The sequence below is a fragment of the Pectobacterium carotovorum genome (assembly GCF_900129615.1).
Classification (GTDB): domain Bacteria; phylum Pseudomonadota; class Gammaproteobacteria; order Enterobacterales; family Enterobacteriaceae; genus Pectobacterium; species Pectobacterium carotovorum.
The window spans coordinates 56,236-113,906 of sequence record NZ_FQWI01000002.1; the positions used below are offsets into that span (position 1 = coordinate 56,236).

Consider the following 57,671-nt stretch of genomic DNA (forward strand, 5'->3'; position numbering starts at 1 on the left):
GCTCTATAACCTGAATGAAATCATTCCTGTGTCTTAAACGGTAACGCGGGTTACCGGATTCGCCCCTTTAGGCATCGTCTGAAGGGGCGTATTCTTTGTTTAAGATAGCGTCATATTCATCTAAGATACCTCCCTGTAAATCATCTCCCCCTGACATAGAAATCGAGAGCGATGGAAAATAACGAAATTAAAGACGTGCTGATGAACGCATTGGCACTGGAAGAAGCCCATGTTTCTGGTGATGGCAGCCATTTTCAGGTCATCGTAGTGGGCGGACTTTTTGCTGGAATGAGCCGAGTAAAAAAACAGCAGGCTGTTTATGCGCCGCTGATGGAGTACATCGCGGATAACCGTATTCATGCGCTGTCGATCAAGGCTTATACGCCTGAAGAGTGGCAACGCGACCGTAAACTGAACGGCTTCTAAGTATTATTCCCCCCTGCGAGTGGGAATAAACGGCCGGTATCAGCGTGACGACACATTGAATTAAGACATCGAGATACAAAGACTATGGATAAATTTCGTGTTCAGGGCCCAACCCGCTTAGCGGGGGAAGTGACCATTTCTGGCGCCAAGAATGCTGCGTTGCCCATCCTGTTCGCTGCGTTACTCGCAGAAGAGCCGGTAGAAATTCAGAACGTACCGAAACTGCGCGACATTGATACCACCATGAAGCTGCTGGGTCAGCTGGGTGCGCGCGTTGAGCGTAACGGTTCCGTCCATGTGGATGCCAGCGATGTAAACGTGTTCTGCGCGCCGTACGATCTGGTGAAAACCATGCGCGCCTCTATTTGGGCTTTAGGGCCGCTGGTGGCGCGTTTTGGTCAAGGTCAGGTTTCACTGCCCGGTGGCTGTGCGATTGGCGCCCGCCCGGTAGATTTGCACATTTATGGCCTTGAGCAGCTTGGTGCGCAGATCGTACTGGAAGAAGGCTATGTCAAAGCGACGGTTGATGGCCGCCTGAAAGGTGCGCACATCGTGATGGACAAAGTGAGCGTGGGCGCCACGGTCACCATCATGAGCGCGGCGACGCTGGCGGAAGGCACCACAATTATTGAGAACGCGGCGCGTGAACCCGAGATTGTCGATACGGCAAACTTCCTGAATACGCTGGGTGCGAAAATCAGCGGTGCGGGCACGGATAAAATCACCATTGAAGGTGTTGCGCGTCTGGGCGGCGGTGTCTACCGCGTGGTGCCTGACCGTATTGAAACCGGGACATTCCTGGTCGCGGCTGCGGTATCTCGTGGTCAGATTATGTGCCGCAATACTCGTCCTGATACGCTGGATGCGGTATTGGCGAAGCTGCGCGAAGCAGGCGCGGAGATCGAAATTGGCGAAGACTGGATCAGTCTGGATATGCACGGTAAACGTCCAAAAGCCGTTACCGTTCGTACGTCGCCACATCCGGGGTTCCCGACCGATATGCAGGCGCAGTTCAGCCTGCTGAATCTGGTCGCGGAAGGCACGGGCGTGATTACCGAAACCATCTTCGAAAATCGCTTCATGCATGTACCTGAGCTTATTCGTATGGGCGCGCAGGCGGAAATTGAGAGCAACACGGTAATTTGCCACGGCGTGGATAAGCTGTCTGGTGCGCAGGTGATGGCGACCGACTTACGTGCGTCAGCCAGTCTGGTGTTAGCCGGTTGTATCGCGGAAGGTGTGACGATAGTCGATCGTATTTATCACATCGATCGCGGCTATGACCGCATCGAAGATAAGCTGCGTGCGTTAGGTGCGAACATCGAGCGCGTTAAAGAGCACGAGTAAGTGTTTCAGTCATAATTAGGTTTGTCAGCCGGGTGGGTTCCCACCCGGTTTCTTGTTTACCTGCCGATGTGATTCTATCGACCGACCTTATATGCCGTTATTGGGTAGGGAATTCCTGAATCGTCATTTGCAGCGTGACTTGATTTTTATCACGCACAATCGTGACTGGAATGACAGTGCCGGGGCGTATTTCCGAAACCTGTTCCATCGTTTCAATAATCGAGCGCGCAGGCTTATTGTTCACGCTAACGATGACGTCTTCGACACGAATACCTGCTTTATCCGCCGGTCCACCTGGGTCGATAGTCTGAACGAGAATCCCGCTTAACCTGTCCTGCGCATCACGATTGTTAGTCGACGTGCTGTTCTCAATATTCTCGATCTGGACGCCGTTGACGCCAATATAGCCACGCACCACGCGACCATCGCGGATGAGCTTGCTCATTACCTTGGTCGCCAGCGCGACGGGAATGGCGAAGCTAATGCCTTCCGGCGTTTCGCCATTGCTGCTTTTATCAAACGAAAGAGTATTAATCCCGACCAGCTCACCGAGCGTGTTGACCAGCGCACCACCGGAATTCCCGTGGTTAATTGAGGCATCGGTTTGCAGCAAATTTTGGCGCCCTACCTGGCTTCTTTGCTGACCATAGGTGCTAAGGCTGACGCGGCCAGTGGCGCTGATGACGCCCTGCGTGACGGTTTGCCCCAGATTATAAGGGTTGCCGATCGCCATCACGATATCGCCGACGTGCGGTATACGGTCTGGATTTATGGGAATAACGGGCAGATTGACGCCATCAATTTGCAACACGGCCAGGTCGGTCAGGCTATCGGAACCGATCACGCGGGCTTCGTACAGCCTGCCGTCTGATAGCTCTATCTGGATTTGTTGCACGTTATTAATCACATGCTTGTTGGTTAAAATGTACCCTTTTTCATTCATGATGACGCCGGATCCGAGAGGATGAATGGCGACTTCGTTGGGCTTACCCTCTTTGGCAACCCGGTTATAAACGTTCACCACAGCAGGCGCCGCATGGCTGACGCCCTGATGGTAGCTTATGGGTGAACCATCAGTATTTTTGTCATTGCCTTTCAGAAACGACGTGCCAGACCCGATAAAGGGCAGTACGGCCAGAATAATACCGGCGACGAGGGCACCAAAGAGCGCTGAACGTAATAACTTAGCAAGCATGGCCGTGATTTACTGTGGAAAAAGGGAGATAAGGGGAGGATATCACGAGAAGTTCGGACACCGCATGGCTCGGTGTCCGATTTTTTAACATTAGCGATGTTCTGGCCAGTTAAGCTGCCGAAAAAGACGGCAAGCGATTAACGTAGCAGCAGATAAATTGTTTCTTCGCCCCGGACGATATTCAAAGCCAGAACGGAAGGTTTCGCTTCCAGCAGTTTGCGCAGTTGCGTGATGTTTTCAATGCGCTCGCGGTTTACACCGATGATGATATCGCCTTTTTGCAGACCGACCTGCGCGGCAGGTGTGTCCTTGGCGACGTTATCAATCTGCACACCTTTGCTGCCGTCTTTCAATTGGCCATTCGTCAGAGAAGCCCCCTGCAATGACGGTGAAAGCGTTTCAGCGCTGGTTGATGCCGATGAGCTGTTATCCAACACGACGGAAACTTCCTGCGGTTTGCCATCACGCAGCAGACCGATTTTCACGGTCTTGCCCGGTGCGGTGGTGCCGACTTTGGCCCGCAGTTCTGCAAAGCTGCTGATTGGTTTACCATCCAGCGTCGTCAGCACGTCGCCCGCCTTGATACCGGCTTTGGATGCGGCAGATTTCGGTAAGACTTCGCTGACGAAGGCGCCGCGCTGCGCATCGACGTTGAAGGCTTTCGCCATCTCCGACGTCATCTCGCTGCCTTTAATACCCAGTAGCCCGCGTTTCACTTCGCCAAATTCAACCAGCTGCTGTGCCAGATTCTGGGCCATGTTGCTAGGGATAGCGAAACCGATACCGATGTTTCCGCCGCCCGGCGCCAGGATCGCCGTGTTGATACCGATCAGCTCACCGTTGAGGTTCACCAGCGCACCGCCGGAGTTACCGCGGTTGATGGAAGCATCGGTCTGGATGAAGTTTTCTAACCCTTCAAGATTCAGGCCGCTACGTCCCAGTGCGGAGATAATACCGGAGGTTGCGGTCTGGCCAAGGCCGAACGGGTTACCCACGGCAACGGCAAAATCACCGACGCGCAGTTGATCGGAATCGGCCATTTTTACAGAGACCAGATTCTTGGCGTCATTTAGCTGTAGCAGGGCGATATCGGTCTGCTCATCGCGACCAATCAATTTCGCCTCATATTCACGTCCGTCATTAAGCTGGACGCGGATCTTGTCGGCGTTATTGATCACGTGATTGTTGGTGAGCACGTAACCTTTTGCGGCATCAATAATGACGCCAGAACCCAGCCCTTCAAACGGGCGAGAATTTTGTTTGTCCGTCGGGAAGTTAGGACCAAAGAAGAACTTGAACTCTTCTGGTACGCGCTGACGCTGTACCTGTGTACCTTCAACGTGCACGCTGACGACGGCTGGCAAGACTTTCTCCAGCATCGGGGCCAGACTTGGCGTCTGTTGGCCTTGAACCACGGCAGGCAGCGCAGCATTTGCAGCGGGAAGCGTGGACAGGGTCAAACCTATACTCATTGCCAGTGCACTAAATAGTAATGATGTTTTTTTCATTGTTATTAACTCTCTCACGGCCTGCGGATGAATAAAACGATGATATATAAACTTAAAGACACGGTGAAGAGTCAGACTGGCGATCAATGTGTAAAGTTCACTGCTGTTTCGTCAGCAGATTGTAACTATCGCTATTTTAGTGCGTGATCGGACGATGGCAGCCTGTGGTACGCGTCTTAAACGTACAAGCGTTTTAAGCGTAGAACAAGAGAGGGGAAAGCGTGAGACAGAAAGCCTCACGCTAGGGGAAACTGAATTACTTGCGAATCGGACGTTCGCCCCGCAGCAGGCCTGAGGCACCGTCTGAATAATCGCGCGGCGGCATGTTCACCGGAGCCTGATCGTTATCTGCTTCTGATTCGGTCAGACGATATTTAAACGGATTATCCTGACCGGGAACGTGAGGTAACAGATTATTGGAGCTTTTCGCCATGTGCTGATAAAGCTGACGATAATCATCCGCCATGTTATCCAACAGCTCCGCACTGCGGGCGAAGTGACCCACCAATTCCTGACGATAATCTTCCAGTTCGGTTTTGCTTTTCTCCAGCTCATTCTGCAAGACCTGCTGTTGCCGCAGCTTACGGTTACCAAAGCGCATGGCTACAGCACCAATAATAATACCGACAACTAAACCTATCAGCGCATACTCCCAAGTCATAATAGCTCCTATTTTGACGTTGTTGTCCCGTAGGGTTTTTCACTTAATATAGTCACTATAACCGTTAACCTTGCCTGAGTGGAATCCTGATACTCGATGACAGAAAGGAATGTTGACCTACCGCAGACATCAAGGTTGTTAACTGCGACGATTACGGCTTAAATCGACGACAACACACAGCAAAATACGACTAACTTTTTTCTCAGGGATTGCGATGGCTATGGTTATTCCACAGACAACACAACAGCAAACAACACCCTTGGCACTTTACCAGCAGGCGCTTTCCGCTGGTGAATATCAGCCGGACGAGGTGCAACGGCAAACCGTTGTGCGTCTGGAAGCGATACATCAGGCGTTATGTGAACGCGCTGCTGATGGCGATGCGGGGACATCCGATCGCGTGGGGAAATGGCGTAGCTGGCTAGGACGACGTAATAAACGGGAATCTGCGCCAGTTCAAGGGCTTTACATGTGGGGCGGCGTCGGGCGAGGTAAAACCTGGCTGATGGACATGTTTTTCCACAGTTTGCCCGCTGAGCGCAAGATGCGCCTGCATTTTCATCGTTTTATGCTGCGTGTGCATGAAGAACTGAACCAGTTTCAAGGGCAGGAAAATCCGCTGGAGAAAGTGGCCGACGGTTTTAAAGCCGAAACGGATGTGCTGTGCTTCGATGAGTTTTTCGTCTCTGACATTACCGATGCGATGCTGCTGGCTGAGCTGCTGCGTGCGCTGTTTGCTCGCGGCATTGCGCTGGTGGCGACGTCGAATATTCCGCCAGACGATCTCTACCGTAATGGGCTGCAACGCGCGCGTTTTCTGCCTGCGATTGAGCTGATTAAGCAGTATTGCGACGTGCGTAATGTCGATGCGGGTATCGATTATCGTCTGCGCACGCTGACGCAGGCACATCTTTATCTCTCGCCGCTGAATGAAGAGACGGATGCTGCGATGCAGCAGATGTTTACCCGCCTGACAGGGAAACCGTGGCAGACGCCAGGGCCGGTGTTGGAGATCAATCATCGTCCGTTATCGACACTTGGCGTGAGCGATGGCGTATTGGCGGTCGATTTCCACACGCTGTGTACAGAAGCGCGTAGCCAGAATGATTACATCGCACTGTCGCGCCTCTACCACACGATGCTGTTGCACAATGTGACGGTAATGGAGACGAAGGAAGAGAACACCGCCCGCCGTTTTCTGGCGCTGGTGGACGAGTGCTACGATCGCCGTATCAAATTGATTATTTCTGCGCAGGCATCGATGTTTGAGATCTATCAGGGAGATCACCTGAAATTTGAATACCAGCGCTGTTTATCCCGTTTGCAGGAAATGCAAAGCGAAGAGTACTTACGGCAGCCGCATTTGGCGTAACGCAGGCTGCGGTTTTTTAGTCATTTGCGTGTGAAAAAAGGTCGATCTTTGAGAATGACTTCTCTATAATCTTGCGACCCCACGTTACAACAAAGTTTTTTTTCCCAAAAACTTTATAGTGCCGGCAATGGCTATTCGAAGGGGTAGGTTTGCTGGACTTGATGGTCGTGTGAGCCTCAACTGTTTTCGAGCGTTTGGGTGTTCACCAACGTGTAACTAATTATTGGGTAAGCTTTTAATGAAAACTTTTACAGCTAAACCAGAGACCGTAAAACGCGACTGGTACGTTGTTGATGCGAACGGTAAAACTTTAGGCCGTCTCGCTACTGAACTGGCTCGTCGTCTGCGCGGCAAGCATAAAGCGGAATACACTCCGCACGTTGATACGGGTGATTACATCATCGTTCTGAACGCTGACAAAGTTGCTGTAACTGGCAACAAGCGTACTGACAAGATTTATTATCATCACACCGGTCACATCGGTGGTATTAAACAAGCGACCTTTGAAGAGATGATTGCCCGCCGTCCTGAGCGTGTGATTGAAATCGCGGTTAAAGGCATGCTGCCGAAGGGCCCGTTGGGTCGTGCTATGTTCCGTAAACTGAAAGTTTACGCGGGCACCGAGCACAATCACGCGGCACAGCAACCGCAAGTTCTGGACATTTAATCGGGATTATAGGCAATGGCTGAAAATCAATACTACGGCACTGGTCGCCGCAAAAGCTCCGCCGCTCGCGTGTTCATCAAACCGGGCAACGGTAACATCGTTATCAACCAGCGTAGTCTGGAACAGTACTTCGGTCGCGAAACTGCCCGCATGGTAGTTCGTCAGCCGCTTGAACTGGTCGACATGGTTGGTAAATTTGATCTGTACATCACCGTTAAAGGTGGTGGTATCTCTGGTCAGGCTGGTGCGATCCGTCACGGTATCACCCGCGCTCTGATGGAGTATGATGAGTCCCTGCGTAGCGAACTGCGTAAAGCTGGTTTCGTTACTCGTGATGCTCGTCAGGTTGAACGTAAGAAAGTCGGTCTGCGTAAAGCACGTCGTCGTCCTCAGTTCTCCAAGCGTTAATTTCTGGCTGCTCTGCAGCGAAATCAATGCAAAAAACCCGGTGCTGGTCACCGGGTTTTTTTATGTCCCAGCTGCGCTTTAGGCTACCAATGCAAAAGACCACCTCTGGAGGTGGTCTTTTGCATTTAGAATTTAGCTTTTACTTCTGCTGCGATGGTGTCTGCTATTCCGTTGCGTTTCTTACATCATGCAGATCGCGATCTTTGACTTCTGGCATCAAAAGGGCGGACAGCAGGCCAATGCAGGAGTAGCAAATTAGCATCACAACGATGGGATACCACGACCCTGTTATTTGGCAAAAAATACCGGCTAGCAAAGGACCAAGCCCTGTAGCGAATAACCCACCGATTTCTTTGGAAATTGCCATTTGGGAGAAGCGGTTTTTTGAACCAAACATCTCCGCCATCGTAATCCCCTCAATTGCTGCCTGCCCTAATACCGCAATATTGTGAATTAGGATTAAGCATACCGTGATTGTAGCGACCGCCTGCTCTTTATTCACGATGATCGAAATCATCGGATAAGCGAGAAGAATAGAGCCCAGCGTCAGGATAATATAAGGAATACGGCGCCCGATTCTATCTGATAGCCACCCCATCAATGGGATTGTCAGGAAGCCGATAACTGAACTAATCATGATGGCATCGGTTGGAACGGCCTTGCTGAATAGTAGCGTTTGTACCATGTAGCCAGCCAGGAAAGTCTGGATAATCCCTGAGTTCCCCGCCTGTCCGAAGCGCAGACCCGTTGCAATCCAAAACGCTTTCCCTTTTAGCAAAGACCAAAAAGGTGTGTGCTGATGGGCGACTTCTTTCGTTTCTTGTACCCCTTCAAATACCGGGCTTTCTTTCAGATTCAGACGTAACCAGATAGCAAACCCCATCACCACGAAACTCGCAAGGAAGGGAAGACGCCACGCCCAATCAATGATCTCTTCATTGCTAAAGAGGTAAAACATCGCAGCCCAAATGGCCGTCGCGCTCAAGGTTCCGCAGTTGGTTCCCATTGCAACCAGCGAGGCAATAATGCCTTTTTTACCCTTAGGCGCGTATTCTGCCAGCATGGTACTGGCACCAGAAATCTCTGCACCGGCACCCAGTCCCTGAATAATCCTGAGCACTACCAATAGAATCGGTGCCAGAATGCCAACCTGCTGGTAGGTCGGGAGTGCGCCTATTAATGTGGTACAAACGCCCATTAATGCAATGGTAATAAACAGGACCTTTTTCCTGCCGACTCTATCCCCCATTTTCCCGAAGAAGACGGCGCCGACAATACGGGCTACATAGCCTGCACCGTAGGTTCCCATCGCGAGAATTAATGCCATAGCAGCCGATTGTTCAGGAAAGAAAACTTCATGGAAGACCAGTGCGGCACCAAGAGAATAGAGCTGGAAATCCATGAATTCTAATGTTGTACCGAGCCAGCCAGAAACGGATGCCCTGGCAAGATCGGACGTGCTTCTTTTCACTTTAACTGGAGATGAGTTCATAGTGTCACCATATGATTATTAGATTTAATTCAATATGTGGTGAGGTATAAATACCTGGTGGCACACACGAAAAATCATTTCCAGACAATGTGTGGAAATAATTAATCGATAGAATAATAAGAAAAAACACCACATCTTGATTTTGGGTCAATAGCGTATTATCAGCATTCCTTTGCCGTATTAATCCGATTTAAGATTAAAGGTGATGTCTTTATTAAAATTTAACGAGTACTTTTGAAGAAATATTTTTATCACTTGCTGCAATTAATGCATTTTCAACATCATGATAAGAATATTCAGCGGAGATAATGGGCTGTGGATTGATAATACCTTTCTCCAGCCATTTAACCGCAGTCGCAAATTCATTAATGAATCGGAATGATCCTTTCCACGAGAGTTCTTTTACTAGCATTTGTGCAACGGGATATTGGACAGGGCTTGGTCCCATACCAATTTGTACAATCAAACCATTAGGGCGGGTCGCAAAGACCGATGAGGCGATTGCCGCAGGTGCACCGCTGGCCTCGAAGGTCACATCAAAGTAGCCTTTATTTTGGTTATAGATTTCCATTGCACTTTCATCAAGCGGATTGACCGAGGCATCGGCTCCCATTTCCAACGCGATATTTCTGCACCTTTCACTGATATCGGATGCCACAATCTCTACGGCGCCCGAGGCTTTCGCTGCGGCAATCGTCAAGGCACCAATCGGGCCCGCACCGATGACCAAGACTTTTTTACCGACCAGGCTGCCTGCGACGTTGATGGCATGAATAACAACCGCCGTTGGTTCCGCAAGTGCCATAATTTGTGAAGGGACATTTTCATCATAGGGATAGCACTGCTGTGCAGAAACAGTGACATATTGAGCAAAACCGCCGTGTACGTGCGGATTAAACTGCGCACTTCCCATAAATCGCATACTTTGACATTCGTTCTGTTTGCCTTCCAGGCAATAGTTACATTGATTGCAAGGCTGGGAAGGATTGATCGCAACTTTTTGCCCGACTTTTAATTGACTATTTTCAGGTGCCTGATGAATTCTGCCAACGAATTCGTGACCCATGACCATAGGATGTTTTATTACAGACAAACCAGCATGGCCTTCATGATAATAATGAATATCTGAGCCACAAATACCGCCACATTCAACGTTAACGACAATATCGTTTTCGGTATAAGTCAGTTCACGGCTTTCTACTTTTACGTCTTTTTTCCCATGAACAATACATGCATCAAAGGTAAGCGTATCTTGTTTCATATTGATACCTCTAAAATAATATAGTGTGGTTTTCCTTTGTCGCGGTGGAGAGAATTAAAAACCACACGTTGACTTATCAATCATCCCTGAAGAATATCGATTTCTGAGAATCAGAGTACCGCTAACCATCCGCCATCGACATAGATGACCTGACCATTGATATAATTCGATGCATCAGCAGACAGGAAAATAGCCGTACCGATAAGTTCTTCGGTTTTTCCCCAGCGTTTAGTTGGGTTGCTACTTTTGACCCACTTATCGAACTCAACATCTTTAATCAAGGCTTCATTCATGTCGGTCAGTATGTAGCCGGGGCCGATTGCGTTCGCTTGAATGTTATATTCTGCCCATTCCGCCGACATGGAGCGCGTCAACATTTTGATTCCGCCTTTAGCGGCGGTATAAGGTGCGACGGTAGGACGTGCTTGCTCACTGGTCAGTGAACAGATATTGATAAATTTGCCGCCGCGGCCGCGTTTTATCATGCGGATTGCAGCTTCGCGCGACACGAGGAATGTCCCTGTCAGGTGAATGTCCATGACGCGCTGCCAGTCCTGTAGCGCGAGGTCGACTAACGGTTGACGATGTTGGATCCCTGCGTTATTAATCACAATGTCGATTTCTATACCAGCGGCATCCATCAGATTGAATGCATTGACGATCTGATCTTCTTTTGAGACGTCAATCACGTAACCTTTAGCGTTATAGCCCTTTGCCGTTAGCTTTTGTACCGCTTCGTTCAGCGTTTCCTCTCTGATATCGCTAAGTACAATGGCGGCACCGGCTGAGGCTAATCCTTCTGCATAGGAAAAGCCGAGGCCTCTTGCAGAACCGGTAATGAGTGCAGTTTTCCCTGATAGATCAAATAGTTTTGCGGCATCCATTATCAACTCCTTAACTGATTATTGAGCATTGAATAGGTTATTTTTTAAGAGGTAGTATTGTCATACATCATGTTGTCATACAACTAACGAGTGGAAGTGATGGTGTCGCTTTGTTATACTTCAATCAACAGTCAAAGCGTTTTTTTGTGATCATGATTCCAATAATTGATTTGAGGCGTTATGGACAATATAGAATCAATACCAAGAAATAATATTGCTGAAGCCGTCTATCAGAAGATGCAGAAAAAAATACTCAGCGGTGAGTGGAAACAGGGTGAGAAATTACCGTCTGAGTTTGAATTAAGTGAGGCTTTTGAAGTAAGTAGAACGAGTATTCGCAGCGCGGTGCAAAAACTGAGGAACCTGGGAATCATCTATACCAAGCATGGTCGAGGTTCTTTTGTTTCAAATGAAATTGAAAGCTTCCGTATGCAGGCGAATGACAAGCCGATTCTTCACCTGACGAAAGGTGAGTTCATGGACATGATGGTGTTTCGGCAAACGGTGGAATTCAAGTGCATCGAGTTGGCGGCAAAAAATGCAACGGATGAGGATATTGCTCTTATAGAAGATGCACTTAACCGAATGCTGGTTAACAAAAATGACTATAAAAAATACTCGCAGGCCGATCTGGATTTCCACATGGCGATTATCAATGCGGCGCACAACAAAGTGTTTTCACATGCCATTAAGTATGTGAAAAGTATGTACTATTTCTATCTGGAAGAGTTAAACCGTGTGTTAGGCATAACGTTAGATAGTATTGACGCGCATATCAAAATTTTTATGGCGATAAAAAACCGTGACATTGAAACCGCGAAGCTATGCCTGGATCAGGCGATGGAATGTAACATTATTATGATTAACAACCTTGATAATAACTAACGTGTAAATATCGCCCTATTTCTCAGGTCGCTTACCTCTCCTTTATTTGTCTGTCAGTAACGGCCTGCCGGTGCTTGCTTTGCAGCATCGGCGTAAAAATGGTGTTAATTCACTATATTTTTGTATCAGAAATGTACCCGTAGTGATCCACTATTTATCTAATTTATTAAAATTATTACCTTTGGTGATATCTCTTTCAGCCCGCTGTACTTCCCGATTTTCTCCTCAATTAAGTTGCTTTTATTTTTTCCTTTTGATAGTAATACATCAAGAGATATGATGTCATACAACAAATGAGATTCTACATAATCTGATTGTGGCTATCACAGGAGTTTTTGAATGATAAAGGTAACAAACGTAAAAACGATTCTAACGGCACCGGGTGGCATTGATCTGGTTGTCGTCAAGGTCGAAACCAACCAGGACGGCTTATACGGCTTAGGGTGTGCAACCTTTACCCAACGTATTTTCGCGGTTGAAGCGGCCATTAATGAATATATGAAGCCTTTTCTGATCGGGAAAGATCCTTCTCGTATTGAAGATATCTGGCAGTCTGCCGTCGTGAGCGGCTATTGGCGCAATGGGCCGGTGATGAACAATGCGATCTCGGCTATCGATATGGCGCTGTGGGATATCAAGGGTAAAGTCGCTAACTTGCCGGTCTATGAATTGCTGGGCGGCAAATGCCGCGACGGTATTCCACTTTATCGTCATTGCGATGGTGCGGATGCGGTTGCGGCGGAAGATAACATCCGTGCGGCAATGGAAGAAGGGTACCAGTATGTGCGTTGTCAGATGGGCATGTACGGTGGGGCCGGGACGGAAGACCTCAAACTGATTGCCACTCAGTTGGATAAAGCCAATATCACGCCGAAGCGCTCACCAAGAACGAAGACGCCCGGTATTTATTTCGATCCTGATGCTTATGCCAGAAGCATTCCGGCCTTTTTCGATCATCTGCGCAATAAGATTGGGTTTGATGTTGAATTTATTCATGATGTTCATGAACGGGTATCGCCGGTTACCGCGTTGCAAATGGCGAAGTCTCTGGAAGATTACAAGCTCTTTTATCTTGAAGATCCCGTCGCCCCAGAGAATGTTGATTTCCTTAGCGTGATGCGCCAGCAAACCTCAACCCCAATCGCGATGGGGGAGCTGTTTGTTCATGTTGCCGAATACAAACACCTGATAACCAATCATCTGATTGATTTTATTCGCTGCCATATCAGTATGATCGGTGGGATTACGCCTGCCAAAAAACTGGCGACACTCGCCGAGTTTCATGGCGTGAGAACCGCCTGGCATGGTCCGGGGGATATCTCTCCTGTCGGTGTAGTCGCGAATATGCACATTGATATGAGCATTACGAATCTGGGTATTCAAGAATATACGCCGATGAATGAGGCCCTGCGGGACGTTTTCCCCGGTTGCCCGGATATTGAAGGTGGATACGCGTACCTGAACGATAAGCCAGGATTAGGGATTGATATCGATGAGCAAAAAGCGAAGCAATTCCCTGTTGAAGGTGGATTGCCGTCATGGACGAATGCACGCTTGCCGGATGGCACTGCGGCACGACCTTAATTATTGGCTTAATGACGCCAATTCGCTTTAATTTCGCTTACTTAGAAGCCGACGGTCATCGTCGGCTTCTAGGCGGTTGACGACTCAGCGCAGGCCAATACAGGGGATAGATTATTCTCTGGCGGTGTTGTTTAGACTTCGCTATTGCAAATGAAAAATTTGTATTTAATAAAAAAATTCTTATTTATCATTCTGTTAAATAAGATTCTCCGCTTATATCCCCACAAAACGAACAAAATCTGATAAGCTATCTGCCGATTTTATGCCTGTGTGTAAGCTATCGTGTAGCGGTTTAAACCAGCTGGGTTTTATCCGGTGACGTTTACACACATTGGCGAGCAGCATTTCGAATAGCGGTTTGCAGGTTACTGACTGCACGATTATTCGCCATATTTTCTCGATAAACTTGGAGGTTTTCATGGCTGTCGCTGCCAACAAACGTTCGGTAATGACGCTGTTTTCTGGTCCATCCGACATTTTTAGCCATCAGGTCCGCATTGTATTGGCGGAAAAGGGTGTGAGTGTCGAGATTGAGCAGGTAGACATGGATAATCTGCCTCAGGATCTTATTGACCTCAATCCTTACGGTTCCGTGCCGACGCTGGTCGATCGCGAACTGACGCTCTATGAATCACGCATTATCATGGAGTATCTGGATGAACGTTTTCCTCATCCGCCGTTAATGCCTGTCTATCCGGTTGCGCGCGGTAACAGCCGCCTGATGATGCATCGTATTGAGAGCGACTGGTATTCTTTGCTGAAGAAAATTACGCACGGCAACGCTCAGGAAGCGGATGCGGCACGTAAGCAATTGCGTGAAGAATTGCTGGCTATTGCCCCAGTATTCAATGAAGCGCCTTATTTCATGAGCGAAGAGTTCAGCCTTGTGGATTGCTATCTGGCTCCGCTGCTGTGGCGTTTGCCGCAGTTAGGCATTGAACTGAGTGGTTCGGGCGCGAAAGAGCTGAAAGGCTACATGACTCGCGTCTTTGAGCGTGATGCGTTCCTGGCTTCCCTGACGGAAGTGGAACGTGAAATGCGTTTGCAAACCCGAGGTTAAACCGTATGGCGTTGTCTCAACTGTCTCCGCGTCGTCCGTATTTATTACGGGCTTTTTATGATTGGTTGCTGGATAACCAATTAACGCCTCATCTGGTGGTAGATGTTACTCTGCCAGATGTTATGGTGCCGATGGAGTTCGCCCGTGACGGCCAGATCGTGCTGAATATCGCACCGCGCGCTGTTGGCGGCCTTGAGTTAGCTGATGACAGCGTTCGTTTCAATGCCCGTTTTGGTGGCGTACCGCGTCAGGTTTATGTGCCGATGGCGGCTGTCATGGCGATCTATGCTCGTGAGAACGGGGCTGGAACGATGTTTGAGTCCGAACCTGCTTACGAATCTGCTGGTGAATACGAAGACTTTCAGGAAGGCGCACCCGCTTCAGGGACGGTCATGTCGATTGTCGATAGCTCACCTGATTCTGAAGCACCTGACGATGGCTCGGGTTCTGATGATGAACCACCGCAGCCACCTAAAGGTGGCCGACCGTCGCTACGGGTCGTGAAGTAATTTGTTTCTAAGGGCACTTTAACAGTGCCCTTTTTATTTCGTGCCGTTAATTGAACATGCTCTTAATTGAGCATCGTGTTAATTGAACACCATTCCGCCATCAATCAATAGCGATTGTCCCGTCATATAGTCGGAATCGTGGCTGGCCAGATAGGACACGCAGGCAGCAACATCTTCCGGTTCGGAAAGACGGCCCAGCGTGATGCGTTTGGCGAATTCTTCCGTCGCATAGCCACGCGGTTTTCCTGCGGATTCAGAGATCTTCCGATCGATTTCATCCCACATTGGCGTTTTTACGATACCCGGACAGTAGCCATTGACCGTGATGCCCAGCGGCGCTAAATCGCGTGCGGCCGTTTGCGTTAAGCCACGAACTGCGAATTTACTTGAGCTGTAGACGGCAAGTTCGGGGTTGCCCACATGCCCAGCCTGCGAACAGGCATTGATGATTTTTCCGCCGTGCCCCAGAGATTTAAAGGCATCGAGCGCCGCCTGAATGCCCCAGATAACGCCTTTGACGTTGATGTTATAAACGCGATCGACAACGTCTGGCGTGATGTCTTCAATCAGGGTTGAAGGGGCAACACCGGCGTTATTGACGATGACGTTAAAGTCACCAAAGCGCTCTTTGGTTGCGGCAACGGCAGCAAAAACGGCCTCACGATCCGCGACGTCTGCCTGTAGTGCGATGGCCTGTCCGCCGGATTTTTCGATTTCCTGCGCCACACTGCGCGCGGTTTCTTGGTTATAGTCCACGATGGCGACGGCAAAACCGTCTGCCGCCAGTCTGAGAGCAATAGCGCGGCCAATACCTTGACCGGCTCCTGTTACAAGAGCCACTTCGACTGTCATATTTCCTCCTTAATGAAATCCAATCTCAATAAAGACAAGTTAATGCCGGAGGTAAGTGTAGGTCGTTAATGTGATATTGCAGGATTTATTACGAAAGGTTCTTTAGAACCCAGTGGAAAGATGAAGATTTTATTAGCCTATCTGGTTTGATATTCCGAGAAGAGAAGTAGAGAAAATGGCCATCGGTTGCTATGGCGCGACGTAGTTCATTTGCTGGCCGCGGCCTTAGAGGAATACAGATTGAACGTTGAGCATTGCCCGACTTCCTGAGAGTAAGAGCAAAGGCGTATATAACCTATGCTATAACCGAAACTAGCGGCGATATTCCTTGTTTATGGGACATTGCGATTCCAGAAGGCAGAACATTAGGAGAGGGAGCTATGCATCAAGGTCGTTGTTTATGCGGCGGGGTGACGATTTCCACGACGCATTCTGTCAGTGAAGTGGGTGTCTGCCATTGTGGTATGTGTCAGACGTGGGGCGGCGGGCCGCTCATGGCGGTGGAGTGCAAAGATCCGGCGATTAAAATAGAAGGCGAAGAAAACATTACGGTATGGCAATCATCGGAATGGGCCGAGCGCGCGTTTTGCCGCGTGTGCGGCACACATCTGTTTTACCGTCTACGCGGTACGGATGCTTATGAAATTCCAGCAGGTTTTTTTACCGACGAAGCTAACAAGAAGATGGTCACTCAGATTTATATCGATAACAAACCGAGCTACTACTCGTTTGCGGAAAAGACGCCGATGCTGACAGAGCAGGAGGTGATTGCGCTGTATTCCGGTAAAGACGAATCTGGTAAAGACTAAAAAAGAAAAGGGCAGCCAGCGCTGCCCTTAAGAGATGTGATGCGTTTCTACACTTCCAGATAGTTCATGATGCCGTCAGCGGCTTTACGGCCCTCTGCAATGGCTGTCACCACCAGATCGGAACCGCGTACTGCATCGCCGCCCGCAAAAATTTTCGGGTTGCTGGTCTGGAACGCGTTATCGCAACTTTCTGGCGCGACAATGCGACCTTGATCGTCCAGCTTGACGTCATGTTCTGCCAGCCACGCCATTTTGTGCGGACGGAAGCCGAACGCCATGATGACCGCATCGGCTTCCAGAACGTGCTCGGAACCCTCTACGATTTCAGGACGACGACGGCCATTGGCATCCGGTGCGCCCAGCGCAGTACGCGCCATTTTCACACCGCACACTTTGCCCGCGCCATTGATCTCGACGCTTAACGGTTGCAGGTTGAATTTGAACTCGACGCCTTCTTCACGCGCGTTTTTCACTTCGCGTTTAGAACCCGGCATGTTCTCTTCATCACGACGATAGGCACAGGTCACGTGCGTTGCACCTTGACGAATCGAGGTACGCACGCAGTCCATCGCGGTGTCACCACCGCCCAGTACGACAACGCGTTTACCCTGCATGCTGACGTAAGGCTCGTCAACGGCGGCTTCAAAGCCCATCAGCTGCTTGGTGTTGGCAATCAGGAACGGCAGAGCGTCGTAGACACCCTGAGCATCTTCATTGTCCAATCCGCCACGCATAGACTGATAGGTGCCGACGCCGATGAATACCGCATCGTACTCGTCCAGCAGCGCTTTCATCTGCACGTCTTTGCCGACTTCGATATTCAGACGGAATTCGATGCCCATCTCAGTGAAGATCTCACGACGTTTCACCATCACTTCTTTTTCCAGCTTGAAAGAAGGGATACCGAAGGTCAGCAGGCCACCGATCTCAGGATGACGATCGAAGACGACAGCTTGTACGCCACTGCGTGCCAGCACGTCGGCACACGCCAATCCTGCCGGGCCCGCGCCAATGATGGCGACGCGTTTGCCGGTCGGTTTGACGTTGGCAACGCTTGGCTTCCAGCCCATCTCTATCGCTTTATCATTGATATAGCGCTCGATGTTGCCGATGGTGACCGCGCCGAATTCATCATTCAGCGTACAAGACCCTTCACACAGACGGTCCTGCGGGCATACGCGACCACAGACTTCCGGCAGGCTATTGGTCTGGTGCGATAACTCAGCCGCTTCGATAATGCGGCCTTCGTTCGCCAGCTTCAGCCAGTTCGGGATGTAGTTATGTACCGGACATTTCCACTCACAGTAAGGGTTGCCGCATGCCAGGCAGCGGTCTGCCTGCGCTTTGGACTGGCTTTCTGAGAACGGCTCGTAGATCTCAACAAATTCAATTTTACGAATCTTCAGCGGTTTCTTGGGCGGATCAACGCGCTGTAAGTCGATAAACTGGTAAACATTCTGACTCATGATGACCTCTTACTGCGCCTGAACCCGCAGCTCGGCTGCGGAACGACTACGGTGACCCAACAATGCCTTCACATCACTTGACTTCGGTTTCACCAGAGCAAATTTCGGTGCCCAGGTCGGCCAGTTAGCGAGGATCTCTTCTCCGCGGTGTGAACCGGTATTCTGTACATGCTCGGTGATCAGGCCACGCAGATGCTCTTCATGAATAGCCAGTTCTTCGACATCCAGCACTTCCACCAGTTCCGGGTTAACGCGTTTGCGGAATTCACCGTCTTCATCCAGCACGTAGGCGAACCCACCGGTCATACCTGCGCCAAAGTTCACGCCAGTACGGCCCAGCACGCAGACGATACCGCCCGTCATGTATTCACAGCCGTTATCGCCGATGCCTTCTACCACGGTGATACAGCCGGAGTTACGTACGGCGAAACGCTCGCCTGCACGGCCTGCGGCAAACAGCTTACCGCCAGTCGCGCCGTAGAGGCAGGTGTTACCGATGATGCTGGCTTCGTGGCTGCGGAAGGCGGAACCCACCGGAGGACGTACGGAGATGCTGCCGCCCGCCATGCCTTTGCCCACGTAGTCGTTGGCATCGCCAGTTAATTTCAGCTCCACGCCGCCTGCGTTCCAGACGCCAAAGCTCTGTCCTGCGGTACCGGAGAAGTGCGCTTTAATCGGATCGCCCGCCAGTCCTTGATCGCCATGTTTCTCGGCAATCGCACCGGACAGCGTCGCGCCGACGGAGCGATCTGTGTTACGGATATCGAAGTAGAGCGCTTTGCCCTGCTTCGAATCGATATGCGGCTGTGCCTGAGCCAGCAGCTCTTTGTTCAGCAAGCCTTTATCGAACGACAGATTGCTTTCCGTGCAATACAGCGCTTTGCCCGGCTGAGGCTGTGCTGCGTGCAACAGCGGAGACAGATCCAGCTTGTTTTGTTTCGCACTGAAACCGTCCAGCTCAACCAGCAGGTCGGTACGACCAATCAGATCCACCAGACGGCTGACGCCCAGTTCTGCCATCAACACACGAGTTTCATGCGCGATGAAGTGGAAGTAGTTGGTTACACGCTCAGGCAGGCCGTGGTAGTGATCGCGGCGCAGCTTCTCATCCTGCGTTGCAACGCCTGTCGCACAGTTATTCAGGTGACAGATACGCAGGTATTTACAACCCAGCGCCACCATCGGTCCGGTGCCGAAGCCGAAGCTTTCCGCGCCGAGAATCGCCGCTTTGACGATATCCAGACCGGTTTTCAAGCCACCGTCCACCTGAAGGCGGATTTTGTGGCGCAGACCGTTGGAGACCAAAGCCTGCTGCGTTTCAACCAGACCCAGTTCCCACGGGCAACCCGCGTATTTCACGGAGGACAGCGGGCTGGCACCCGTACCACCGTCGTAGCCGGCGATGGTGATCAGGTCGGCATACGCCTTGGCAACGCCCGTAGCGATAGTCCCGACGCCCGGTTCGGACACCAGTTTTACCGAAATCATCGCTTTCGGGTTGACCTGTTTCAGATCGAAAATCAGCTGAGCCAGATCTTCAATAGAGTAAATATCGTGGTGCGGCGGTGGTGAAATCAGCGTCACGCCCGGCACGGAATAACGCAGACGAGCAATGTACGGCGTGACTTTATCACCCGGTAACTGACCGCCTTCGCCCGGCTTCGCGCCCTGTGCCACTTTAATCTGAATCACATCGGCGTTAACCAGATAGGCTGGCGTCACACCAAAGCGGCCAGAAGCAACCTGCTTGATACGGGACACTTTATTGGTGCCGTAACGCGCTGGATCTTCGCCGCCTTCACCGGAGTTGGAGAAACCGCCCAGTCCGTTCATCGCTTCAGCCAGCGATTCATGGGCTTCGGGGCTGAGTGCACCGATGGACATGGCCGCGGTATCGAAGCGTTTGAACATTTCAGAGGCCGGTTCAACGCTGTCGATCGCGATAGCCGCACCTTCCTGCGGTTTCAGTGCCAGCAGGTCGCGTAAGGTCGCTGCTGGGCGCTCGTTAACCAGTTTGGCGTATTGCTCGTAATCGCTGTACTCACCGGATTTCACTGCGGTTTGCAGCGTGGTGACGACATCCGGGTTGTAGGCATGGTATTCGCCGCCGTGAACAAATTTCAGCAGGCCGCCCTGTTCCAGCGTTTTACGTTTCAGCCAGGCACGCTTAGACAGGTTCAACAGATCCTGTTCGAAGTCGCTGTAGTTTGCCCCGCCGATGCGGCTGACGACGCCCAGGAAGCATTGCGTCGACACGTCTTTATGCAGGCCCACGGCTTCAAACAGCTTGGAACAGCGATAAGACGCAATCGTCGAGATGCCCATCTTGGACATAATCTTGTACAGGCCTTTGTTGATGCCGTTACGGTAGTTCAGCATCACGGCACGATAAGGTTTGTCGATGGTGTGGTTATCCACCATCCGCGCCAGCGTTTCGTAAGCGAGGTAAGGGTAGATAGCCGTCGCACCAAAGCCTAACAGCACGGCAAAGTGGTGCGGATCGCGCGCACTGGCGGTTTCGACAATGATGTTGGCATCACAGCGCAGGCTCTTTTCGACCAGACGGCGCTGAACCGCGCCCACGGCCATCGGCGCAGGGACAGGCAAGCGTGATTCGCTAATGCCACGGTCAGACAGCACCAGCAGAACGGCACCGTCTCTGACTTTGCTTTCAGCTTCGTCACACAGTTTCTCGATGGTCTGTTGCAGCGTTTGCTGCGACGGATCAAACGTCAGATCCAGCGTGTCGGCGCGATAGTGCAGCTCATCCTGTGACGTCAACTGTGTGAAGTCGGAGTAAAGCAGGATCGGCGATTTAAAGCTCAGACGGTGAGCCTGACCTTCGGCTTCACAGAAGACGTTCATTTCACGGCCAATGCTGGTCGCCAGTGACATTACATGTGCTTCGCGCAGCGGATCGATCGGCGGGTTGGTGACCTGCGCGAACTGCTGACGGAAGTAGTCATAAATGATGCGTGGACGGCTGGACAGCACGGCGAACGGCGTATCATCGCCCATCGAACCGGTGGCTTCCTGACCGTTTTCGCCCAGCACGCGGATGACCTGATCCAGCTCTTCGCTGCTGTAACCGTACTGTTTCTGGAAGGTCTCCAGCAACTCATCGTCGAATTCACGGCTGCCAACCTGATCGTCTGGCAACTCTTCAAACGGCACCAGACGCTTAACGTTTTTCTCCATCCACTCTTTGTAAGGGTGGCGGCTTTTCAAATCGTCATCGGTTTCGGCGGAGTGCAGGATGCGGCCACTGCGGGTGTCGATCACCATCAGCTCGCCCGGACCGACGCGGCCTTTCTCAACCACTTCGTCCGGCTGATAATCCCATATACCAACTTCAGAGGCACAGGTGATCAGCTTGTCTTTAGTAATGACGTAGCGTGCGGGGCGCAGGCCGTTACGATCCAGGTTACAGGCCGCATAGCGCCCGTCGGACATAACAATACCGGCCGGGCCATCCCACGGCTCCATGTGCATGGAGTTAAAGTCGAAGAAGGCGCGCAGTTCAGGATCCATATCCGGGTTGTTCTGCCAGGCTGGCGGAACCAGCAGGCGCATGGCACGGATGATATCCATCCCGCCGCTCAGGAACAGTTCCAGCATGTTATCCAGCGAGCTGGAGTCAGAGCCGGTTTCGTTGACGAACGGCGCAGCATCCTGCAAATCTGGGATCAGCGGGGTTTTGAATTTGTAAGCACGCGCGCGAGCCCACTGGCGGTTACCCGCGATGGTGTTGATCTCGCCGTTGTGTGCCAGATAGCGGAACGGCTGCGCCAGCGGCCAGCGTGGAACCGTGTTGGTTGAGAAGCGCTGGTGGAACAGGCAAATTGCTGACTCCAGACGCAGATCGGCCAGATCGAGGTAGAAGCGCGGCAGATCCGCCGGCATGCACAGACCTTTATAGATCGTGACCAGATTAGAGAAGCTACAAACGTAGAACTCTTTATCTTCAATGCGCTTTTCGATACGGCGACGTGCCATGAACAGGCGACGTTCCATATCACGTTGACGCCAGCCAGCCGGGGCGTTAACGAAAATTTGCTCGATACGCGGCATGGACGACAGGGCAATTTCCCCCAGTACATCCGGGTTGGTTGGAACTTCACGCCAGCCCAGTACGGACAGCGTTTCGTTCTGCAACTCTTCTTCTACAATCCGACGCGTGGCGCGAGCCAGTTCTTCGTCTTGATTGAGAAACATCATGCCAACGGCGTAGTTTTTGGCTAAACGCCAGCCGTGCTCTTCCGCCACCAGACGAAAGAAACGATCGGGCTTCTGAAGTAATAAACCGCAGCCGTCGCCAGTCTTGCCGTCAGCAAGGATTGCGCCACGGTGCTGCATGCGTGCGAGTGCGTGAATGGCAGTACGCACTACTTTATGGCTCGGCTCACCTTCTATATGGGCGATTAATCCGAAACCACAGTTATCTCTCTCTTGGGATGCATCGTACAACATGTTAGTGAACCTCCCCAGGCTCTGTGTGACTCTCACAACCTACTGCGAGAAAGCACCGTGGCGTTGAGCGGCTAGTATTACGCTCTCTTCTTCGGCCTCTCGTGACGGTCTCACAAGTGGTAAATGACTTGTTTTTAGAGGGAGTCTTCATTTACTGCATAAATATGACGAGTTGTGTACCCGTCAGGAAAGCTTCCAGCGGATCCCCAAATTAGCGAGAAAGCCTGTTCAGGTCAAATACCAGTGTAAAATGTGCTGATAAGCGATAATTTTTAATTATACCTATGAAATATAATGATTTTTTTAGAAAAACAATCTCGGTAAATGAATATGGCGTTTAATTGAAGTGTGAGCTGTATCACTATACAAAAGCGTGAGAACCCTTCTCCGTGCTACGTTCTTTCTGTGTTGCAGCATATTGTGCTGTATATGGCTACTTTTAGATTTTATGAAACTATTTTTAAGTATTGCTTCATCTTTTCATTAAGCGAGCATGCGGGATAAGAAAAATTAATTAACACGGATGTGAGTTTATTTTCACTAAAAGCGAATAAAAATGCATTTCATTGGGATGTGTGTGATTGATCGCGGTCATCGCGAAGGGGGCGAGAGAAAGGTAGTCTGCTGTTCCTCAAGGGAGCAGGTTAGAATATGCAATTGCAAAAATTAATCAATATGTTTGGCGGAAATCTTCAACGCCGCTATGGCGAGAAGGTTCACAAGCTGACGTTGCACGGCGGATTTAATTGCCCAAACCGTGACGGGACGCTGGGGCGGGGCGGTTGTACGTTCTGCAATGTGGCCTCGTTTGCCGATGAGCAGATGCAGCAGCGCAGCATTGCACAACAGCTGGAAGCGCAGGCGGGAAAGGTGAACCGAGCCAAGCGCTATCTGGCGTATTTTCAGGCGTATACCAGCACCTATGCCGAGGTTCAGGTGCTGGAAAGCATGTATCAGGAAGCGCTGAAGCAGGCCGAAATGGTGGGGCTTTGTGTGGGCACTCGCCCCGACTGCGTGCCCGATGCGGTGCTGGATTTGCTGTCCCGCTATCATGAACAGGGTTATGAGGTCTGGCTGGAACTGGGGCTGCAAAGCGCATGTGACAAAACGCTGCACCGGATTAATCGTGGTCATGACTTCGCCTGCTATCAGGAAACCACCCGCCGTGCGCGTGAGCGCGGGCTGAAGGTGTGTAGCCATCTGATTGTGGGTTTACCGGGAGAGGACGCACAGCGCTGTTTATCGACGCTGGAGCAGGTTATCGAGACCGGCGTGGAAGGCATTAAGCTCCATCCTCTCCATATCGTGGAAGGCAGCACGATGGCGAAGGCCTGGCGAGCCGGAAGGCTGCCCGAGCTGGCGCTGGATCGCTACGTGGAGACAGCGGGAGAGATGATTCGCCATACGCCGCCGGATGTGATTTATCACCGCATTTCCGCCAGCGCCCGCCGTCCGACCCTGCTGGCCCCGCTCTGGTGTGAAAACCGCTGGACGGGCATGGTCGAGCTGGATCGCTATCTGCAAACGCATGGCGTACAGGGTTCCGCGCTGGGCACGCCCTACCGCTACGCTAGTATGTAATGCGTCAAAAGACACGAGCAGTAGAGGCTGATATTTCGTGTTGTGAATCTACGGGGTAGCGCCGTATAAGTCGCTATTTTACGTTATGATGCGCGGGTTGGTGACTAAGGGAAATCGCTATGAAGCAAATTCGTCTGTTGGCGCAGTACTATGTTGATTTGATGGTAAAACTGGGGCTTGTCCGTTTTTCACTGCTGCTGGCCTCGGTATTGGTGCTGCTGGCGATGGTGGTGCAAATGGCGGTCACCCTGTTGCTCAGCGGGGAAGTCGAAAATATCGACGTCGTCCGCTCCATTTTCTTCGGGCTGTTGATTACGCCCTGGGCCGTTTATTTTCTCTCCGTGGTGGTGGAACAGCTCGAAGAGTCGCGCCAGCGGCTGGCGAAGCTGGTGGCGAAACTGGAAGAAATGCGCCACCGGGATCTGGAGCTGAATGCGCAGCTTCAAGAGAATATCGCGCAGCTCAATCAGGAAATCGCCGACCGTATCAAAGCGGAAGACGCGCGTGTGCTGGTGATGAGCCGACTCAAAGAAGAAATGTCCCGCCGCGAACAGGCGCAGATTGAGCTGGAGCAACAGTCGGCGCTGCTGCGCTCGTTCCTCGATGCTTCGCCGGATTTGGTTTACTACCGTAACGAAGAGAAAGAATTCTCCGGCTGCAACCGTGCGATGGAACTGCTGGTGGGCAAAAGCCAGAAGCAGCTCATTGGCCTGACGCCGCAAGATGTTTACGCTCCCGATATTGCCGAGAAAGTGATGGAGACGGACGAAAAAGTGTTCCGTCACAACGTTTCTCTGACCTATGAACAATGGCTGGTTTATCCCGATGGCCGTAAAGCCTGTTTTGAGCTGCGCAAGGTGCCGTTTTATGACCGAATGGGCAAACGTCACGGGCTGATGGGATTTGGACGCGATATAACGGAGCGTAAGCGTTACCAGGACGCGTTAGAGAACGCCAGTAGGGAGAAGACCACCTTTATCTCAACTATCAGCCACGAGCTTCGTACGCCGCTTAATGGCATTGTCGGGTTAAGTCGCATCCTGCTGGATACTCAACTCGACCCTGAGCAGCAAAAATACCTGAAAACCATCCACGTCAGCGCGATTACGCTGGGCAATATCTTTAACGACGTAATCGAGATGGACAAACAGGAGCGCCGCAAGGTGCAACTGGATAACCAGCCGATCGATTTCACCGGTTTCCTGGTGGATCTGGAAAACCTCGGCGGCCTGCTGGCGGAGCCGAAAGGCCTGAAGCTGATTATGGACCAGCATCAGCCTCTGCCGCAGAAAGTCATGACTGACGGAACGCGCCTGCGGCAGATTCTGTGGAACCTGCTCAGTAACGCGGTGAAATTCACGCCGAAGGGTGAGAACGGCAAAAAAGGCGAAATTGTGGTGCGCGTCTGGCATGAAAAGGGCGATCGCCTGCGCTTTGAGGTGGAAGATTCCGGGATGGGTATTCCGGCGGATGAGCTGGAAAAAATCTTCGCCATGTATTATCAGGTCAAAGACCAGCACGGCGGGAAACCCGCAACGGGCACGGGAATTGGTCTGGCGGTGTCGAAGCGTCTGGCACAGAACATGGGGGGCGATATCCAGGTTTCCAGCACGCAAGGCAAGGGGTCCTGCTTTACCCTGACGGTGATTGCACCGAGCGTCGATGAAGTAGGAAATGGCCTAGATGATGATTTGCCGTTACCGGCGCTGCACGTTCTGCTGGTGGAAGATATCGAACTGAACGTGGTGGTCGCGCGTTCGGTGCTGGAAAAACTGGGGAACAGTGTGGATGTCGCGATGACCGGACAGGAAGCGCTGGACATGTTTGATCCCGATGAGTTCGATCTGGTGTTGCTCGATATCCAACTGCCGGATATGACCGGGCTGGACGTGGCGCGTCAGCTGCGTTCACGCTATGGCAAACGTAGCATGCCGCCGCTGGTGGCGCTGACGGCGAACGTGCTGAAAGATAAACGTGAATATCTGGATGCGGGTATGGATGACGTGCTCAGCAAGCCGCTATCGGTGCCAGCGCTGACGGCCGTCATCAAACAATTCTGGGATACTCATACGGCGTGGACGGAAGAGCTGGTGATTGAGGAAGGTGATGAAATGGCAAATGCAGAAGACGATCTGCTGGATATCCCAATGCTGGAACAGTATCTGGATTTGGTGGGGCCGAAATTGATCCACCAGAGTCTGGAGATGTTTGAGCAGATGATGCCGGGCTATCTGGCGATTCTGGATTCCAACATGACGGCGCGCGACCAGAAAGGCATTACGGAAGAAGGGCACAAAATTAAAGGGGCGGCGGGTTCCGTCGGGTTACGGCATCTACAGCAAGTTGCCCAGCAGATTCAGACCTCATCGCTACCGGCATGGTGGGATAACGTGCAGGAATGGGTTGATGAGCTTAAGCATGACTGGCGTCATGACGTTCAGGTACTGCGTGATTGGGTTGCAAAAGCAGAAAAAGAATCCTGATACGGTCTGTTGCAGCCACAGGGGCGTGGCGAGCAAAACGGTTAGAAAATTTTTTTCGTCTCACGCGATATCATGCAAAAAGTGCAAAACGACGTCAGATAAAACAGCGTCAGATTAAGTGGTGTTTACGATTGAAGAGGGGTCGGGGATGCGAGGGTTTGCACGTTTTCATACGGTAGAAAAAAATGACCCCGGCCGAAGCCGGGGTACGCGAATTATGCGCCAACACCAGGGAAAACATGCACCTGCATTTAGATCTCAGGGTTTGTAAACTCGCAAGTGCGGATATTCGTGTCTTAACTATGTTCTTACTACCAACGTTCTTACTAGTACAATTTACAACAGCGACTAAAACCTCGCTACTGTACATCTTCATCAAGCAACAAAATAGCAAATGTAGAAATCTTTGTTACAAGAATCATTAAAATGTGTGATGTAGATTAGTGTTTGTCAATTAAAAAATCAATTAGTTGATGTAATGAAATGAAGGAAAAGATGATGAAACGAGTCGGCATTGTCCTTAGTGGCTGTGGTGTTTATGACGGTTCCGAGATTCATGAAGCCGTATTGACGTTACTTGCGCTGGATCGCGCGGGCGCACAAGCGGTTTGCTTTGCGCCAGATAAGCCACAATTACAGGTGGTTAATCACCTCACGGGTGACGTAACTGGTGAGAATCGCAACGTTTTAGCAGAATCAGCACGGATCGCCAGAGGAAAAATCCAGCCGCTTTCTACCGCGAATGCACAAGACTTAGATGCACTGATTGTGCCGGGTGGTTTTGGCGCTGCGAAAAATTTAAGTGACTTCGCAACGCAAGGAACGGCGTGTCAGATTGATGAAACGCTGCAATTGCTCACACAGGAAATTTATAAGCAAAATAAACCAATTGGTTTTATTTGCATCTCACCTGCGCTGCTGCCGACGATTTTGGGTGTACCTGTTCGCGTAACCATTGGTAACGATATTGATACCGCTGAGGCCGTTGAGGAGATGGGCGGTATCCACGTTGTTTGTCCGGTCGATGATATCGTGGTTGATGAGGAACATAAAATCGTGACGACACCAGCCTATATGCTGGCTAACTCCATCAGCGAAGCGGCAAAAGGCATTGATAAGCTCGTTGCCCGCGTATTGGATCTCACCGAATGAGGTGGAACCGAGGGCGTGGAGGCTTACTCACGTGGCTGAAGCGCCTGATTGTTCGGAGTGTGTTGGTCGTCATCGGTGCGTGGCTGGCAGGCATTGTGTTGTTTTCCTTCCTGCCCGTACCGTTCTCTGCGGTGATGGTCGACAGGCAGATCAGCGCATGGTTGAAAGGCGAATTCTCCTACGTTGCCCATTCGGACTGGGTTGCGATGGACGATATTGCACCGGAAATGGCGCTGGCGGTGATAGCGGCGGAAGACCAAAAATTCCCTCAGCACTGGGGCTTCGATCTTGATGCGATTGGTCAGGCATTGAAGCACAACGAGCGCAACACGCAGCGGATTCGCGGTGCGTCTACGCTGTCACAGCAGATGGTGAAGAACCTGTTCCTGTGGGATGGGCGTAGCTGGGTGCGCAAGGGGCTTGAGGCAGGTATTACCACCGGGGTTGAGCTGGTCTGGACGAAACGGCGGATTCTGACCGTGTATCTGAATATCGCCGAATTTGGCCCCGGGATTTTTGGCGTGGAAGCGGCTGCCAGACGTTATTTCAATAAATCGGCCAGCAGGCTGACGGCAAGCGAATCCGCTTTGTTGGCGGCGGTGCTGCCAAACCCGATTCGCTTTCGTGCAAATGCGCCCTCCGGCTACGTGATTCAACGCCAGCAGTGGATTTTACGCCAGATGCGACAGATGGGCGGCGACGCATTTTTGCGAGATAACGATCTGTTGTGAGGTAACAATCTGAATTAATTCGCCTTGTTCGTTTAGTATACCGAGGAATTTTCGCGTTAACGGTCGTGTTTTCGACATTAGGAGAAAGTATGCGGTTACGTTATTGGTCAGGTTTACTGGTTGCATTGTGTTGTGTGGCTTCTGTTGCCCGTGCGGACGCGGAGCCTAAAGCTTCACCCCCCGATAATCCCTACGCCTTCTTGCAGCAGCCTCCGCTATCCTCGGTAAAACAGCAGTTACAGCAGAAAACGGAAAAGCCGCAGACGCGAATGGCGTACGAGCAGCTTATTTCGGAAGCCGATCGCGCACTGAAAAGTGATAACCCTAGCGTGACGGAAAAGAAATCCACGCCACCCAGTGGTTCAAAGCATGATTATTTGAGCCTCAGCGCCTACTGGTGGCCCGATCCCGACAAAGCTGATGGTTTGCCTTGGATTCGTCGTGATGGGCAGGTAAACCCTGCCAGCAAGGATGAAGAGACTGACGGTGTTCGGCTGGCGAAATTTACCGCCCAAACGCAGGCGTTGACGCTGGCGTGGTATTTCTCTGGCAAACAGGCTTATGCCGATAAAGCCATGTCGATGATCCGTACCTGGTTTATCGACCCCGCTACGCGTATGAACCCTAATCTCGACTTTGCGCAGGGTGTGCCGGGCATCGCGCCGGGCAGGGGCTCAGGCGTGCTGGACGGGCGCTATTTTTCCACCCGCATTGTCGATTCGCTGATTATGCTGCGTCAGGCTCCGGGCTGGACGACGCAGGATGAACAGCAGATGCAGAAATGGATGAGCGATTATCTGCACTGGCTGCAAACCAGCAAACTGGGGAAAAAAGAGGCAACGGCCCAGAATAACCACGGTAGCTGGTATACCGTACAGGTTGCGGGGATCGCCTGGTATCTGGGGGAAATCGACGTAGTGAAGTCCATGGCGCAATTGCAGCGGGAGAAATTGGATCACCAACTGCAACCAGATGGCGCTCAGCCGGAAGAGCTGGCGCGTACCCGTTCTTTCCATTACAGCTACTTCAACCTTCAGGCGATAACGGATATGGCGATGCTGGCTTCCCGCGTCGGGGAGAATATCTGGCAGTACCAAACGCCGACGGGAAGCAGTGTGATAAAGGCGCTGGATTTTATGGCACCGTATCTGGATGAAAATAAAGCGTGGCCGCGCAAGACGATGGACAGGCAAAGCAGCCGCCTTATCCCGCTGCTATTACAGGCAGAACGTGGCTTGAAAACGCCGCGTTATCAGGCGCAAATCAAGCAGGCGGGCTTTGCGGAATTGCTTACCGGTGAGGCTGGCGTGCGTGATAAAGAACCGAGTCATATCAGCGTTGAAACCCGCCGTGCGCTCTGGCTGCTTAATTCTGTTACGCCATAATTTTCTTGAGCCCCGGTCTCATCGGGCAAAGATATACGTCCCTGAACTGGGATAAAAAGCGCAGAGATAAAAAAACCGCTGATGTCGTCATCAGCGGTTTTTTGTTTTTTAAAGAAAAAAGCGCGTTATTGCAGGTAGGTGAAGGCCGTCGTTACATGCTTCACGCCGCCAACTTTACTGGCGATTTCTGCGGCGGAGGTGCCTTCACGCTGTGTCACCAGACCTAACAGGAAGACTTCGCCGTTTTCCGTTGTGACTTTGACGTTAGAGGATTTAACTGTGTCGCTCGCCAGGATCTGTGAGCGCACTTTGGTGGTGATCCAGGTATCCATGGAGGCGGTTCCCATTGAAACCGGCGTACCTTGGCGTATTTCGTTGTAGACTTCGGCTGCGCCTTCCACGCCGAGGGCGATTTGCTTAGCCCGGCTTGCCATTTCTGTGCTCGGTGCTTGCCCTGTTAACAATACTTTCCCCTGATAAGCTGTTGCAACGATACGGGCCTCTTTTTTCAGTTGCTCGTCTTTGCTGATTGCATTCGTCACGCGGACTTCCAGTGTGCCATCGTCAACCTGCGTGCCTACGGTACGCGGGTCCGTGGCCGTTTTGGTTGCCACAGCACTGCCAACAGCAACAACCCCGACACAGCCTTGTAGCAGCAGGGCGATAGACAGCACGGCAAATGCAGAACTTATCCTCATGTAGTGCTCCTTCAATCGTTCTGGTGTGGAAAAAGTGTGTTATCAATTAAATCGCACAGGCAATTTACTGTCAGCATGTGCATTTCCTGAATACGAGCGCTGCGGTGTGACGGAATGCGAATTTCCACATCCTGAGGCCCGAGCAGCCCGGCCAGTTCTCCGCCATCGTAGCCGGTCAGAGCGACAATCGTCATGTCGCGGGTAACAGCAGACTCTACGGCTTTAACAATATCGCGACTGTTACCACGGGTTGAAATTGCCAGTAGTACGTCGCCAGCCTGACCTAACGCTCTGACTTGTTTGGCATAGACCTCTTCATGCAAACGGTCATTGGCTATCGCAGTTAAGACCACATTATCCGCATTAAGTGCGATAGCCGGTAAGCTTGGGCGCTCTGCTTCAAAGCGGTTAATCATGCTGGCGGCAAAATGCTGTGAATTGGCTGCCGATGTTCCGTTACCACAGCACAGAATTTTGTTGCCGTTTAGCAGAGACTGCACCATCGCAATCGCGCCGCGGGAAATGGCGTCTGGCAAGGCTTCTGCCGCTGCAATCTGCGTTTGAATACTCTCGGTAAAACAAACTTTTATTCTATCCAGCACGTTGAATTAACCTACGTAAATTGAAGTCCATCAAGGATGGGCTATCCCAGAGTGGGATACCCGTCATACTTCGAGTTGCATGTGCGTTGGCTACGTTTAGTCACCCGAATCACTTACCTGAGTAAGTTCATCGGGATTCCTTCTCTTGCCGCCTGCCTGAAACTTGAATTATTTAGGGTATAAAAATGTTATCCCTGTGCGGTGAAGGCGTTAGGGAGCCAGTCGAACTGTTCGCCCGTAATTGCCAGCACGTCAAAACGGCAATCCACTGTGTCAAAGCTGGCACCTCGCTGCGCCAACCACACGGCGGCGGCGTGCAACAACCGCTGCTGTTTGCGTCGGGTGACGCTGGCTGCTGCATCGCCAAAATGGGCGTTGCGCCGATAGCGCACTTCAACAAACACCCAAATATGGCGATCGCGCATGATCAAATCCAGTTCACCGCCGCGTAGCGTAACATTCGCCGCGGTGAAGGTCAGGCCCGCGCGTTCAAGATAACGCCGGGCTTGTTGTTCGTAAACTGCGCCAGCCGCTCGCTGATTCAGAGAACGGGCACCAGTTGGCCCTGACGATATTGCTGCCAGGTTAGCTGTCGATTGATGGTGCAATCCGGCCCTGAACTCAGCATTCCTGTTGCCCCAGGAATTTGGTGTCCTGGAATCTGGCGCATTTCACCGAAGTGGCTGGCGAGCGTCCAGGCATCCATCCCCATCGCATACAGGCGGACTAACGAGTAATCGTTTTTAAACTGGCTGCTGACCTGCTGCATCAACGCCGGGTTAGCGCCGGCTAACAGCGGAATATCGCTGAACTGCAACCCTTCCATTTCGAGACGGAAGTCAGGGCCTAAGCCTGCCTGGAAGCTACGTGAGCTGGCGTAGAGCGCCGGACGTGCGCGTGACGTGGTGCGCATATCAATCATCGGCTTAATCAGCGCCAATTCATCTGGCGTTGCGATGATATAGACCGCATCGATATTACCGCTGACGGATGAAGTGGACGTAGGCTGAACCTGAGAGGGGATGGTTAAGCCGCCGATAGTGGTGCCCGACGGTGCCTGCTGCTGCGACACGTTAACGGGTTGACCGCTCAGGCTTAAGCCCGCGCCACTATTGATGGCCTGCTTTAATTCCGCCGTGTTGCCAAAGCGCTGTTGCAGCGAGCTGGTGCCGCTTTGCTGGTTCCAGGCCTGCGCGAAGGCGTTGATGATACGGTCGCCCAGCGCACCGCGAGGGGCTAAGACCAGCGGCTGCTGTTTACCCTGCTGATGGATAAATTTTGCCGCGTCTCGGGCTTCATCCTCTGGAGAGAGGGCGAAATAGCAGATGTTAGGGCTATTTTCGACGTGTTCCGGCTGGTTCAACGCCAAAATATTCAGCGGTGACTGACTGTTCGCCAACTGATCCACTTCATTTTTCAGCAACGGACCGATGACCAGCGATGCACCATCCTGTTGTGCCTGCGTGAGAATATTCGCCAGCGGCTGTGAAGAGGTATCATACACTTTGACCGGGAGTGAGCTGGACAGCCCAGCGCTGGTCGCCTGTGCTTCCGGTGCAGGCGTCGGGGAGGCTACCGCCTGATCGCTGTACGGTGCGGGCGATTGGGAACTCTGACCCTCTGACGGTGGGGTAACCTGTTCGGCTTGCGTGGCATCCGCTGACGGTGCGACAGGGGCAGAGACGGCTGCGGTGGCTATCTGGCCGTTCTTTGCTGCGTTAAAGCCTTGTTGGATGGCATTGGCGAAAACCTGCGCCTGACCATTTAGTGGCAACAGCAATGCGATGCTGTTCACCGATGACTGCTGATAGTTAATGACCTGATTCAACTGCGTAGGCAGCGTTTTTGCAGCAGGATGGTGCGGATAGCGGGTTTGCCAGTCCTGAATCGCGCTTTTTAACTGATCGGGAGAAGTACGGTTATCCTGATAGTTATTGAGCAAATCGACCCAGCCTTGCAGCACATTTTCATTCGCATTAATCAGCAGCGAGTTCGACTCCTGCGGTGACATTTGCGTCAATGCCAACCAGGTCTGATCGAGGTTCATCTGATGCTCGTCACCTTTCAGCAGCGGCTCTTGAGCGATATAGGCCCGAAGCAGCTCAATGGAAGGACGACCTTGTGCTGTTTTGATTTGCGTCTGGTAGTAACGCTGTTTCTGCTGATCGGAAAGTGCGCCCACATCAAGCTGGCTCAGTGCCGCTTTGGCCGCATCCATATTGTTTTGGGCGACGGACAGTTCCGCACTGAGTAACTGCTGTTCTTGCTTTTGCGCTGCGCTCAATTTTTCTGGCAGCGCATTGAACTGCTGGCTCGCCTGAGGGGCTTTCCCTTCCTGTAGCAGGGAACGAATAGCAAGTAATTGCCAGTCAGCCTTGTTATTATCGCTGCTTTGCTGCATCTGCTGCAGATAATAATCGGATGATGCGTCAGCTTTGCCCTGAACCTCGGGTGGCGGGCTCTGCGGTGCATGGCTTGGACAGCCTGCGAGAAACAGTGCCGCTAACAAAACAGGGATAACACGCCCTGCCTGGGTACGGACGAAATGAAAGGGAAGCATACTGTATCCAGTGATTTTTTTTAAAGATGCTCAATATTAAATCGGCAACCCGGATGAAACAATGAATCAAGACCAACAAGCAGACATTTCTGCATCTACCCTCTACATTGTCCCCACGCCAATCGGCAATCTGGGCGACATCACGCAGCGTGCGCTGGCGGTATTGGCGAGCGTTGATCTGATCGCCGCAGAGGATACCCGCCATACCGGTCTGCTGTTACAACATTTTGCGATTAATGCGCGACTGTTCGCATTACACGATCACAACGAACAACAAAAAGCGGATGTGTTGCTGGCTAAATTGCAGTCAGGACAAAGCATCGCGCTGGTTTCTGATGCGGGCACGCCGCTGATTAACGACCCCGGCTACCATTTGGTTCGACGCTGCCGTGAAGCAGGCGTTCGCGTGGTGCCGCTGCCGGGCGCGTGCGCGGCGATCACTGCGCTCTCCGCGTCCGGTTTGGCGTCTGACCGTTTTTGCTATGAAGGTTTTCTGCCCGCCAAAACGAAAGGGCGTAAAGATAAGCTGCGTGAGCTCGGAGAAGAAACCCGCACCCTGATTTTCTATGAATCCACACATCGTCTTTTGGACAGCCTGCAGGATATCAGCGAAGTACTGGGAGCCGAGCGCTACGTGGTGTTAGCCCGCGAAATCACTAAAACTTGGGAATCTATTCACGGCGCGCCCGTGGGCGAACTGCTGGCCTGGGTGAAAGAAGATGAGAATCGCCGCAAAGGGGAAATGGTGCTGATTGTGGAAGGGCATCAGGTTGATGACAGCGCGCTGTCGGCAGAAGCGTTGCGCACGCTGACGTTATTGCGTGCCGAGCTGCCGCTGAAGAAAGCGGCCGCGCTGGCGGCTGAAATTCACGGCGTGAAGAAAAACGCGCTTTACCGCTACGGGCTGGAGCAGGAAGGCGATAGTGGTGAATCGGGGGATGACAAGTAGGGCAATTTACCCTATTATCCGCGCCGGAGTTGACCAGACAGTCGCCGCTTCACTGCCGTCCCTTTCGGGGGAGACAGGTGGAGGGGAGGAAAGTCCGGGCTCCATAGGGCAGGGTGCCAGGTAACGCCTGGGAGGCGCAAGCCTACGACTAGTGCAACAGAGAGCAAACCGCCGATGGCCCACGCAAGTGGGATCAGGTAAGGGTGAAAGGGTGCGGTAAGAGCGCACCGCGCGACTGGCAACAGTTCGTGGCACGGTAAACTCCACCCGGAGCAAGGCCAAATAGGGGTTCACATGGTACGGCCCGTACTGAACCCGGGTAGGCTGCTTGAGCCAGTGAGTGATTGCTGGCCTAGATGAATGACTGTCCACGACAGAACCCGGCTTAACGGTCAACTCCCTTCATCATGAAACCCCGCTTCGGCGGGGTTTTGCTTTTTATGAAAGAAAGCGGCTTAACGGTCAGTGTAAAACGACGCTTAGGAAATACTATAATGAGTGCTTTTAAAAGTGCTATTATTAGTATGTTTAAGTCACCTTTGACTAACCGAATTGAGTGAATGAAATTATGGCTTTCAACATCCTGACTAACACAGCCGCCAGTATTACTGAGTTGAAACGTGACCCGATGGGGACGGTACGGGCTGCTGAAGGTGAAACTATCGCTATACTGAACCGGAATGAGCCGGCGTTCTACTGTGTGCCTCCTGCCGTATTCGCTTATTTAATGGAACTGGCTGAAGATGCCGAACTGGGGCGTACCGTTGATGACCGGATGTCAGAACTAGCTGACGCGGAAGAGATTTCGCCCGATGACCTATAAGTTAAAATTTGTGCCTTCTGCATTGAAGGAATGGAAAAAATTAGGGCACCCTGTCCGGGAGCAGTTCAAGAAAAAGCTGGTTGAGCGTTTGGAAAATCCTCATGTTCCTTCAGCCCAACTTCATGGCCGTAAAGACCAGTATAAAATTAAACTGAAGTCCGCTGGCTACAGGCTGGTGTATTTGGTCCAGGATGAGACCATTACTGTGATGGTTATGGGCGTTGGAAAGCGCGAAGGTAGCCAGATTTATTCTGATACGAAAGGTCGTTCTGCTTAATCTGGTCTTTTATGAGTCCAACCCCTTGTCGATATCTTTTCTTGCCGCATTATACCTTTCAAATTAATTGATGTTCTCCATCACATAACTCTGACTTTTTCTGTGTCATAAAGCGCGTAAAGTAAGGCCATCGCGTGCGGCTGCACGCTCGCTGACATCTTTCAGAGGATATGACTATGAACAACACTTCCCGGATGCCTGCACTGTTCCTCGGCCACGGTAGCCCGATGAACGTGTTGGAGAGCAATGTGTATACTCAGGCATGGCAAACGCTGGGTGAGACGCTGCCGCGTCCAAAGGCGATTATCGCGGTTTCCGCCCACTGGTATACCCGTGGTACGGCCGTGACGGCGATGGAAAACCCGCGCACCATCCATGATTTTGGCGGCTTCCCGCAGGCGCTGTTTGATACCCAGTATCCGGCACCCGGTTCGCCTGAGTTGGCGGCGAGAATCCAGCAGGTGCTGGCGCCGTATCCCGTTACCGCCGATCAAAGCCAATGGGGGTTTGATCACGGCTCTTGGGGCGTGCTGATCAAGATGTATCCCGATGCGGATATTCCCGTTGTGCAACTGAGCGTGGACGGTACGCAGCCTGCTGCGTATCACTATGAATTAGGGCGCAAGCTGGCGGCACTGCGTGATGAAGGCTTCATGATTGTGGCCAGTGGCAACGTCGTGCATAACCTGCGGATGGTGAAATGGGACGGTGATGCAGAGCCGTATCCGTGGGCCGTCTCGTTCAATCAATTTGTGCGTGATAACCTGACTTATCAGGGCGACGACCATCCGCTGGTTAATTTTATGCAGCATGACGGTGCCGCATTATCCAACCCGACGCCCGATCACTATTTCCCGCTGCTTTATGTGCTGGGAGGTTGGGACGGCAAAGAGGCAATCAGTATTCCGGTCGATGGGCTTGAAATGGGATCGCTGAGTATGCTGTCGGTGCAGGTGGGGTAATCCGCTTTTGCGGCAGAAATGAGTAAGGCACGGTTCTCACCGTGCCTTATATACTCGTCATACTTCAAGCTGCATGTATGTTGGCTGCGCTTAAATACTCGGCCCGTCGTGGGCCTCGCCCTAAAGGGCCGCTGCTGGCAGCGTTCAAATCTGCTCCCGGCAGATTTGTCACCCGAATCACTTACCTGAGTAAGCTCATCGGGATGTCTTCTCTTGCCGCCGCCATGCAACTCGAATTATTTAGAGTATATTCTGATGCTTAATCCAGAATGGTATGCGGATAGAAGCGCGAGAGATCCTGTGTGATCAGAGCGCGATCTTCACGTACGCCGATACCACAAGGTTGATCGTTCACCAGCCAGCTACCAATCAGCGTGTAGCTGTCGCCGAATTTCGGTAGTTGATGGTACTGCTGGACGATCATCCCTTCTTCGCCGTAAGGGCCGTCGGCTGACGCAATCTCTTTGCCGTTTTCGACGATCTGGATGTTCGCCCCTTCGCGTGAAAACAGCGGCTTAATAACATAGCTGTCCAGCTCAGGGTGTTCATCCTCCGCGAAGTAGGCAGGAAGCAGGTTGGGGTGGTTCGGGAACATTTCCCACAGCATCGGCAGCAGCGCTTTATTGGAAATGATGCTTTTCCAGGCCGGTTCCAGCCAGCGCACGCCCGCATCTTCCAGCTTGGTGGAAAACATCTCGCGCAGCATGAACTCCCACGGATACAGCTTGAACAGATTACCAATCACCTGATTTTCAGGATCGGTAAACTGACCTTTCTCACCGAGGCCAATTTCCTCAATGTACAGAAACTCGCTCGGCAGACCGGCTTCCAGCGCGCAATCCTGAAGGTATTGCACTGTGCCGCGATCTTCTTCCGTATCCTGACAGCAGGCGAAATGCAGCAAGCCGAAGCCGTGATTCAGTTTTAGCTCTTCAAAGCGTTCGATCAGCTTTTCCTGAATGCTGTTGTACTGGTCAGAATTCTGCGGCAGATTTCCGGCGTTGATTTGATCTTCCAGCCAGAGCCACTGGAAAAAGGCCGCTTCGTACAGCGACGTCGGCGTATCTGCATTGTTCTCCAGCAGTTTTGCTGGGGATTTTCCGTCATACGCCAGATCGAGGCGTGAATACAGCGAAGGCTGATTGGTACGCCATGAATGTCTGACGAATTCCCAGGTGTGTTTGGGAATACGGAATTTGGCAAGCAGCGCGTCGCTGTTGACGACTTTTTCCACCACCTGCAGACACATCTGGTGCAGTTCTGCTGTGGCTTCTTCCAGCTCTTCGATCTGAGCAAGCGTGAATTGGTAGTAAGCCTCTTCGCTCCAGTAGGGCTCGCCATACATGGTGTGGAAACGAAAACCAAATTCGGTGGCTTTTTCCTGCCAGTCAGGACGCGCTGTAATATCTATCCGCTTCATTCAATACGCCTCAGCCGCCCATGCTACGGGAAGAGCTGGAACTTGAACTGGCGCTGCTACGCTGCATGCTGTTTTGCTTCGCGACGGTTTCACCAAAGCCACCGCGCGTGATGGTCGAGGTGGTTGCAGGCTTCGGCGCCAATGCGGTTTTAGGCACGGTCATTGATCGACCTGTCGTTGCGTTGCCGTAGTTTTTACCCGCAGCATCAACGAACTGACCATTGGCCGGGCTGGCTGGCGTTTTTGGACTGAACAGCGGCTGCTGTGCGAAACCAGCGCCGCCACCCATCATTCGGCCCATCATGTAACCCGCCATCAACGGCATCCAAGACATACCGCCGCCCTGCTGCGATTCTGCTGCCATACCGGCCTGTGCCGGTGCAGGTGTTTGAGTACACTGCGCTTCGCCAAATTCTGCTACGCAGTCTTCTTTCGTGGCGTATTTTGGTGCCGTTTTTTCTGCTTCTTTTAACGCATTATTGTACGCAGTGGTGCACTGGGCTGCCATTGACGGGTTCGCTGACGAACAGTCATCCGCATTCTGGTAGAGGGAGACGGTTTCATCAGTTTGCTCGCAGCCCGCGAGGAAAAATACGGCGCTGACGGCCAAAGCAACAGGTGCCAGACGGTGCGTCCGCCATTCCTTGCGGAACGTTTCCTGATTAATATTTTTTGTACGTTTCATCGTGTTTATCCCAGAGCAAAGCATCACGGCCAATAACAAATAAGTGTGCCTAAGAATAGGGGAACGCTGCTTGAATTTAAAGCGGCAATAGGTGTAACGGGAGGGGTCTTTACGTTGCTATACATTCTGTTGTGCAACGTTTCGCTTTATTGCGAAAGAAGGCGGTTTCTGTGTTCTGGTGCCGTCGCGTTATTTTGTGGAAAAAGCGCGGGTATAAAAAAGGGGAACCGTGGTTCCCCTGTATTTGATGCGTGTAAACGCGGCTACCGATTAACGCTGCGCCGAGGCGGTAGTGGCCTGCGGAGCGGTGTTGTCGGTTACGGCTGGCGTGGTTGAAACCGGCTGACCCAGCGACGCATTCAGCGCTTGCAGGTCAGTTTCGCTCAGCGTGCCCTGTGCGGATTTTATGTTTAACTGATTGATCAGGTAATCATAACGAGCGCTAGAGAGCTGCTGTTTAGCGTTATATAGCGTGGTGGTAGCATTCAGTACGTCAACGATGGTGCGCGTGCCTACCTGATAACCCGCTTCCATCGCATCCAGAGAGCTTTGTGCAGACACTTCAGCCTGTTTATAAGCGTTGATGCTGCTGATGGATGCAGAAATATTGTTAAACGATGAACGCACGATCTGGATAACAGAACGGTGTGCACTTTCCAGCAGTTCACTGGCGCTGACGTAGCTGTGCTGCGCCTGTTTCACCTGAGAGTTAGTCGCGCCACCGCTGTAGAGCGGCAGGGTGAAGTTGATCCCCACTTTGTGCTGCCCAGCGTCTGAATCGTTAAACGAGTTACTGTTCTGTGTTCTTGAACCAGAATAACGGGTATCGCTCACGCCCGTTGAGGCGGTGAGATCCAACGTTGGCATATAGCCTGTTTCGGCGGAGCGAATCTGCTCGCGCGCCAAATCCTGACTCAAACGTGCAGACAACAGGTTCAGGTTGCGGTTTTCGGCTTCTTTCAGCAGGTTGTTAACCGCTTCCGGTTTCTGGGTAGAGAAACGCTCGATGTTCAGACCGGCCAACTGTGGGTAGAAGTTACCGGTAATCTGACGCAGGGATTCCAGCGCGTTATCCAGCGAATTACGAGCCAGAACTTCATTTGCCAGCACGCTATCATACTGTGAACGGGCGTTCTGGACGTCGGTAATCGCGACCAGACCCACGTTGAAGCGCTGTGTCGTCTGATCTAACTGGCGATAAATCGCCTGCTTCTGCGCATTGGTATAGGACAGTGAGTCAATCGCACGTAGGACGTTGAAATAGGCGGTTGCCGTGTTCAGCATCAGGTTTTGCTGAGCGGTCTGATAGGTGACGTCTTCAATGCCCGCTTGTTTTTCCTGCAACGTCAGCGCACGCCATTTGGACATATCGAACAGGGTCTGGGTCAATTGCAGTGAAGCGCCTTTGACGTTGCTGTCGACGCCTTTGCTGTCACGGTAGCCCCTGTTATAGGTATAGTCGGCCCCTAGACCGAGCTGAGGCAGTAACGGGCTGCGCGCTTGATTAATTTTTTCAAACGCGGCGTCGCGGGTTGCCGCAGAGCTGCGTAAATCAGGGTTGGTGCTTTTTGCCTGCTGGTAGACCTGTAACAGGTTTTCCGCCTGACTCATGGCGCTAAAACCGCCCAGGCTCAGACCAATCAGAAGAGGGAGCAATTTCTTCATTTGCATTCCTTGTTGTGCAGCAATCTCGCTATGGTAGCGCTGTCTGTAGACGAATAATTGTCGATTCTATCAGAATCTGCCAATAGGATAAGGTAGCTGAACGTGCCATCTTTCAGCGGAGTATGTCCAAATGGTCAGGTAAATTGACCCTTTGGATGATTCAGTGCGGCGTTTTGCTGTTCAGTAAGGCACCGAAAAGTGATGCGATGGGTGGGAATCCCCTCACTTGGCCGACGTCACGCCTAATAAACGTTCAAAAACAATGATGAGTATAATGACAGCGGATTCCGCCATACAATACCGGATTCCATTAATACTTGTTACAGGAGTACAGCCATGTCGTCTTCCGCATCCGGTCCGGTTACTTTCACCAAAGATGATGTAGAAATTATTGCACGCGAAACGCTGTACGACGGTTTTTTTTCGCTGGAACGTTACCGTTTCCGCCATCGCCTGTTTAATGGCGGCATGAGCGGTGAAGTCAGCCGTGAGATTTTAGAACGCGGTCATGCTGTGGTGTTGCTGCCTTACGATCCGGTGCGTGATGAAGTGGTATTAATAGAACAAATTCGTATCGCTGCCTACGACACCAGCGCGTCTCCCTGGCTGTTTGAGCTGGTGGCTGGCATGATTGAGCCGGGAGAAAGCCACGAAGAGGTAGCGCGGCGCGAAGCAGAGGAAGAAGCCGGATTAAGGGTTGGCCGTTGTCGACCGATAATCAACTATCTTGCCAGCCCCGGCGGCACCAGTGAGCGTCTGGCAGTGCTAGTAGGCGAAGTGGATACGCGTACGGCGAAAGGCATTCACGGCCTGGCGGAAGAGAATGAAGATATCCGCGTACATGTGGTGAGCCGTAAACAAAGTTATCAATGGGTTGAAGAAGGCATCGTTGATAACGCCGCGTCTGTCATTGCCTTGCAATGGTTGGCGTTGCACCATGAAGAACTGAAACGTGAGTGGGTGGATTGAATTTATGAAACGTTATACTCCGGATTTCCCGGCCATGATGAGGCTATGTGAAACCAACTTCATGCAATTGCGGCGTTTGCTGCCAAAAGTTGATGAAGTTGGCGAAATCGCGGTTTATCACGTCAATAATGCGGTCTATCAACTGACAATTCTTGAGTCTACTCGCTATACCTCATTGGTGGAAATTAAGCAGACAGCGCCCACTGTCAGCTATTGGAGCCTGCCAATGATGAGCGTTAGGTTGTATCATGATGCGTTGGTTGCGGAAGTGTGTGCCAGCCAGCAGATCTTTCGTTTCAAAGCACGTTATGATTATCCTAATAAGAAGTTACATCAACGTGACGAAAAGCATCAAATTAATCAGTTTCTTGCTGATTGGCTAAAGTATTGTTTGGCGTATGGTTCGATGTCGATACCGGTTTTTGATACCCAATAGATTTCAAGACGCAGGACGGCGACAGTCGAGCCAACAAGGGAAGGCAGCGTATTCTGCAATTTGAAAGATGACGGGTTGAGACAGATTTACGTAACCAAGGACACCATTTGGAAAGCCTGTTGACACTGCCTGTGGCGAGTGGCGCCAGAGTCAGGATTTTACAAATAACAGATACCCATCTTTTTGCGGGCGAGCATGAAACCTTGCTGGGTATCAACACCTATCGTAGCTATCACGCTGTGCTGAATGCCATCAAGGCTCGGCAGGATGCGTTTGATTTGATCGTCGCGACGGGCGATTTGGCGCAGGATCACACGCTGCAAGCCTATCACCATTTTTCACGCGGGATTGCGCAGATCCCTGCACCTTGCGTATGGCTCCCAGGTAACCACGATTTCCAACCGGCGATGGTCGATGCGCTGGCTGACGCGGGTATTGCGCCGTCCAAGCATGTGTTGCTGGGCGACAAGTGGCAAATTATTCTGTTGGACAGTCAGGTGTTCGGCGTGCCGCACGGTGAGCTGAGCGAATACCAGCTTGAATGGTTAGAGCGCAGCCTGAAAAGTCAGCCTGACCGCTTTACGCTGCTGCTGCTGCACCATCATCCGCATCCTTCCGGCTGTACCTGGCTCGATCAGCACAGCCTGCGTAACGCGCATAATCTATCTGCGGTACTGGATCGCTATCCACAGGTGAATACCGTGCTGTGTGGGCATATTCATCAGGAGATGGATTTTGACTGGCATGGTCGCCGCTTGCTGGCCACGCCGTCGACCTGCGTACAGTTCAAACCGCACTGCACTAACTTCACGATTGATGATGTGGCGCCGGGCTGGCGCTATCTGGACTTACTGCCGGATGGCCGTCTGGAAACCGAGGTCTATCGTCTCTCAGGCAGTGAATTCCTGCCTGACATGGATTCGGACGGTTACTAATGCCAACGCTTCTTTATCTGCACGGCTTCAACAGTACGCCACAGTCGGCGAAAGCGACGGCCCTGAAAACGTGGCTTGCAGAACAGCATCCTGAAATTGACATGGTGATTCCCCAGCTTCCACCGTATCCGGCGGAAGCTGCCGAGATGATGGAGTCGCTGATTATGGAGCGGGCCGGTCGTCCGGTGGGCATTGTTGGCTCTTCCCTCGGTGGTTATTATGCCACCTGGCTATCCCAGTGTTTTATGCTGCCTGCCGTGGTGGTGAATCCTGCGGTGAAGCCGTTTGAACTGTTGCTGGACCATCTGGGCGAATATCAGAACCCCTACACCGGTGAACAATATGTGCTAGAGTCTCGGCACGTGTACGATCTGAAGGTCATGCAGGTTGACCGACTGGAATCGCCGGATTTGCTCTGGCTGCTGTTGCAGACGGGGGACGAGGTTCTGGACTATCGTCAGGCAGTCGCGTATTACACGGCCTGCCGTCAAACTGTGGAGTCAGGGGGCAATCATGCCTTTGTTGGGTTTGAGCACTTTTTCACACCAATTGTGAATTTTTTAGGGCTCACGACAGACTGAATCGCCGCATATGCATTGAAAAACGAATCGCCGAAAGCGGTTCGTTAAACACCATTCACTGAACTCAAAGAATTAACGCAAACTATGGCTCAATCAAGTTATAACGCTGATGCGATTGAAGTACTCAGCGGACTGGAACCGGTGCGCCGTCGTCCGGGAATGTACACCGATACCACGCGTCCTAACCATCTGGGACAAGAGGTCATAGATAACAGCGTTGATGAAGCGCTGGCGGGTCATGCGCGCCGTATTGATGTGATTCTGCATGCCGATCAGTCACTGGAAGTGATTGATGATGGCCGTGGGATGCCGGTGGATATTCACCCGGAAGAGGGTGTACCCGCCGTTGAGCTGATCCTGTGTCGCCTGCACGCGGGCGGCAAATTTTCCGGTAAAAACTACCAATTTTCGGGCGGTTTGCACGGCGTAGGGATTTCCGTGGTGAACGCCCTGTCTACCCGTGTTGAAGTCACTGTTAAGCGTGATGGTCAGGTATATGACATTGCGTTTGAAAACGGCGATAAAGTGCAGGAACTCACCGTCACTGGCACCTGCGGACGTCGCAATACTGGTACGCGCGTGCATTTCTGGCCGGATGAGAAGTTCTTCGACAGCCCCCGTTTTTCAGTATCCCGTTTGACGCACCTGCTGAAGGCCAAAGCGGTCTTATGTCCCGGTGTGGAAATCATCTTTAAAGATAAAGTTAACAACACCGAACAACGCTGGTGCTATCAGGATGGCCTGAATGACTACCTGTGCGAGGCGGTAAATGGCCTGATTACGCTGCCGGAAAAACCGTTTCTGGGGTCGATTACTGGCGATACGGAAGCGGTAGACTGGGCGCTGCTCTGGCTGCCGGAAGGCGGTGAGCTGTTGACGGAAAGCTACGTTAACCTCATCCCGACGCCGATGGGCGGGACGCACGTTAACGGCCTGCGTCAAGGGCTGCTGGATGCGATGCGTGAATTCTGCGAATTCCGCAATATTCTGCCGCGCGGTGTGAAGCTGAGCGCAGATGACATCTGGGAACGCTGTGCTTACGTGCTGTCGGTCAAAATGCAGGAACCGCAGTTTGCCGGGCAGACCAAAGAGCGTCTCTCTTCTCGTCAGTGTGCCGCGTTTGTGTCCGGCGTCGTGAAAGACGCTTTCAGTCTGTGGCTGAACCAGAACGTGCAGGCTGCGGAGCAACTGGCTGAGCTGGCGATTTCCAGCGCGCAGCGCCGTATGCGCGCCGCCAAAAAAGTGGTACGTAAAAAGCTGACCAGCGGGCCAGCGTTGCCAGGCAAACTGGCCGATTGTACCTCGCAGGATCTCAACCGGACGGAGCTGTTCCTGGTGGAAGGGGATTCGGCGGGCGGATCGGCGAAACAGGCACGCGAGCGTGAATTCCAGGCGATCATGCCGCTGAAAGGTAAGATCCTGAATACCTGGGAAGTCTCCTCCGATGAAGTCCTGGCGTCGCAGGAAGTACATGATATTTCGGTGGCGATCGGTATCGATCCTGACAGTGCCGATCTCAGCCAGCTGCGTTACGGGAAGATCTGTATTCTGGCGGATGCGGACTCCGATGGTCTGCACATTGCCACGCTGCTGTGTGCGCTGTTTGTCCGCCATTTCCGGGCGCTGGTTCAGGGCGGACACGTTTATGTCGCCATGCCGCCGTTGTACCGTATCGATCTGGGCAAAGAGGTGTACTACGCGCTGGACGAAGAGGAAAAAGCGGGCGTGCTGGAACAGCTTAAGCGCAAGAAAGGCAAGCCGAACGTACAGCGCTTTAAAGGTCTGGGCGAAATGAACCCGCTACAGCTGCGTGAAACCACGCTGGATCCGAATACTCGCCGTCTGGTGCAGTTGACCATCAGCGAAGAGGATATGGATCAGACGATGGCGATGATGGATATGCTGCTAGCGAAGAAACGCTCGGAAGATCGCCGCAACTGGCTGCAAGAGAAAGGCGATAAGGCGGAGATCGAGGTCTAGCGCTTGAGTAAACACCTCATCGAGGCAGGTATATTCGCTTATGAAGGTCACGCTTGAGGAACTTCAGGCTTTTGTGGTGGTGATCGACACCGGTTCTATCACGGCAGCCGCGGAACAGCTTGGGCAAACCACGTCGGGCATTAGCCGGGCGTTGCGGCGCCTGGAGGATAAGCTGGGTACGACGTTGTTGCATCGTACGACGCGACGTCTCTCGCTTTCCGAAGAAGGCATGATGTTTCTTGAGCACGCTCGTGACGTGATTCACGCGGTGGAACATGCCGAAGAGCAGGTGCTGCTGCGCCATGAGCAACCGAGTGGACGGCTGCGGGTTAATTCGGGCTCGGCGTTTATGCAGCATGTGATTGTGCCTCTGGTGCCGGAGTTTCGCCGCCGCTATCCCAAGATCGTTCTTGAACTCAATACCAATGATTTCATTATTGATTTGCTTGAGCAGCATACCGATATCGCCATTCGCATTGGTACGCTCAAAGACTCTACCATTCATGCCCGACCGCTCGGCGCAAGCAAGCTGCGAATCGTCGCCAGCCCTGACTATCTAGAACAGCATGGTACACCTGCGACGGTCGAGTCATTGGCCGATCATCGTTGTCTGGGGTTTACTCAGTCGGAGTCGCTGAACCACTGGCCGCTGCGGCATGGCCTTCAGGATTTCTACCCCATCACGCCGGTGCTGTTGGCATCAAACGGTGAGATATTACGTCAGCTTGCGCTGCAAGGCGAAGGAATCGTGCGCATGTCCAACTTCCTGATTCGGGACGATTTGGCGACGGGGCGGCTGGTGCCGATCCTCACCGAAGAGACGGTGGAAGCCAGCCTGCCGGTTTACGCGGTGTATTATCGCAATAGCCAACTGGCGGCGCGCATTACCTGTTTTCTCGATTTTATGAGCGAAAAACTCACGGAAAATCCGCTGTGAGGCGTGACCCACAGCGGTAGAGAGGCGAGTAAAACGCCGATCAGGAAAAGTGTTCATCCAGATGCTGGCGATAATTTGCAAGATAAGTGGGGACGTCCGGTGCTTTCATCACATCATTGCAGATGAAGGTCGGCAGTGGGGATAACCCGATGAACTGGTTCGCTTTATGGAACGGCAGATATACGCCGTCTACGCCCACACCGTGGAAGAACTGCTCAGGATCCTCGAAGGCCTCCAGCGGCGCATTCCACGTCAGAGACAGCATGTATTTCCGGCCCTGCAACAATCCCCCAGAACCGTATTTCTTGCTGACATCCGAACGGCTGCGGCCATCGCTGGCGTAAAGCGAACCGTGACCGGCGGTAAATACCTCATCGATGTATTTCTTCAGAATCCACGGCGTATCCATCCACCATCCCGGCATCTGGTAAATGATAGTATCTGCCCACAGGTAGTTCTGAATTTCCTGTTCAATATCATAGCCGTTGTCCACGACCGTCACGCGGACGTCGTGACCTTTATCGCGAAGGAAACTGGCGGCGGCATCGGTAAGGGTATGGTTCAATTCCCCTTTGGAATGGGCGAATGACTTGCCTGCATTAATCAGCAAAATGTTCTGCATAGGTCTGCTCTCGAATCGGTTATCAACGAAGATGTTGGGCGTAGTCTAGGGCAGAGAGCTGCGCAGAAAAATGTGCGCTAGCGCATAACACTGTTGACTAAATATCAATAATCAAGGGTAAGAAGACACCATATTGAAATAATGCTACGGGGAAACCCATATGAGGAAAATAAAAAGGCAAGAAAGCCGTGGTGTGCGCTCTTGCCTGAGTGGTGGCGATGCCTGAATGATGCATCGCCTTTTTTATTGAATCGTGAGTGATGCGGATTAGAAATCTACATTCACACCCAGTTGGAAGGAACGGCCAGGCTGCACGGAGAGTGCGCGGTCATACTGTCCCTGCCGATCGTTGGTTTCAATCTGGCGACTGCTGAGATAATCCCAATATTTACGGTCAGTCAGGTTATACACGCCACCGTTAACTTTCACATTCTTGCTGATGCGATAGTAGGCGGTCAGGTCAACCATGCCATAGCCGGGAATCCGCATATACTCTGTGCTAGACGCGGGGATCGCATTACCCGCATTGGTATAGCTTTCGCGGCTGGTATCCTTCGCCTGTTTCCCTTTCTGGAAGGTGGAGGTCAGGGCGGCCCCGTAGCGTTGGGAAGGATCGTCATAGGCGATACCTACCACGGCTTTCATCGGGGCAACGCTGTCGAGGTCGACATAGCGGTCGCCGAGGTAGCGGGATTGCGATTGGCCTTTGGTGTAGCCAAATGCCAGCGTGGTGCTGAGCCCATCAACAGCCGGGAACCAGGTGCCTAGCTGTATTTTGCTGCTGACTTCGCCGCCGTAGATATAAGCCTTATCGCGGTTTTCCGCCTGATATATCGTGCTGATATTGCTTGGCACATTGGTAAATTTATCGGGGTTAGCGCTACGACGGTAGCGGGTGTTGGCGATAAAATTCTTATACGTGTTGTAGAACAGCGCGGTACGGAAGGTGATTCCCTCCGTTGCTTCACCTTTTAAGCCCCATTCTACGTTGTTGCTGGTTTCCGTTTTGAGGTCGCTATTGCCGATAAAGGCATACTGGAACGGCCCGGCATAGTTGGCGTCAAGGTTGGTGCTGCCATAAAGCTGGCTGGCATCCGGGAACTGCGCGCCGCGACGGTACTGCACATAGGTTGTCAGCGTCGGGGTGATGTCATAGAGGAAGCTCAGAGAAGGCAGGACTTGCGTATCACTGTTGGCTTTACCGTACAGTTTGTTGACATCGGATTCATTGATGACGCTGCCGTCACCGCTTAGACGAACCGTATTGGTCGGTTTGGTGCGTTGATGAATGGCGCGTACGGCAGGAACAACCGAGAAAGCGTGCCCCGCCAGATCCCACGTAGCGGTATCCTGCACGAAGCCACCAACGGTATAGCTGTTGCTATCGGCTTCTGGCTGCATGATGTTATTCGCACCCGTTTGGTTAGGCGATTGCCTGAACGGGCGCTCTGTTTTGCTTTGGCTGGCATTCAGACCCCAACTGAACTCGTGGCGATCCCAGCTTTTCACCATATGGGTATCGAACCCGTAGGTGGTGACATTGTAGTCGGAATAGACTCGGTGGCTATCTGCCGCCGCCATCCCCGTGGTTGCTGGCAGCCAGGTATTATCGTGTGATTCGCTGTTTTGGAAGTAAATGCGGCTATCAACCAAATCGACCAGCGTATTGTTGACGGGCGTCCAGCGATCTTTCAGGCTGGCGGTCCAGCGGCGTGTCTCGCTGCTCTGTTGCGCCGTGCCGTAAATGGTGTTGTTGCCGCTTGGCAGACTCCCCCAGTAGTCATAATGGGTGTGATTGGTTTTATGGTAATAATCCAGCGTACCGGTGAGCTGATGCTCGTCGTTAGCCTGCCAAATACCGGACGCCAAAATGGCGTTAGAGTGCCAGTTGGCAGGGTAAGCGGCGATCTCGTCGCTGTTATTACGCGTTTGCTGGCCGTCGCGGCGGCTGAGCACCACAATGCCGCGCAGTTCGTCATCACCGCCTGCAGCGGTGATGCCATTATGCCAACCATGGTTGGCGGAATCGTAGTCACTCTGGAAACCGAAGTAGTCCTGCTTGCCCGCTTTCAGGTAATTATCGGCAGATTTTGGTCGAAAGGAGACGCTGCCTCCGAGTGCGTTGACAGTATTTTCTGCGGAGGTGACACCTGACTCAATATCGACGCTGCTGTACAGGTAAGGGTCGATATAGTCGCGTCCCATACCGAACGTATTGAATCCGGCACGGCTGGCGTAGCTACGGCCTGTGGCATTGGGCAGGGCGATGCCATCGGTATCGATCGCCACACGGTTGCTTTCAATGCCGCGAATGTTGTAGCCCGTGTAACCGCCGCGGTCGAAGCCACTTTTCCCTGTATTGCTGCCGCCGCTGGAACCTGTTGCGCTCACCAGAGGTTGATAACGCATGATGGTGCCAAAATTGTTGCCGCCTTCTTTTTGCATGTCTGCGGCTGTTAGCGTCGTACTTGAACCCGCTTTTTTCTCGATTTTCGGCGAGTTGACTACCATCACGTCGTCGGTCTGTCCTGCTTTTGCCGCCGAACTGTCTGGATTCTTCCCGCTGAGTGCGTTGTTGCCCGTGGTGCTATCCGCTGCCATGCTGTTTAGCGCGACGCCAGTCAAGATGCCGGTGAGAAGAATTTTATTTAAATTCTTGTTAATTAACATAATGATACTCTGTTATAAGGGTTGTTCTGGCCAGCGGCGTTGGGGAAACATGGCGTGCTGGTAGCTAACGTCTGCAAAGGAAATGCAAGACGTCGAATAACATTAATCATCATGTGGAAATGATAATTATTATCAATATGCTAAGCATTATCATTTGTTGTTGCAACGATGATGAATAATTCTTAATGAAACGGTATGTGTGCTATCAATGCTGACGCGACGGTGTATGCGAGATGTATCAATGAGGCGTAATGAAATTACCGACTTACGAAACTGACTGCTACGAACTGGACGATGGCGAAGCGCTTAACCGCGAGTACCCGGACTCATTCTGGATTCCAGACAACGCGGTGCGTGAATCATTAGCACCCGACGATTTTGTTAAGTTGATCTTCCGTATGGAAAAAACCGCAGGCTCGGATGCGCTGTCGGTGGAAAGGATGTGGGTCAGAGTGACGAAAAAACATCACGCGTTTTACGAAGGTGTTTTAGATAATGACCCCACGGGAAGTGACTACGTGCGGTGCGGCCAGATTGTGATGTTTCAGGCTCGTCACGTGATTGGCATTTATGGAAAGGATGGCTAGCTGTGTTGCTATCCGTGCGCTGTTCTGATGGTTGATAGGGTATTTGTCGATGAAGATTGCTGCACTTAGGTCGAAGGCTCGGCGTAACACGCTGGAAGTCGAGCATATTCTTGCGGCGGCGAAAGCGCGCTTGCCGGGGTTACGCGATGAGCTTAATCGGCTATCCGCTGAGTTTAACTGGTCTCACTCACCGTACTTGCCCGACGGTACACACGTTGTTCCGTTAGCGAAATGGGCTGAAATTGCAGGCGCTTATGCTGAGGAAGGGATTGAAGCACTCGGCGTGTTGGCGGCTGAATCCGACAATGTCGCGTATGTGATTGGCCTACTGGAAGAGCTTCGGTCTCATGCCGCGGTGGATGCGCTGATCGCTTTCTTTCCCGCAGTCATGCAGGATCCTGAACAGGCACCCGACACGGCGTGGCGCCTTACCACGGCCTATAACTTACTCCTGAGCATCAAAGGCAGCGTTGTGGCGACCGATGAGCAGGCAACCGCCGTTCGCACTTTCCTGATGCGGCTGTTACCGCTAGCGACGGCGGAACATCACACCTTACTGATATTCTGTGCGCTGCGTGGCGTGGGCGATGCATCCTCTCTGGATCTGCTGGCAAGCCAGAACGATCTGGCTCCGCCCAATGACACGATAAGGATGAGCGTAATACGCGCTATTCGTCAGCGACTGCGAAATACACGCTGACTTTTTCCTTCGCTGCTACTGCGAGATGACTCACGATGTCGATTGAAATACCTGAATCCGTTCTTCCACTTTTTCAGGCGGCAGGCTGGCCGCGTGCCGGCGAGCAACCAATCCCGCCGTTTGTGCCGGAGAACCATCCGGCTGCTGCCATCCTGCACGCGTTCAGCGGGCTGACGGTTGGGGAGTGCGATGCAGGAGAAGCGTGTGCCAGTGGCGATATTATTTTTGGCGGCAGCGAAGATTTGCAGCAGGATGAAACGCTACTCGAGTGGCAAGGTATTTTGAACTCGACGCTCATTCTTGTCGGTGAAACCCACCATTCTCACGGTGCTTTGCTGATGGATAGCACGGGAGCCTGCTACGGGATGAGCTTTATCCATGATGCATTCTGGTTTGAAGGGGCGTCTTTCGGTGCTGCCGTTGAACGCATTCTGCTGGGCCGCAAGGGACAACCGATGCTGCGACCAGACCAGCCATCAATTTCTGTGTATGGCGAAACGATTACCGCAGATCATCCGAGCGTTCATCGCTACCGCTAGCCACCTTCTCCCATCGTACGCATTCACATCAGCCATCGACAATGTGGAGTCGCAGCACGGTTCTCTGTGAGATTGTTCCCTGTGACATCACCTCATCAGATAAGGTACTATTCCCGCCAAACATACCGCCGCTATGGCGTGCCGGAAAGCGTAACCATCGCGCCGCGATGTGAGGGAAGTGAGATAAATGAGTGAGATGACTCATGACGGCGCAGAAAGCCTTGCGCTGCGCACGTTTACCGAAAATGCATACCTAAATTATTCCATGTACGTCATCATGGACAGGGCATTGCCGTTCATTGGCGATGGCCTGAAGCCTGTGCAGCGTCGCATTGTGTATGCGATGTCCGAGCTGGGACTGAATTCCAGCGCCAAATTTAAAAAATCTGCCCGTACCGTGGGTGACGTGCTGGGTAAATACCATCCGCACGGCGACAGCGCCTGCTATGAAGCGATGGTGCTGATGGCGCAGCCGTTCTCTTACCGCTATCCGCTGGTGGATGGTCAGGGGAACTGGGGGGCACCGGACGATCCGAAATCGTTCGCCGCCATGCGTTATACCGAATCGCGGTTATCCAAATATGCAGAACTGCTGCTGTCCGAGCTCGGGCAGGGCACGGTCGATTACACCCCGAACTTTGATGGCACGATGCAAGAGCCGAAGATGCTGCCTGCGCGTCTGCCTAATATTCTGCTGAACGGCACCACCGGGATTGCCGTTGGGATGGCGACGGACATACCGCCGCACAACGTGCGTGAAGTCGCCGCCGCCGCCGTGATGCTGCTGGAAAACCCAAAGGCCTCGCTGGAAGAGTTGTTGCAGCATGTTCAAGGGCCGGATTTCCCGACGGAAGCTGAAATCATCACGCCACGCGATGAAGTGCGCAAACTCTACCAGAATGGCCGTGGTTCAGTGCGTATGCGTGCGGTCTGGAAGAAAGAAGACGGTGATGTCGTGATTACCGCGCTGCCGCATCAGGTTTCCGGTGCCAAAGTGCTGGAGCAGATTGCCAGCCAGATGCGAGCGAAGAAGCTGCCGATGGTCGAAGACCTGCGCGATGAATCCGATCATGAGAATCCAACCCGTCTGGTGCTGGTGCCGCGCTCGAACCGTATCGATATGGATCAGGTGATGAACCACCTGTTTGCCACGACCGATCTGGAAAAGAGCTATCGCGTTAACATGAACATGATCGGTCTGGATGGTCGCCCTAGTGTGAAAGGGCTGGTCGAGATCCTGAGCGAGTGGCTGGTTTTCCGTCGCGACACCGTGTGCCGCCGTCTGAACTACCGTCTGGAAAAAGTGCTCAAGCGCCTGCATATCCTTGAAGGCTTGCTGATCGCGTTCCTGAATATTGACGAAGTGATTCATATCATCCGCACGGAAGATGAGCCGAAGCCCGTTCTGATGCGCCAGTTCAGCCTGAGTGAAACACAGGCTGAAGCGATCCTTGAGCTGAAATTACGTCATTTGGCCAAGCTGGAAGAGATGAAAATCCGTGGTGAGCAGGACGATCTGGCAAAAGAGCGCGATCAGCTTCAAGCGCTGCTGGCATCCGATCGTAAGCTCAGCAACCTGATTAAGAAAGAAATTCAGTCAGATGCGCAAGCCTATGGTGACGATCGCCGTTCGCCGCTGCGTGAACGTAGCGAAGCGAAAGCGATGAGCGAGCACGACTTTGTGCCGTCCGAACCGGTTACCATTGTGCTGTCAGAAATGGGCTGGGTACGTAGCGCGAAAGGGCATGACATCGATCCTACTGGGCTGAGCTATAAAGCGGGCGATAGCTTCCGCGCTGTGGCGAAAGGTAAGAGCAATCAGCCTGTGGTGTTCATTGACTCCACCGGCCGCAGCTATGCGCTGGATCCGATCACGCTGCCTTCTGCACGTGGTCAGGGTGAGCCGCTGACGGGCAAACTCACGCCGCCGCCGGGCGCGACGATTGAACAGGTGCTGATGGCCGCGGACGATCAGCCGCTGCTGATGGCATCCGATGCGGGCTACGGCTTCGTCTGTACCTTCAACGATCTGGTGGCGCGTAACCGCGCGGGTAAAGCGATTATTACACTGCCGGATAATGCGAAGGCGCTGGCACCGATCGAGATCAAAGGCGACGATAACCTGCTGATGGCGATCACCGCCGCAGGCAGAATGCTGCTGTTCCCTGTCTCCGATCTGCCACAGCTGTCGAAAGGTAAGGGCAACAAGATTGTGTCTATCTCCTCGGCTGATTTTGCGGAAGGCAAAGATCGTCTGACCTGGCTGTATCTGCTGCCACCACAGGCTTCAGTCACGCTGTACTTCGGTAAGCGTAAGCTGGTGCTGCGTCCAAACGAGCTTCAGAAGTATCAGGGCGAACGCGGGCGGAAAGGCACATTGCTGCGTGGGCTACAGCGTATCGACCGGATTGAGGTGGATGCACCGCAGCAAATTAGCACCGGCAGCAGCGAAGAATAACGCCTCCGTATTGTCATGTGCATGTTGAGAAAGGCGGTGTCATACCGCCTTTCTTTAGTTTCCGGTTGCCATCCCGTCGCAAATTGAATCACCGTGTGTTTTAGCGCGAAATCGCTATACTAGCGGCGGCTGTCGGCTCATGAGGTTGCTATGTTATCCATTTTGCGTTTTTTTATTGTCGTTATATTTTCGATTTTGATCTGTATTTTTGGCTTGTTTTACTGCCTGTTCAGCCCTCGAAATCCCCGCCATGTAGCGACCTTCGGCCATCTTTTTGGTCGCTTGTCCGTCGTGTTTGGCCTGAAAGTAGAAATGCGGATACCGGAAGAAGCGGCGCATTACGGCAACTGCATCTATATCGCGAATCATCAGAACAACTACGATATGGTCACGGTATCCAGCGCAGTTCAGCCTCGTACTGTTACCGTGGGCAAGAAAAGCCTGCTGTGGATCCCGTTCTTCGGGCCGCTTTATTGGCTGACGGGTAACTTGCTGATTGACCGTGAAAACCGCACTAAAGCGCATGGCACCATTGCCCAGGTCGTGAAGCATATTAAAGAGCGTAACACGTCTATCTGGATGTTCCCCGAAGGTACTCGCAGCCGTGGACGCGGCCTGCTGCCATTCAAAACCGGTGCCTTTCATGCCGCGATTAGCGCAGAAGTGCCGATTGTGCCGATTTGCGTTTCCACGACCAGCAACAAGGTGAAGTTGAACCGCTGGAATAACGGACTCGTTATCGTCGAAATGTTGCCACCCATTGATACCCGCGCATATACCAAAGAGCAGGTTCGCGAACTGGCGACACACTGCCATGATGTGATGGCTGCCAAGATTGCGGAGCTGGATGCGGAAGTGGCGGCGCGCGAAGCAGCAAACAAAAAATAAGTTTTCCCTCGGGTTACGCGATTATTTCTTCCGATTGTCTATTCAAGAACGAATCGGAAGTTAAACTTTGCTTACGGTTAATGGATTTACGGAGTCATTATGTCACTCAGCCGACGTCAGTTTATTCAGGCATCGGGCCTTGCGTTATGTGCGGGTATGACGCCACTGGCAGCCAAAGCCAGTGGGAACCCCGCCGCATTGCCGATACCGCCATTACTGGAGTCGCGCCGAGGCCAGCCGCTTTTTCTGACCATGCAGCGTGCCCATTGGGCATTTTCCGGCGACCGTAAGACCTCAGTTTGGGGAATCAACGGCCATTATCTGGGGCCGACGGTGCGGGTGTATGACGGCGATGACGTTAAGCTGATTTACAGTAACCGCCTGAATGAGCCTGTCGCGATGACGATCGGCGGCTTGCAGGTGCCGGGGCCGCTGATGGGCGGTGCGGCTCGCATCATTTCTCCTGGAACCGACTGGTCACCAGTATTGCCCGTTCGTCAGCCAGCGGCGACCTGCTGGTATCATGCCAATACGCCGAACCGCATGGCCCCGCATATCTATAACGGGCTAGCTGGGCTATGGCTGGTGGAAGACAGCGCCAGTAAATCCCTGCCGCTTCCCAATCACTATGGCGTTGATGATTTCCCATTGATTATTCAGGATAAACGGCTGGATAACTTTGGTGTCCCTCTCTATAACCCGCCTTCTAACGGCGGATTTGTGGGGGACTCGCTGCTCGTCAACGGCGTGCAAAATCCCTTTGTTGAAGTGTCCCGTGGCTGGGTTCGCCTGAGATTGCTGAACGCGTCGAACTCCCGGCGCTATGTGATGCGGCTGAGCGATGGCCGGGCGATGCATGTAATCGCCAGCGATCAAGGGCTATTACCGGCACCAATGGCGGTGAACCAGCTTTCTCTCGCGCCCGGCGAACGACGCGAAATTCTGATCGATATGTCGCAAGGCGAAGAGGTCACGCTGACGGCTGGCGAGTCGGCAGGGATTATGGATCGTCTGCGCGGGTTGTTTGAGCCGTCCAGCATCCTGATTTCGACGCAAATACTCACGCTGAAGCCGACCGGGCTGTTGCCATTAGTCACGGACAACCTGCCGATGCGTTTGCTGGCCGACAACATCATTGAAGGCAGCATCAGTCGCACGCGTGAGTTCCGTCTGGGGGACAGTCTGCCCGGCATCAACGGCGCGATGTGGGACATGACGCGGGCCGATGTACAAACTCAGCTTGGCCGCTGTGAGCGCTGGATTATCCACGCCGACACGCCGCAGGCTTTCCACATTCAGGGCGTAAAATTCCTGGTGCGCAGCGCGAATGGTCGTCCGCCAGCGGTGGAAGACAGCGGCTGGAAAGATACGGTGTGGGTAGATAGCGATGTCGAGCTGCTGGTTTATTTCACGCAGCCTTCTTCAATGGCGTTCCCTTTCCTGTATTACAGCCAGACGTTGGAACTGGCCGATCGCGGCTCGACGGGGCAGCTCATCGTACAATCTGCGATGTAAACCGACCCATAGCCTGCCAGCTTCTCCGCGTTACCCCCCGCCGTGACAAATGTGACGGCGATGCTTATCTGTTTCTTAATGTGATCCACCTCTATTCAGACAAACCAAAATTAAAGATGCGAAGGCGTGCGGACGATACCTTATATATTGATGTTGCTATTAATTAAGGGTGAATGGCGTTTTGCGTCGCGTACCGTTCCGGGTCTGATTGGTGCTAAAAGAACATTTTTTATTACAACAATGTCAGAGTCAGAGCGTTTCGTTTCGCTATGAAATCAGGTTCACTTTCTGTTTTAACCTGTACGCAGCCAGAACGCTGCGTCATTAAAAGGGCAGCACTATGCGGGAATTACTGCTTTGGGTCAGGGATCAGCTGGCTGGAGCGCCATCGGCGCCTCGCTACATGCAGCTCGCGTCGTTGCTTGAATCAGAAATCGGCCGCCGTAAGACGTTATCCGGCCAGTTCTTACCCGCCGAAAGGCTGATTGCGCAGCAATTGGGATTATCGCGCGTAACGGTTTCCCGTTCCCTGTCACTGCTGGAAGAAAAAGGGCTGATTGTGCGCCAGCAAGGTGTGGGAACCCGTGTGGCTCAACGGCTTAACTACGCGTTGAGCGCTGAGGATGAAGGGTTCACCGCGCTGATATTGAAACAAGGCGGCGTTGCTGGCAGCCTTTGGTTAGAAAAGGCAATACAGGTTCCGCCTGCTGCCATCGCCGCAAAAATGTCTCTGCCGGAAGGCGAGGCCGTCACTTATCTGCGACGCGTCCGGCTCAGCAATGGCGAGCCTGTTTCCCTGGAAACGACTTGGATACCGCAAAAATTCCTACCCGACCCGGAAGCGCTTGAGCAATCTCTCTATCAATATTGGGTGACGCGTGGCATCACACCGGACAAAAAACGCTATCGTTTCAAAGCGATTGCCTGTAAGGCAGACATCGCTGCGCTTCTTGGTATTGCGGCGGAGGCACCTGCGCTGTACTGCCAACTGCATGTTTATAACGAACGGGGTGAACTGCTGGAAT

General features: G+C 52.4%; 51 protein-coding genes and 1 other RNA gene (2 of these 52 only partly in view). 34 read left to right on the forward strand and 18 right to left on the reverse strand.

The window, feature by feature from the left end; genetic code table 11:
• The 3 genes from mlaB to murA form a co-directional block, all read left to right on the forward strand.
• A protein-coding gene (mlaB, locus tag BUB06_RS04520) for a lipid asymmetry maintenance protein MlaB (protein WP_039470996.1) crosses the window boundary here: on the forward strand, positions 1–37 show its end. Its footprint begins 254 nt before the window's first position; the window shows 37 of its 291 coding nt (coding positions 255–291); the start codon falls outside the window, past its left edge; its stop codon occupies positions 35–37.
• 134 nt (positions 38–171) lie between these two features.
• Complete coding sequence (gene ibaG / locus BUB06_RS04525; protein WP_010280170.1) at positions 172–426, forward strand: BolA family iron metabolism protein IbaG; 255 nt, start codon at positions 172–174, stop codon at positions 424–426.
• An 84-nt stretch (positions 427–510) separates the two neighbouring features.
• Complete coding sequence (murA, locus tag BUB06_RS04530) at positions 511–1,773, forward strand: UDP-N-acetylglucosamine 1-carboxyvinyltransferase (RefSeq protein ID WP_010296664.1); 1,263 nt, start codon at positions 511–513, stop codon at positions 1,771–1,773.
• A gap of 97 nt (positions 1,774–1,870) precedes the next feature.
• Here the strand turns inward: murA and degS are convergent, their stop codons facing one another.
• The 3 genes from degS to zapG all read right to left on the reverse strand — a co-directional run bounded on the left by degS (position 1,871) and on the right by zapG (position 5,137).
• Positions 1,871–2,968, reverse strand: coding sequence for an outer membrane-stress sensor serine endopeptidase DegS (gene degS / locus BUB06_RS04535; RefSeq protein WP_010296667.1), 1,098 nt, complete (start codon positions 2,966–2,968; stop codon positions 1,871–1,873).
• Between the two features lie 137 nt (positions 2,969–3,105).
• The gene (gene degQ, locus BUB06_RS04540; RefSeq protein WP_010296670.1) at positions 3,106–4,476 is read right to left on the reverse strand and encodes a serine endoprotease DegQ; all 1,371 of its coding nucleotides are present in this window, start codon (positions 4,474–4,476) and stop codon (positions 3,106–3,108) included.
• Positions 4,477–4,732: 256 nt separating this feature from the next.
• Positions 4,733–5,137 (reverse strand): Z-ring associated protein ZapG, encoded by a 405-nt coding sequence (zapG, locus tag BUB06_RS04545; protein ID WP_010296674.1) that lies wholly within the window; start codon positions 5,135–5,137, stop codon positions 4,733–4,735.
• Positions 5,138–5,357: 220 nt separating this feature from the next.
• Between zapG and zapE the strand changes: the two genes are divergently transcribed.
• From zapE to rpsI, 3 genes are all read left to right on the forward strand, one after another.
• Positions 5,358–6,509, forward strand: a complete 1,152-nt coding sequence (zapE, locus tag BUB06_RS04550; protein ID WP_010296676.1) for a cell division protein ZapE — start codon at positions 5,358–5,360, stop codon at positions 6,507–6,509.
• Between the two features lie 238 nt (positions 6,510–6,747).
• Positions 6,748–7,176, forward strand: coding sequence for a 50S ribosomal protein L13 (gene rplM / locus BUB06_RS04560; RefSeq protein ID WP_005975488.1), 429 nt, complete (start codon positions 6,748–6,750; stop codon positions 7,174–7,176).
• Between the two features lie 15 nt (positions 7,177–7,191).
• A complete protein-coding gene (gene rpsI, locus BUB06_RS04565; protein WP_010280182.1) occupies positions 7,192–7,584 on the forward strand; it encodes a 30S ribosomal protein S9 in 393 nt (130 codons plus the stop codon).
• Between the two features lie 163 nt (positions 7,585–7,747).
• Here the strand turns inward: rpsI and BUB06_RS04570 are convergent, their stop codons facing one another.
• From BUB06_RS04570 to BUB06_RS04580, 3 genes are all read right to left on the reverse strand, one after another.
• Positions 7,748–9,076 carry an MFS transporter gene (locus BUB06_RS04570; protein WP_039470343.1) on the reverse strand — a complete coding sequence of 443 codons (1,329 nt, stop codon included), beginning with the start codon at positions 9,074–9,076 and terminating at the stop codon, positions 7,748–7,750.
• A gap of 214 nt (positions 9,077–9,290) precedes the next feature.
• Entirely contained in the window at positions 9,291–10,337 is a 1,047-nt protein-coding gene (gene idnD / locus BUB06_RS04575) for an L-idonate 5-dehydrogenase (RefSeq protein WP_039470344.1), read from the reverse strand.
• A gap of 110 nt (positions 10,338–10,447) precedes the next feature.
• Complete coding sequence (locus BUB06_RS04580; protein ID WP_010296684.1) at positions 10,448–11,221, reverse strand: SDR family oxidoreductase; 774 nt, start codon at positions 11,219–11,221, stop codon at positions 10,448–10,450.
• Positions 11,222–11,401: 180 nt separating this feature from the next.
• Between BUB06_RS04580 and BUB06_RS04585 the strand changes: the two genes are divergently transcribed.
• From BUB06_RS04585 to sspB, 4 genes are all read left to right on the forward strand, one after another.
• The gene (locus BUB06_RS04585) at positions 11,402–12,106 is read left to right on the forward strand and encodes a FadR/GntR family transcriptional regulator (RefSeq protein ID WP_039470346.1); all 705 of its coding nucleotides are present in this window, start codon (positions 11,402–11,404) and stop codon (positions 12,104–12,106) included.
• A gap of 339 nt (positions 12,107–12,445) precedes the next feature.
• Entirely contained in the window at positions 12,446–13,690 is a 1,245-nt protein-coding gene (locus BUB06_RS04590) for an enolase C-terminal domain-like protein (RefSeq protein WP_010280188.1), read from the forward strand.
• 418 nt (positions 13,691–14,108) lie between these two features.
• A complete protein-coding gene (gene sspA, locus BUB06_RS04600; protein WP_039470348.1) occupies positions 14,109–14,750 on the forward strand; it encodes a stringent starvation protein SspA in 642 nt (213 codons plus the stop codon).
• Positions 14,751–14,755: 5 nt separating this feature from the next.
• On the forward strand, positions 14,756–15,259 hold the full coding sequence (gene sspB, locus BUB06_RS04605) for a ClpXP protease specificity-enhancing factor (RefSeq protein WP_010296690.1): 504 nt from the start codon (positions 14,756–14,758) through the stop codon (positions 15,257–15,259).
• A 78-nt stretch (positions 15,260–15,337) separates the two neighbouring features.
• Here sspB and BUB06_RS04610 read toward each other — a convergent pair whose 3' ends face one another.
• Complete coding sequence (locus tag BUB06_RS04610) at positions 15,338–16,111, reverse strand: (S)-acetoin forming diacetyl reductase (RefSeq protein ID WP_039470349.1); 774 nt, start codon at positions 16,109–16,111, stop codon at positions 15,338–15,340.
• A gap of 380 nt (positions 16,112–16,491) precedes the next feature.
• Between BUB06_RS04610 and BUB06_RS04615 the strand changes: the two genes are divergently transcribed.
• The gene (locus BUB06_RS04615; RefSeq protein WP_010296695.1) at positions 16,492–16,920 is read left to right on the forward strand and encodes a GFA family protein; all 429 of its coding nucleotides are present in this window, start codon (positions 16,492–16,494) and stop codon (positions 16,918–16,920) included.
• 47 nt (positions 16,921–16,967) lie between these two features.
• On the opposite strand, the gene BUB06_RS04620 is transcribed toward BUB06_RS04615, so the two are convergent.
• Entirely contained in the window at positions 16,968–18,386 is a 1,419-nt protein-coding gene (locus tag BUB06_RS04620; RefSeq protein ID WP_039470351.1) for a glutamate synthase small subunit, read from the reverse strand.
• A 9-nt stretch (positions 18,387–18,395) separates the two neighbouring features.
• Entirely contained in the window at positions 18,396–22,856 is a 4,461-nt protein-coding gene (gene gltB, locus BUB06_RS04625; protein WP_039470353.1) for a glutamate synthase large subunit, read from the reverse strand.
• 651 nt (positions 22,857–23,507) lie between these two features.
• On the opposite strand from gltB, the gene mnmL reads away from it, so the two are divergent.
• The 5 genes from mnmL to BUB06_RS04650 all read left to right on the forward strand — a co-directional run bounded on the left by mnmL (position 23,508) and on the right by BUB06_RS04650 (position 30,188).
• Positions 23,508–24,437, forward strand: a complete 930-nt coding sequence (gene mnmL / locus BUB06_RS04630) for a tRNA modification radical SAM protein MnmL/YtqA (protein WP_010296700.1) — start codon at positions 23,508–23,510, stop codon at positions 24,435–24,437.
• Between the two features lie 119 nt (positions 24,438–24,556).
• Entirely contained in the window at positions 24,557–26,920 is a 2,364-nt protein-coding gene (gene arcB / locus BUB06_RS04635) for an aerobic respiration two-component sensor histidine kinase ArcB (RefSeq protein WP_039470355.1), read from the forward strand.
• Positions 26,921–27,418: 498 nt separating this feature from the next.
• Positions 27,419–28,072 carry an isoprenoid biosynthesis glyoxalase ElbB gene (gene elbB, locus BUB06_RS04640; RefSeq protein WP_039470356.1) on the forward strand — a complete coding sequence of 218 codons (654 nt, stop codon included), beginning with the start codon at positions 27,419–27,421 and terminating at the stop codon, positions 28,070–28,072.
• Positions 28,069–28,803 carry a monofunctional biosynthetic peptidoglycan transglycosylase gene (gene mtgA, locus BUB06_RS04645; RefSeq protein ID WP_010296708.1) on the forward strand — a complete coding sequence of 245 codons (735 nt, stop codon included), beginning with the start codon at positions 28,069–28,071 and terminating at the stop codon, positions 28,801–28,803. Before elbB ends, mtgA begins: the two co-directional genes overlap by 4 nt.
• Before the next feature lie 89 nt (positions 28,804–28,892).
• A complete protein-coding gene (locus BUB06_RS04650; RefSeq protein ID WP_039470357.1) occupies positions 28,893–30,188 on the forward strand; it encodes an alginate lyase family protein in 1,296 nt (431 codons plus the stop codon).
• 125 nt (positions 30,189–30,313) lie between these two features.
• On the opposite strand, the gene dolP is transcribed toward BUB06_RS04650, so the two are convergent.
• The 4 genes from dolP to BUB06_RS04670 form a co-directional block, all read right to left on the reverse strand.
• Positions 30,314–30,886, reverse strand: coding sequence for a division/outer membrane stress-associated lipid-binding lipoprotein (gene dolP, locus BUB06_RS04655; RefSeq protein ID WP_010296714.1), 573 nt, complete (start codon positions 30,884–30,886; stop codon positions 30,314–30,316).
• Positions 30,887–30,897: 11 nt separating this feature from the next.
• On the reverse strand, positions 30,898–31,488 hold the full coding sequence (gene diaA, locus BUB06_RS04660; protein WP_005975525.1) for a DnaA initiator-associating protein DiaA: 591 nt from the start codon (positions 31,486–31,488) through the stop codon (positions 30,898–30,900).
• Between the two features lie 188 nt (positions 31,489–31,676).
• On the reverse strand, positions 31,677–32,033 hold the full coding sequence (locus BUB06_RS04665) for a YraN family protein (RefSeq protein WP_039470998.1): 357 nt from the start codon (positions 32,031–32,033) through the stop codon (positions 31,677–31,679).
• Positions 32,030–34,048 (reverse strand): penicillin-binding protein activator, encoded by a 2,019-nt coding sequence (locus tag BUB06_RS04670; RefSeq protein WP_039470358.1) that lies wholly within the window; start codon positions 34,046–34,048, stop codon positions 32,030–32,032. Before BUB06_RS04670 ends, BUB06_RS04665 begins: the two co-directional genes overlap by 4 nt.
• A gap of 61 nt (positions 34,049–34,109) precedes the next feature.
• Here BUB06_RS04670 and rsmI point away from each other — a divergent pair, with 61 nt between their 5' ends.
• The 5 genes from rsmI to ygiD all read left to right on the forward strand — a co-directional run bounded on the left by rsmI (position 34,110) and on the right by ygiD (position 37,059).
• On the forward strand, positions 34,110–34,997 hold the full coding sequence (rsmI, locus tag BUB06_RS04675) for a 16S rRNA (cytidine(1402)-2'-O)-methyltransferase (protein WP_039470360.1): 888 nt from the start codon (positions 34,110–34,112) through the stop codon (positions 34,995–34,997).
• 25 nt (positions 34,998–35,022) lie between these two features.
• Positions 35,023–35,401, forward strand: an RNA gene (rnpB, locus tag BUB06_RS04680) — RNase P RNA component class A.
• 164 nt (positions 35,402–35,565) lie between these two features.
• Entirely contained in the window at positions 35,566–35,820 is a 255-nt protein-coding gene (locus BUB06_RS04685; RefSeq protein WP_039470361.1) for a type II toxin-antitoxin system Phd/YefM family antitoxin, read from the forward strand.
• Complete coding sequence (locus BUB06_RS04690; RefSeq protein WP_039470363.1) at positions 35,810–36,097, forward strand: type II toxin-antitoxin system RelE family toxin; 288 nt, start codon at positions 35,810–35,812, stop codon at positions 36,095–36,097. Before BUB06_RS04685 ends, BUB06_RS04690 begins: the two co-directional genes overlap by 11 nt.
• 176 nt (positions 36,098–36,273) lie before the next feature.
• On the forward strand, positions 36,274–37,059 hold the full coding sequence (gene ygiD, locus BUB06_RS04695; RefSeq protein ID WP_039470364.1) for a 4,5-DOPA-extradiol-dioxygenase: 786 nt from the start codon (positions 36,274–36,276) through the stop codon (positions 37,057–37,059).
• 259 nt (positions 37,060–37,318) lie between these two features.
• Here ygiD and BUB06_RS04705 read toward each other — a convergent pair whose 3' ends face one another.
• The 3 genes from BUB06_RS04705 to tolC all read right to left on the reverse strand — a co-directional run bounded on the left by BUB06_RS04705 (position 37,319) and on the right by tolC (position 40,829).
• Complete coding sequence (locus BUB06_RS04705) at positions 37,319–38,479, reverse strand: glutathionylspermidine synthase family protein (RefSeq protein ID WP_010297418.1); 1,161 nt, start codon at positions 38,477–38,479, stop codon at positions 37,319–37,321.
• Between the two features lie 10 nt (positions 38,480–38,489).
• On the reverse strand, positions 38,490–39,164 hold the full coding sequence (locus BUB06_RS04710) for a DUF1190 family protein (RefSeq protein WP_010297420.1): 675 nt from the start codon (positions 39,162–39,164) through the stop codon (positions 38,490–38,492).
• Between the two features lie 270 nt (positions 39,165–39,434).
• The gene (gene tolC / locus BUB06_RS04715; RefSeq protein WP_010297423.1) at positions 39,435–40,829 is read right to left on the reverse strand and encodes an outer membrane channel protein TolC; all 1,395 of its coding nucleotides are present in this window, start codon (positions 40,827–40,829) and stop codon (positions 39,435–39,437) included.
• Positions 40,830–41,165: 336 nt separating this feature from the next.
• Here tolC and nudF point away from each other — a divergent pair, with 336 nt between their 5' ends.
• The 6 genes from nudF to BUB06_RS04745 all read left to right on the forward strand — a co-directional run bounded on the left by nudF (position 41,166) and on the right by BUB06_RS04745 (position 46,667).
• Complete coding sequence (gene nudF, locus BUB06_RS04720; RefSeq protein WP_010297426.1) at positions 41,166–41,798, forward strand: ADP-ribose diphosphatase; 633 nt, start codon at positions 41,166–41,168, stop codon at positions 41,796–41,798.
• Positions 41,799–41,802: 4 nt separating this feature from the next.
• Positions 41,803–42,234, forward strand: coding sequence for a DUF1249 family protein (locus BUB06_RS04725; protein WP_010297429.1), 432 nt, complete (start codon positions 41,803–41,805; stop codon positions 42,232–42,234).
• A 107-nt stretch (positions 42,235–42,341) separates the two neighbouring features.
• The gene (gene cpdA / locus BUB06_RS04730) at positions 42,342–43,169 is read left to right on the forward strand and encodes a 3',5'-cyclic-AMP phosphodiesterase (RefSeq protein ID WP_010297432.1); all 828 of its coding nucleotides are present in this window, start codon (positions 42,342–42,344) and stop codon (positions 43,167–43,169) included.
• The gene (gene yqiA / locus BUB06_RS04735) at positions 43,169–43,750 is read left to right on the forward strand and encodes an esterase YqiA (RefSeq protein ID WP_010297435.1); all 582 of its coding nucleotides are present in this window, start codon (positions 43,169–43,171) and stop codon (positions 43,748–43,750) included. Before cpdA ends, yqiA begins: the two co-directional genes overlap by 1 nt.
• A gap of 84 nt (positions 43,751–43,834) precedes the next feature.
• Entirely contained in the window at positions 43,835–45,730 is a 1,896-nt protein-coding gene (parE, locus tag BUB06_RS04740; RefSeq protein WP_010297438.1) for a DNA topoisomerase IV subunit B, read from the forward strand.
• 40 nt (positions 45,731–45,770) lie between these two features.
• Positions 45,771–46,667 (forward strand): LysR family transcriptional regulator, encoded by an 897-nt coding sequence (locus BUB06_RS04745; protein WP_039470366.1) that lies wholly within the window; start codon positions 45,771–45,773, stop codon positions 46,665–46,667.
• Positions 46,668–46,707: 40 nt separating this feature from the next.
• On the opposite strand, the gene BUB06_RS04750 is transcribed toward BUB06_RS04745, so the two are convergent.
• Both BUB06_RS04750 and BUB06_RS04755 read right to left on the reverse strand, forming a co-directional pair.
• The gene (locus tag BUB06_RS04750; RefSeq protein ID WP_039470367.1) at positions 46,708–47,289 is read right to left on the reverse strand and encodes an NAD(P)H-dependent oxidoreductase; all 582 of its coding nucleotides are present in this window, start codon (positions 47,287–47,289) and stop codon (positions 46,708–46,710) included.
• 267 nt (positions 47,290–47,556) lie between these two features.
• Complete coding sequence (locus BUB06_RS04755; RefSeq protein ID WP_039470368.1) at positions 47,557–49,959, reverse strand: TonB-dependent receptor domain-containing protein; 2,403 nt, start codon at positions 49,957–49,959, stop codon at positions 47,557–47,559.
• Positions 49,960–50,210: 251 nt separating this feature from the next.
• Here BUB06_RS04755 and BUB06_RS04760 point away from each other — a divergent pair, with 251 nt between their 5' ends.
• From BUB06_RS04760 to BUB06_RS04790, 7 genes are all read left to right on the forward strand, one after another.
• The gene (locus BUB06_RS04760) at positions 50,211–50,546 is read left to right on the forward strand and encodes a DUF2314 domain-containing protein (protein ID WP_039470369.1); all 336 of its coding nucleotides are present in this window, start codon (positions 50,211–50,213) and stop codon (positions 50,544–50,546) included.
• A gap of 49 nt (positions 50,547–50,595) precedes the next feature.
• Positions 50,596–51,246: a hypothetical protein gene (locus BUB06_RS04765; protein ID WP_039470370.1), complete on the forward strand. Its 651-nt coding sequence runs from the start codon at positions 50,596–50,598 to the stop codon at positions 51,244–51,246.
• Between the two features lie 35 nt (positions 51,247–51,281).
• Complete coding sequence (locus BUB06_RS04770) at positions 51,282–51,785, forward strand: SUKH-3 domain-containing protein (protein ID WP_039470372.1); 504 nt, start codon at positions 51,282–51,284, stop codon at positions 51,783–51,785.
• A gap of 187 nt (positions 51,786–51,972) precedes the next feature.
• Positions 51,973–54,243 carry a DNA topoisomerase IV subunit A gene (gene parC, locus BUB06_RS04775; RefSeq protein ID WP_010297477.1) on the forward strand — a complete coding sequence of 757 codons (2,271 nt, stop codon included), beginning with the start codon at positions 51,973–51,975 and terminating at the stop codon, positions 54,241–54,243.
• A 150-nt stretch (positions 54,244–54,393) separates the two neighbouring features.
• The gene (locus BUB06_RS04780; RefSeq protein WP_010297481.1) at positions 54,394–55,131 is read left to right on the forward strand and encodes a 1-acylglycerol-3-phosphate O-acyltransferase; all 738 of its coding nucleotides are present in this window, start codon (positions 54,394–54,396) and stop codon (positions 55,129–55,131) included.
• Between the two features lie 99 nt (positions 55,132–55,230).
• Positions 55,231–56,646: a cell division protein FtsP gene (gene ftsP, locus BUB06_RS04785; protein WP_039470373.1), complete on the forward strand. Its 1,416-nt coding sequence runs from the start codon at positions 55,231–55,233 to the stop codon at positions 56,644–56,646.
• 340 nt (positions 56,647–56,986) lie between these two features.
• Positions 56,987–57,671, forward strand: partial view of a GntR family transcriptional regulator gene (locus BUB06_RS04790; RefSeq protein ID WP_039470374.1) — the 5' portion only. It continues 53 nt past the right edge of the window; 685 of the gene's 738 nt are visible here — the first part of the coding sequence; it begins with the start codon at positions 56,987–56,989; its stop codon lies off the right edge, out of view.

Coding starts and splice junctions, on each gene's coding strand:
- ibaG (WP_010280170.1), top strand. CDS start 172: ATGGAAAATAACGAAATTAAAGACGTGCTGATGAACGCATTGGCACTG.
- murA (WP_010296664.1), top strand. CDS start 511: ATGGATAAATTTCGTGTTCAGGGCCCAACCCGCTTAGCGGGGGAAGTG.
- degS (WP_010296667.1), bottom strand. CDS start 2,968: ATGCTTGCTAAGTTATTACGTTCAGCGCTCTTTGGTGCCCTCGTCGCC.
- degQ (WP_010296670.1), bottom strand. CDS start 4,476: ATGAAAAAAACATCATTACTATTTAGTGCACTGGCAATGAGTATAGGT.
- zapG (WP_010296674.1), bottom strand. CDS start 5,137: ATGACTTGGGAGTATGCGCTGATAGGTTTAGTTGTCGGTATTATTATT.
- zapE (WP_010296676.1), top strand. CDS start 5,358: ATGGTTATTCCACAGACAACACAACAGCAAACAACACCCTTGGCACTT.
- rplM (WP_005975488.1), top strand. CDS start 6,748: ATGAAAACTTTTACAGCTAAACCAGAGACCGTAAAACGCGACTGGTAC.
- rpsI (WP_010280182.1), top strand. CDS start 7,192: ATGGCTGAAAATCAATACTACGGCACTGGTCGCCGCAAAAGCTCCGCC.
- BUB06_RS04570 (WP_039470343.1), bottom strand. CDS start 9,076: ATGAACTCATCTCCAGTTAAAGTGAAAAGAAGCACGTCCGATCTTGCC.
- idnD (WP_039470344.1), bottom strand. CDS start 10,337: ATGAAACAAGATACGCTTACCTTTGATGCATGTATTGTTCATGGGAAA.
- BUB06_RS04580 (WP_010296684.1), bottom strand. CDS start 11,221: ATGGATGCCGCAAAACTATTTGATCTATCAGGGAAAACTGCACTCATT.
- BUB06_RS04585 (WP_039470346.1), top strand. CDS start 11,402: ATGGACAATATAGAATCAATACCAAGAAATAATATTGCTGAAGCCGTC.
- BUB06_RS04590 (WP_010280188.1), top strand. CDS start 12,446: ATGATAAAGGTAACAAACGTAAAAACGATTCTAACGGCACCGGGTGGC.
- sspA (WP_039470348.1), top strand. CDS start 14,109: ATGGCTGTCGCTGCCAACAAACGTTCGGTAATGACGCTGTTTTCTGGT.
- sspB (WP_010296690.1), top strand. CDS start 14,756: ATGGCGTTGTCTCAACTGTCTCCGCGTCGTCCGTATTTATTACGGGCT.
- BUB06_RS04610 (WP_039470349.1), bottom strand. CDS start 16,111: ATGACAGTCGAAGTGGCTCTTGTAACAGGAGCCGGTCAAGGTATTGGC.
- BUB06_RS04615 (WP_010296695.1), top strand. CDS start 16,492: ATGCATCAAGGTCGTTGTTTATGCGGCGGGGTGACGATTTCCACGACG.
- BUB06_RS04620 (WP_039470351.1), bottom strand. CDS start 18,386: ATGAGTCAGAATGTTTACCAGTTTATCGACTTACAGCGCGTTGATCCG.
- gltB (WP_039470353.1), bottom strand. CDS start 22,856: ATGTTGTACGATGCATCCCAAGAGAGAGATAACTGTGGTTTCGGATTA.
- mnmL (WP_010296700.1), top strand. CDS start 23,508: ATGCAATTGCAAAAATTAATCAATATGTTTGGCGGAAATCTTCAACGC.
- arcB (WP_039470355.1), top strand. CDS start 24,557: ATGAAGCAAATTCGTCTGTTGGCGCAGTACTATGTTGATTTGATGGTA.
- elbB (WP_039470356.1), top strand. CDS start 27,419: ATGAAACGAGTCGGCATTGTCCTTAGTGGCTGTGGTGTTTATGACGGT.
- mtgA (WP_010296708.1), top strand. CDS start 28,069: ATGAGGTGGAACCGAGGGCGTGGAGGCTTACTCACGTGGCTGAAGCGC.
- BUB06_RS04650 (WP_039470357.1), top strand. CDS start 28,893: ATGCGGTTACGTTATTGGTCAGGTTTACTGGTTGCATTGTGTTGTGTG.
- dolP (WP_010296714.1), bottom strand. CDS start 30,886: ATGAGGATAAGTTCTGCATTTGCCGTGCTGTCTATCGCCCTGCTGCTA.
- BUB06_RS04670 (WP_039470358.1), bottom strand. CDS start 34,048: ATGCTTCCCTTTCATTTCGTCCGTACCCAGGCAGGGCGTGTTATCCCT.
- rsmI (WP_039470360.1), top strand. CDS start 34,110: ATGAATCAAGACCAACAAGCAGACATTTCTGCATCTACCCTCTACATT.
- BUB06_RS04685 (WP_039470361.1), top strand. CDS start 35,566: ATGGCTTTCAACATCCTGACTAACACAGCCGCCAGTATTACTGAGTTG.
- BUB06_RS04690 (WP_039470363.1), top strand. CDS start 35,810: ATGACCTATAAGTTAAAATTTGTGCCTTCTGCATTGAAGGAATGGAAA.
- ygiD (WP_039470364.1), top strand. CDS start 36,274: ATGAACAACACTTCCCGGATGCCTGCACTGTTCCTCGGCCACGGTAGC.
- BUB06_RS04705 (WP_010297418.1), bottom strand. CDS start 38,479: ATGAAGCGGATAGATATTACAGCGCGTCCTGACTGGCAGGAAAAAGCC.
- BUB06_RS04710 (WP_010297420.1), bottom strand. CDS start 39,164: ATGAAACGTACAAAAAATATTAATCAGGAAACGTTCCGCAAGGAATGG.
- tolC (WP_010297423.1), bottom strand. CDS start 40,829: ATGAAGAAATTGCTCCCTCTTCTGATTGGTCTGAGCCTGGGCGGTTTT.
- nudF (WP_010297426.1), top strand. CDS start 41,166: ATGTCGTCTTCCGCATCCGGTCCGGTTACTTTCACCAAAGATGATGTA.
- BUB06_RS04725 (WP_010297429.1), top strand. CDS start 41,803: ATGAAACGTTATACTCCGGATTTCCCGGCCATGATGAGGCTATGTGAA.
- yqiA (WP_010297435.1), top strand. CDS start 43,169: ATGCCAACGCTTCTTTATCTGCACGGCTTCAACAGTACGCCACAGTCG.
- parE (WP_010297438.1), top strand. CDS start 43,835: ATGGCTCAATCAAGTTATAACGCTGATGCGATTGAAGTACTCAGCGGA.
- BUB06_RS04745 (WP_039470366.1), top strand. CDS start 45,771: ATGAAGGTCACGCTTGAGGAACTTCAGGCTTTTGTGGTGGTGATCGAC.
- BUB06_RS04750 (WP_039470367.1), bottom strand. CDS start 47,289: ATGCAGAACATTTTGCTGATTAATGCAGGCAAGTCATTCGCCCATTCC.
- BUB06_RS04755 (WP_039470368.1), bottom strand. CDS start 49,959: ATGTTAATTAACAAGAATTTAAATAAAATTCTTCTCACCGGCATCTTG.
- BUB06_RS04760 (WP_039470369.1), top strand. CDS start 50,211: ATGAAATTACCGACTTACGAAACTGACTGCTACGAACTGGACGATGGC.
- BUB06_RS04765 (WP_039470370.1), top strand. CDS start 50,596: ATGAAGATTGCTGCACTTAGGTCGAAGGCTCGGCGTAACACGCTGGAA.
- BUB06_RS04770 (WP_039470372.1), top strand. CDS start 51,282: ATGTCGATTGAAATACCTGAATCCGTTCTTCCACTTTTTCAGGCGGCA.
- parC (WP_010297477.1), top strand. CDS start 51,973: ATGAGTGAGATGACTCATGACGGCGCAGAAAGCCTTGCGCTGCGCACG.
- BUB06_RS04780 (WP_010297481.1), top strand. CDS start 54,394: ATGTTATCCATTTTGCGTTTTTTTATTGTCGTTATATTTTCGATTTTG.
- ftsP (WP_039470373.1), top strand. CDS start 55,231: ATGTCACTCAGCCGACGTCAGTTTATTCAGGCATCGGGCCTTGCGTTA.